The sequence below is a fragment of the Bradyrhizobium sp. 62B genome, assembly GCF_030272265.2.
Lineage (GTDB): Bacteria > Pseudomonadota > Alphaproteobacteria > Rhizobiales > Xanthobacteraceae > Bradyrhizobium.
Genome location: NZ_CP092841.2, coordinates 6,628,302 through 6,685,364 on the forward strand (window position 1 = coordinate 6,628,302; position 57,063 = coordinate 6,685,364).

At 64.4% G+C, this 57,063-nt stretch carries 51 protein-coding genes, 1 tRNA gene and 1 pseudogene (2 of these 53 running past the window's edge); 32 read left to right on the forward strand and 21 right to left on the reverse strand.

The annotated features are described in order from the left end of the window. Positions 1–693, forward strand: partial view of an ABC transporter substrate-binding protein gene (locus ML401_RS31780; protein WP_194404524.1) — the 3' portion only. Its footprint begins 459 nt before the window's first position; only the last 693 of its 1,152 coding nucleotides appear in the window; its start codon lies off the left edge, out of view; its stop codon occupies positions 691–693. A gap of 147 nt (positions 694–840) precedes the next feature. On the opposite strand, the gene ML401_RS31785 is transcribed toward ML401_RS31780, so the two are convergent. Together ML401_RS31785 and ML401_RS31790 are read right to left on the reverse strand one after the other, a co-directional pair. Further along, positions 841–1,569 (reverse strand): glutathione S-transferase family protein, encoded by a 729-nt coding sequence (locus ML401_RS31785; protein ID WP_285808011.1) that lies wholly within the window; start codon positions 1,567–1,569, stop codon positions 841–843. A gap of 36 nt (positions 1,570–1,605) precedes the next feature. Then, positions 1,606–1,866, reverse strand: coding sequence for a hypothetical protein (locus tag ML401_RS31790; protein ID WP_212067839.1), 261 nt, complete (start codon positions 1,864–1,866; stop codon positions 1,606–1,608). A gap of 113 nt (positions 1,867–1,979) precedes the next feature. Between ML401_RS31790 and ML401_RS31795 the strand changes: the two genes are divergently transcribed. Both ML401_RS31795 and ML401_RS31800 read left to right on the forward strand, forming a co-directional pair. Continuing rightward, positions 1,980–2,678, forward strand: coding sequence for a YafY family protein (locus ML401_RS31795; RefSeq protein WP_194404527.1), 699 nt, complete (start codon positions 1,980–1,982; stop codon positions 2,676–2,678). Positions 2,679–2,694: 16 nt separating this feature from the next. Further along, positions 2,695–3,018, forward strand: coding sequence for a YkgJ family cysteine cluster protein (locus ML401_RS31800; protein ID WP_211415819.1), 324 nt, complete (start codon positions 2,695–2,697; stop codon positions 3,016–3,018). Here the strand turns inward: ML401_RS31800 and ML401_RS31805 are convergent. Both ML401_RS31805 and ML401_RS31810 read right to left on the reverse strand, forming a co-directional pair. Then, on the reverse strand, positions 3,015–3,413 hold the full coding sequence (locus tag ML401_RS31805; protein WP_194404529.1) for a hypothetical protein: 399 nt from the start codon (positions 3,411–3,413) through the stop codon (positions 3,015–3,017). The genes ML401_RS31800 and ML401_RS31805 overlap by 4 nt on opposite strands. Positions 3,414–3,704: 291 nt before the next feature. Further along, complete coding sequence (locus ML401_RS31810) at positions 3,705–4,052, reverse strand: DUF3307 domain-containing protein (RefSeq protein WP_285812775.1); 348 nt, start codon at positions 4,050–4,052, stop codon at positions 3,705–3,707. 415 nt (positions 4,053–4,467) lie between these two features. Here ML401_RS31810 and ML401_RS31815 point away from each other — a divergent pair, with 415 nt between their 5' ends. The 4 genes from ML401_RS31815 to ML401_RS31830 all read left to right on the forward strand — a co-directional run bounded on the left by ML401_RS31815 (position 4,468) and on the right by ML401_RS31830 (position 8,449). Beyond that, entirely contained in the window at positions 4,468–5,913 is a 1,446-nt protein-coding gene (locus tag ML401_RS31815; protein ID WP_211415818.1) for a TAXI family TRAP transporter solute-binding subunit, read from the forward strand. A gap of 250 nt (positions 5,914–6,163) precedes the next feature. Next, entirely contained in the window at positions 6,164–6,382 is a 219-nt protein-coding gene (locus tag ML401_RS31820) for a hypothetical protein (protein ID WP_285808012.1), read from the forward strand. Positions 6,383–6,543: 161 nt separating this feature from the next. Beyond that, positions 6,544–7,650, forward strand: coding sequence for a cyclic nucleotide-gated ion channel (locus ML401_RS31825; protein WP_259217702.1), 1,107 nt, complete (start codon positions 6,544–6,546; stop codon positions 7,648–7,650). Positions 7,651–7,663: 13 nt separating this feature from the next. Beyond that, entirely contained in the window at positions 7,664–8,449 is a 786-nt protein-coding gene (locus ML401_RS31830; RefSeq protein ID WP_211415815.1) for an enoyl-CoA hydratase/isomerase family protein, read from the forward strand. Positions 8,450–8,545: 96 nt separating this feature from the next. On the opposite strand, the gene ML401_RS31835 is transcribed toward ML401_RS31830, so the two are convergent. Continuing rightward, positions 8,546–9,190 (reverse strand): glutathione S-transferase family protein, encoded by a 645-nt coding sequence (locus ML401_RS31835; protein ID WP_211415814.1) that lies wholly within the window; start codon positions 9,188–9,190, stop codon positions 8,546–8,548. An 88-nt stretch (positions 9,191–9,278) separates the two neighbouring features. Between ML401_RS31835 and ML401_RS31840 the strand changes: the two genes are divergently transcribed. Further along, positions 9,279–10,259, forward strand: coding sequence for a YafY family protein (locus ML401_RS31840; RefSeq protein ID WP_211415813.1), 981 nt, complete (start codon positions 9,279–9,281; stop codon positions 10,257–10,259). 138 nt (positions 10,260–10,397) lie between these two features. Further along, the gene (locus tag ML401_RS31845) at positions 10,398–10,643 is read left to right on the forward strand and encodes a hypothetical protein (RefSeq protein ID WP_194404536.1); all 246 of its coding nucleotides are present in this window, start codon (positions 10,398–10,400) and stop codon (positions 10,641–10,643) included. Positions 10,644–10,698: 55 nt separating this feature from the next. Here ML401_RS31845 and ML401_RS31850 read toward each other — a convergent pair whose 3' ends face one another. The 4 genes from ML401_RS31850 to ML401_RS31865 all read right to left on the reverse strand — a co-directional run bounded on the left by ML401_RS31850 (position 10,699) and on the right by ML401_RS31865 (position 15,143). Continuing rightward, on the reverse strand, positions 10,699–11,931 hold the full coding sequence (locus tag ML401_RS31850) for an EAL domain-containing protein (RefSeq protein WP_211415812.1): 1,233 nt from the start codon (positions 11,929–11,931) through the stop codon (positions 10,699–10,701). Positions 11,932–12,205: 274 nt separating this feature from the next. After that, positions 12,206–13,168 (reverse strand): fatty acid desaturase, encoded by a 963-nt coding sequence (locus ML401_RS31855; RefSeq protein ID WP_285808015.1) that lies wholly within the window; start codon positions 13,166–13,168, stop codon positions 12,206–12,208. 14 nt (positions 13,169–13,182) lie between these two features. Further along, positions 13,183–14,199 carry an alpha/beta fold hydrolase gene (locus ML401_RS31860; protein WP_285808016.1) on the reverse strand — a complete coding sequence of 339 codons (1,017 nt, stop codon included), beginning with the start codon at positions 14,197–14,199 and terminating at the stop codon, positions 13,183–13,185. Between the two features lie 140 nt (positions 14,200–14,339). Then, positions 14,340–15,143, reverse strand: coding sequence for an MBL fold metallo-hydrolase (locus tag ML401_RS31865; protein WP_211415809.1), 804 nt, complete (start codon positions 15,141–15,143; stop codon positions 14,340–14,342). 174 nt (positions 15,144–15,317) lie between these two features. On the opposite strand from ML401_RS31865, the gene ML401_RS31870 reads away from it, so the two are divergent. Together ML401_RS31870 and ML401_RS31875 are read left to right on the forward strand one after the other, a co-directional pair. After that, positions 15,318–16,520, forward strand: coding sequence for an MFS transporter (locus tag ML401_RS31870; RefSeq protein WP_259217712.1), 1,203 nt, complete (start codon positions 15,318–15,320; stop codon positions 16,518–16,520). Positions 16,521–16,848: 328 nt separating this feature from the next. Beyond that, positions 16,849–17,019: a helix-turn-helix domain-containing protein gene (locus ML401_RS31875; RefSeq protein ID WP_376717325.1), complete on the forward strand. Its 171-nt coding sequence runs from the start codon at positions 16,849–16,851 to the stop codon at positions 17,017–17,019. A gap of 55 nt (positions 17,020–17,074) precedes the next feature. Here ML401_RS31875 and ML401_RS31880 read toward each other — a convergent pair whose 3' ends face one another. From ML401_RS31880 to ML401_RS31890, 3 genes are read right to left on the reverse strand one after another with little or no spacing between them, the layout of a single operon-like run. Continuing rightward, positions 17,075–18,082: an NAD(P)-dependent alcohol dehydrogenase gene (locus ML401_RS31880; protein ID WP_285808018.1), complete on the reverse strand. Its 1,008-nt coding sequence runs from the start codon at positions 18,080–18,082 to the stop codon at positions 17,075–17,077. Positions 18,083–18,097: 15 nt separating this feature from the next. Then, entirely contained in the window at positions 18,098–19,708 is a 1,611-nt protein-coding gene (locus ML401_RS31885; RefSeq protein WP_285808019.1) for an acyl-CoA synthetase, read from the reverse strand. 54 nt (positions 19,709–19,762) lie between these two features. Further along, positions 19,763–20,530 carry a FadR/GntR family transcriptional regulator gene (locus tag ML401_RS31890; RefSeq protein ID WP_211415805.1) on the reverse strand — a complete coding sequence of 256 codons (768 nt, stop codon included), beginning with the start codon at positions 20,528–20,530 and terminating at the stop codon, positions 19,763–19,765. Between the two features lie 166 nt (positions 20,531–20,696). On the opposite strand from ML401_RS31890, the gene ML401_RS31895 reads away from it, so the two are divergent. The 4 genes from ML401_RS31895 (at position 20,697) to ML401_RS31910 (ending at position 27,090) form a co-directional block, all read left to right on the forward strand. Then, positions 20,697–21,902: an ABC transporter substrate-binding protein gene (locus ML401_RS31895; RefSeq protein ID WP_194404546.1), complete on the forward strand. Its 1,206-nt coding sequence runs from the start codon at positions 20,697–20,699 to the stop codon at positions 21,900–21,902. A gap of 246 nt (positions 21,903–22,148) precedes the next feature. Continuing rightward, entirely contained in the window at positions 22,149–23,216 is a 1,068-nt protein-coding gene (locus ML401_RS31900) for an HlyD family secretion protein (RefSeq protein ID WP_285808023.1), read from the forward strand. Further along, positions 23,213–25,975, forward strand: coding sequence for a ribosome-associated ATPase/putative transporter RbbA (gene rbbA, locus ML401_RS31905; RefSeq protein WP_285808024.1), 2,763 nt, complete (start codon positions 23,213–23,215; stop codon positions 25,973–25,975). The genes ML401_RS31900 and rbbA overlap by 4 nt, the downstream gene beginning before the upstream one ends. Before the next feature lie 2 nt (positions 25,976–25,977). Next, positions 25,978–27,090 carry an ABC transporter permease gene (locus tag ML401_RS31910; RefSeq protein WP_285808025.1) on the forward strand — a complete coding sequence of 371 codons (1,113 nt, stop codon included), beginning with the start codon at positions 25,978–25,980 and terminating at the stop codon, positions 27,088–27,090. Between the two features lie 16 nt (positions 27,091–27,106). On the opposite strand, the gene ML401_RS31915 is transcribed toward ML401_RS31910, so the two are convergent. The 3 genes from ML401_RS31915 to ML401_RS31925 all read right to left on the reverse strand — a co-directional run bounded on the left by ML401_RS31915 (position 27,107) and on the right by ML401_RS31925 (position 32,197). Continuing rightward, positions 27,107–27,595 carry a DUF2059 domain-containing protein gene (locus ML401_RS31915; RefSeq protein WP_212067822.1) on the reverse strand — a complete coding sequence of 163 codons (489 nt, stop codon included), beginning with the start codon at positions 27,593–27,595 and terminating at the stop codon, positions 27,107–27,109. A gap of 25 nt (positions 27,596–27,620) precedes the next feature. Then, positions 27,621–28,838, reverse strand: coding sequence for an OpgC domain-containing protein (locus tag ML401_RS31920; RefSeq protein ID WP_285808026.1), 1,218 nt, complete (start codon positions 28,836–28,838; stop codon positions 27,621–27,623). Positions 28,839–29,140: 302 nt separating this feature from the next. Further along, positions 29,141–32,197 (reverse strand): AAA family ATPase, encoded by a 3,057-nt coding sequence (locus ML401_RS31925; RefSeq protein WP_285808027.1) that lies wholly within the window; start codon positions 32,195–32,197, stop codon positions 29,141–29,143. A 278-nt stretch (positions 32,198–32,475) separates the two neighbouring features. Here ML401_RS31925 and ML401_RS31930 point away from each other — a divergent pair, with 278 nt between their 5' ends. Together ML401_RS31930 and ML401_RS31935 are read left to right on the forward strand one after the other, a co-directional pair. Beyond that, on the forward strand, positions 32,476–32,970 hold the full coding sequence (locus ML401_RS31930) for a hypothetical protein (protein ID WP_211415797.1): 495 nt from the start codon (positions 32,476–32,478) through the stop codon (positions 32,968–32,970). A 30-nt stretch (positions 32,971–33,000) separates the two neighbouring features. Beyond that, positions 33,001–33,581: pseudogene (locus ML401_RS31935) on the forward strand (MATE family efflux transporter); the annotation flags it as partial. A gap of 169 nt (positions 33,582–33,750) precedes the next feature. Here the strand turns inward: ML401_RS31935 and ML401_RS31940 are convergent. Together ML401_RS31940 and ML401_RS31945 are read right to left on the reverse strand one after the other, a co-directional pair. Further along, complete coding sequence (locus ML401_RS31940) at positions 33,751–34,647, reverse strand: alpha/beta fold hydrolase (RefSeq protein WP_285808028.1); 897 nt, start codon at positions 34,645–34,647, stop codon at positions 33,751–33,753. Between the two features lie 264 nt (positions 34,648–34,911). Next, positions 34,912–34,988 (reverse strand) — tRNA-Met (locus tag ML401_RS31945). A gap of 370 nt (positions 34,989–35,358) precedes the next feature. Between ML401_RS31945 and ML401_RS31950 the strand changes: the two genes are divergently transcribed. Continuing rightward, the gene (locus ML401_RS31950; protein ID WP_376717398.1) at positions 35,359–36,735 is read left to right on the forward strand and encodes a coniferyl aldehyde dehydrogenase; all 1,377 of its coding nucleotides are present in this window, start codon (positions 35,359–35,361) and stop codon (positions 36,733–36,735) included. Between the two features lie 161 nt (positions 36,736–36,896). Continuing rightward, positions 36,897–38,495, forward strand: a complete 1,599-nt coding sequence (locus ML401_RS31955; protein ID WP_285808030.1) for a GMC family oxidoreductase — start codon at positions 36,897–36,899, stop codon at positions 38,493–38,495. 230 nt (positions 38,496–38,725) lie between these two features. On the opposite strand, the gene ML401_RS31960 is transcribed toward ML401_RS31955, so the two are convergent. Further along, positions 38,726–39,487, reverse strand: a complete 762-nt coding sequence (locus tag ML401_RS31960; protein WP_285808032.1) for an SDR family oxidoreductase — start codon at positions 39,485–39,487, stop codon at positions 38,726–38,728. A 130-nt stretch (positions 39,488–39,617) separates the two neighbouring features. Here ML401_RS31960 and ML401_RS31965 point away from each other — a divergent pair, with 130 nt between their 5' ends. Both ML401_RS31965 and ML401_RS31970 read left to right on the forward strand, forming a co-directional pair. Beyond that, positions 39,618–40,130 (forward strand): CvpA family protein, encoded by a 513-nt coding sequence (locus ML401_RS31965; protein ID WP_194404557.1) that lies wholly within the window; start codon positions 39,618–39,620, stop codon positions 40,128–40,130. Positions 40,131–40,255: 125 nt separating this feature from the next. Next, positions 40,256–41,038, forward strand: a complete 783-nt coding sequence (locus ML401_RS31970) for an SDR family oxidoreductase (RefSeq protein ID WP_212067817.1) — start codon at positions 40,256–40,258, stop codon at positions 41,036–41,038. A gap of 144 nt (positions 41,039–41,182) precedes the next feature. Here the strand turns inward: ML401_RS31970 and ML401_RS31975 are convergent, their stop codons facing one another. Beyond that, complete coding sequence (locus ML401_RS31975) at positions 41,183–41,659, reverse strand: DUF3775 domain-containing protein (RefSeq protein ID WP_194404559.1); 477 nt, start codon at positions 41,657–41,659, stop codon at positions 41,183–41,185. Between the two features lie 114 nt (positions 41,660–41,773). Here ML401_RS31975 and ML401_RS31980 point away from each other — a divergent pair, with 114 nt between their 5' ends. The 10 genes from ML401_RS31980 (at position 41,774) to ML401_RS32025 (ending at position 53,250) form a co-directional block, all read left to right on the forward strand. After that, positions 41,774–42,622, forward strand: a complete 849-nt coding sequence (locus ML401_RS31980; RefSeq protein WP_285808035.1) for an MBL fold metallo-hydrolase — start codon at positions 41,774–41,776, stop codon at positions 42,620–42,622. A 246-nt stretch (positions 42,623–42,868) separates the two neighbouring features. Beyond that, entirely contained in the window at positions 42,869–43,711 is an 843-nt protein-coding gene (locus tag ML401_RS31985; protein ID WP_194404561.1) for a fumarylacetoacetate hydrolase family protein, read from the forward strand. A 156-nt stretch (positions 43,712–43,867) separates the two neighbouring features. Beyond that, complete coding sequence (locus ML401_RS31990) at positions 43,868–44,479, forward strand: glutathione S-transferase family protein (RefSeq protein WP_194404562.1); 612 nt, start codon at positions 43,868–43,870, stop codon at positions 44,477–44,479. 14 nt (positions 44,480–44,493) lie between these two features. Then, positions 44,494–45,363 carry an MBL fold metallo-hydrolase gene (locus ML401_RS31995; protein ID WP_285808038.1) on the forward strand — a complete coding sequence of 290 codons (870 nt, stop codon included), beginning with the start codon at positions 44,494–44,496 and terminating at the stop codon, positions 45,361–45,363. A gap of 122 nt (positions 45,364–45,485) precedes the next feature. Continuing rightward, complete coding sequence (locus tag ML401_RS32000; protein ID WP_285808040.1) at positions 45,486–46,634, forward strand: alpha/beta fold hydrolase; 1,149 nt, start codon at positions 45,486–45,488, stop codon at positions 46,632–46,634. Positions 46,635–46,700: 66 nt separating this feature from the next. After that, positions 46,701–47,672: an iron exporter MbfA gene (gene mbfA, locus ML401_RS32005; protein WP_285808042.1), complete on the forward strand. Its 972-nt coding sequence runs from the start codon at positions 46,701–46,703 to the stop codon at positions 47,670–47,672. A gap of 170 nt (positions 47,673–47,842) precedes the next feature. After that, positions 47,843–49,315, forward strand: coding sequence for an amidase (locus ML401_RS32010; protein ID WP_285808044.1), 1,473 nt, complete (start codon positions 47,843–47,845; stop codon positions 49,313–49,315). Between the two features lie 171 nt (positions 49,316–49,486). Beyond that, positions 49,487–49,840, forward strand: coding sequence for a nuclear transport factor 2 family protein (locus tag ML401_RS32015; RefSeq protein WP_285808045.1), 354 nt, complete (start codon positions 49,487–49,489; stop codon positions 49,838–49,840). 392 nt (positions 49,841–50,232) lie between these two features. Then, on the forward strand, positions 50,233–51,543 hold the full coding sequence (locus tag ML401_RS32020; protein ID WP_376717326.1) for a hypothetical protein: 1,311 nt from the start codon (positions 50,233–50,235) through the stop codon (positions 51,541–51,543). A 414-nt stretch (positions 51,544–51,957) separates the two neighbouring features. After that, positions 51,958–53,250, forward strand: coding sequence for a hypothetical protein (locus ML401_RS32025; RefSeq protein ID WP_285808048.1), 1,293 nt, complete (start codon positions 51,958–51,960; stop codon positions 53,248–53,250). Here ML401_RS32025 and ML401_RS32030 read toward each other — a convergent pair. Beyond that, positions 53,247–54,335 carry a Zn-dependent alcohol dehydrogenase gene (locus tag ML401_RS32030; RefSeq protein WP_194404569.1) on the reverse strand — a complete coding sequence of 363 codons (1,089 nt, stop codon included), beginning with the start codon at positions 54,333–54,335 and terminating at the stop codon, positions 53,247–53,249. The genes ML401_RS32025 and ML401_RS32030 overlap by 4 nt on opposite strands. Before the next feature lie 45 nt (positions 54,336–54,380). Beyond that, entirely contained in the window at positions 54,381–56,165 is a 1,785-nt protein-coding gene (locus ML401_RS32035; RefSeq protein WP_285808049.1) for an acyl-CoA dehydrogenase family protein, read from the reverse strand. Between the two features lie 229 nt (positions 56,166–56,394). On the opposite strand from ML401_RS32035, the gene ML401_RS32040 reads away from it, so the two are divergent. After that, on the forward strand, positions 56,395–57,063 hold the 5' portion of the coding sequence (locus ML401_RS32040) for an SDR family NAD(P)-dependent oxidoreductase (RefSeq protein ID WP_285808050.1). Its footprint extends 33 nt past the window's final position; the window shows 669 of its 702 coding nt (coding positions 1–669); it begins with the start codon at positions 56,395–56,397; its stop codon lies off the right edge, out of view.

A 57,063-nucleotide genomic window follows, 5' to 3' on the forward strand; every position in this document is an offset into this window, starting at 1 on the left:
AAGGGCGTGAAGACGCTCGGCTATATCGGCTACTCCGATTCCTATGGCGATCTCTGGTTCAACGATTTGAAGGCCCAGGCCGTGCCGATGGGCATGACCATCGTCGACGAGGAGCGTTTCGCCCGTCCCGACACCTCGGTGACCGGTCAGGTGCTCAAGCTCGTCGCCGCCAATCCCGACGCGATCCTGGTCGGCGCGTCCGGCACCGCGGCCGCGCTGCCGCAATCCGAGCTGCGTGAACGCGGCTACAAGGGCCTGATCTACCAGACCCACGGTGCCGCCAGCATGGACTTCATCCGCATCGCCGGCAAAGCGGCGGAAGGTGTGCTGATGGCTTCGGGCCCGGTGATGGACCCGGAAGATCAGCCGGACGAAGCCGCCACCAAGAAGCCGGGCCTCGCGCTGAACTCGGCCTATGAGGCCAAGTACGGTCCGAACAGCCGCAGCCAGTTCGCCGGTCATTCCTACGATGCCTTCGAGATTCTCAAGCGCATCATCCCGACCGCGCTGAAGACCGCCAAGCCGGGCACGCCCGAATTCCGCGAAGCGATCCGCAAGGCGCTGCTGTCGGAGAAGGAGCTGGCGGCGAGCCAGGGCGTCTACAACTTCACTGAAAAGGACCGCTACGGCCTCGACGAGCGCTCGCGCATCCTGCTCACGGTGAAGGACGGCAAGTACTCGCTGGTGAAGTGAGCGCACCGAAAGATTTAGGACGACGAGAGCCGGCCCATCGGGCCGGCTCTTTTAATTTTGGCTTGGAGAATGCTGGCCCCGGCAACGCTGCGCCCCCTCGCCCGCTTGCGGGAGAGGTTACAGCAAGCGTGCCGCTACGCCGCGGCCTCAAGCCGCCTGCCGCAGCGGAGCCCAGGCGAATTCGGGGTAATACGTATCCATCATGCGGTCGACGAAGGCGGTGAGGTTCGGAAACCCTTCCGCGCGCTCGCGCAAGACCGATTCGAAGAACGGCGTAAGGATGCCGGCGAGCATGCCGAAGGCGGTGGCGTCGACGCCGCAGGGCTTGTTGCCCATCAGGTACGCCTTGTCGCCGAGCTGTACCGAGAGCGCAAAGAGCGAGCGCACGGCGAGGTCGACGTCGTCATCGGGCGCGTGGCGGCCGAGGCCCGAGAGCAGATAGTTCTCGGCGACGCGGAACTGCGCGTCCTCGCGTAGCTTCTCGCGGTTGTGCTCCGGCGCGCCGTCGAAGAAATGCGCAGGTCCCTTGGCGAAATTCACCGGATCGACCCAGCGCGCCCCGACCAGCCCCCAATAGACATGGTGCTCGATCATGCGTTCGAACGCCCAGGCTTGCGCCCGCTCGGCCAGCGACAGGCCGGCGTCGAAATCGAAGCCGTAGCGGCGCTCGATATGGGCGCGAATGAAGGTGGAATCAGCCACCGCCTCGCCGCCGTCGTCGAGGAACGGCAATTGCCCCTTGGGGGAGGCCGGCGGCATCGCCCGCTCCTTCCGGTAGGGCAGTCCAGCCATCTTGAGCTGCACCTCCGTCTTGGTGACGAAGGGGCTGATTTCCGGCAGGCCGAAGCCGGTGCCAAAGCCGTAAAGCGTGATCATGCGAGCTCTCCTGAACCTCTCGAAAGTTGGCGGAACCTAGCGACCGGCTGCTGCCACCATGGTGGCAGCAGCCGTGATATCTTCTGCGAAGCGGGCCCCCTGCCAGGCGCGGCCCATCACATGGCGGACCAGCGCGTCCGCGGCCTGGGTCAGCGAGCGTGCCACGACGCTTGCAAGGGCAAACCGGAGGTCGACGGCCATGAGATCGAGCGAAACGAGGCGGGCGAGCGCCGACACGGACCACGCCTGGGCCCGCAGCATCGGAATGGCCGGGCCGAAATGGGTCGGAATGATCATGGACAAATCCTCTTCAGTCGCTGTGTTGTCCCGGTATAGAACCCCCCTGCTGCCAACATCCTGTCAGCAGCCGCGCGCCGCCTTCTGAAAAAACCACCGATGAGAGAATTGTCATGAGACGCGCCGACCGGCTGTTTCAGATCATCCAGGTACTGAGGCGCACGCGTAAGCCGCTGACGGCGGACGCCATCGCGGCCGAGCTCGAGACCTCGAAGCGCACGATTTATCGCGACATCGCAACGCTGATCGGCCAGCGCGTGCCGATCCGGGGGGAAGCCGGCATGGGCTACATCCTTGAAAAGGGTTTTGACCTGCCGCCCTTGATGCTGACGCCCGACGAGATCGAGGCGGCCGTGCTGGGCGCACAATGGGTCGCCGGCCATGCCGATTCGGCACTGGCACGCGCGGCCGAAGATCTGATGGCGAAGATCGCCGACACCGTCCCCGAGCGCCTGCGTCCCTTCGTGCTGGAGCCGGCGAGCCGCGCACGCCCAAGCTGGAACCGGGAGCCGGACCGCCTGGACATGGTGCGCACCCGCACCCAGATCCACGAAGGCAAGAAGATCATGCTGCGCTATCGCGACGAGCAGGGCCGCGCCAGCGAGCGCATGATCTGGCCGATCTCGGTCGGCTATCTCGAGGCCGTGCGCCTGCTCGCCGCCTGGTGCGAGCTGCGCGGCGACTTCCGCAGCTTCCGCACCGACCGCGTGGTGGAGGCGAATTATCTCGAGGAGAAATATCCGGAACGACGCGATGTGCTGCGCGCAAGATGGCGGCAGAGTCTGGTCTGGGGCCCGCCCAAGGATACCTGAAGGACACGTGACGAGGATGCAAGAGAGCTCCCCCATCGATCCGTCGAGCTGCTGCCAGAGTTGCGGCGCATGCTGCGGCTATTCGGCCAACTGGCCGCGCTTCTCGATCGAGAGCGACGAGGAGCTTGCTGCGATCCCGCAAGCCCTGATCAACGAACGCCAATCCGGCATGCGGTGCGAGGGCGATCGTTGCTCGGCCCTGCAGGGCGACATCGGGAAAGCAACCGCGTGCGGCATCTATGCGATGCGGCCGGAGGTGTGCCGCACCTGCATGCCGGGCGATGCCGAATGCGCAATGGCGCGGCGGAAGTTCGGGCTGCCTGTGATCGCGAGCGCTTAGGCGGGGACTGCTTCGCTGATCTCGTCGTCGAACTCGTCCTCGAGCGGCGCGAGCACCGAGAGCGGCTTGGTCGACAGCGTGATCGGCTTGCGGCCGCCCGACAGCGACGGCGAGGATTTCGCCGCGCCTTCCCGCGACAGCGCGTAGAGCGTCGAGCCGACACGGCCGCCGTTCTCGATCAGGTCGCGCTCGGTGCAGCTCGCTGCGATCACGACCGCCAGCGAGTGCAGATGGTTGCGGCGATAGCAAAACAGCGCCAGCCTGGCGCGTGCGTCAGGGGAAACACTCTCAACCAACCTCGGCAGGCCGCTCTCGCTGGCGCGATACATCTCGCCAAGGAGTTCGTCGCGAACCGGGCAGAAATCGCTTTCAAAGGCGTCGCGGCTTGAAAACATTGCAGTTCTCCCTCGTGTGAGGAAGATGCAGCGCAATTCTCTAATGAAAGGTTAACCACGCTGCCCGGTAGTCACCCGGGGTCCTTGAGCGTCCGCCGCGAATCGGAGGGGCCCGGTGCGGGATCCGAGGACCACCGCTCCGGCTGGAGCGTGGGGCACCAGGGCCTCCGCGGCGTCATGGCCGGCTTGCCCCGGCCATCCACGAACAGCCGAGACGCACGAAAGAACGGGGATGCCAGGCCCGGGCATGACGACCTTTGGTGCCGATGAAGATTTGGCCCGCTCAAGCCGTCAGTTCGCCGCCATGAAGATGGAGAGGCCAAAACCGGTGAGATGGTGCAGCGCCTGGTCAACGCCGATCAGTGTCCAGAACCAGGGATGCGCAAGATCGACCCCGAAATTCGCCGAAACAAACCCCTTGGCACGGTCGATCGTGATGTGGATCACGAAGTCGATGAAGCCCACGAACCAGAATTTCGGCGCCACGATCAGGATCAGCGGCAGTGCAACCGCAAGGTGAATCAGGCAATGCACCAGAAGCGGCAGGGCCCAGCCGTGCTTCTGGTCCTTGCCGTGCGCCATCCAGGCGGTCTGGAGGACGAAATCGGCGATGATGTGCTTGAAGGTGAGCAGCAACATCCAGCCAATGAGCGCTTCGACCGGAATCGCCGATGACATGGGTGGAAACGACAAGGCTGACGCCCTCATTGACGTGACAAGAAAAATTGGAGCGTTCAGCGCAACTTCTTCTTGGACCAGTTCTGGACCGGTCAAATCGCCGGGACGCGCGATTTATGACATCTCCCGCGGCGGAATGCAGCCGGGGGGAACCGGAAAATCGCCAAGTGTGGCTAACTGGTGATAGGATGACCAATCGCCGCGGATGTGTCGCGTAAGCTTACCATCGGCTCGGAATTTGCATTCCGTGACCTTCGCGCTATCATTCCGGATAGAGAATATCGTTCTTTTTTCAGACCTTTACGAATTTCAGGGCGCTCCGCGCGATCGCATCCGCAAGCCGCCCGCCACCCGAGAATAAGGCCAGAGTGCTGCCATGAGTACTGAAGGCCCGGATTCGTCACTCATCGAGCCGCCGCCCCGGCGCTCCAAGGTGATCAAGACCAATCAGCAGCAGGTCTTCCTCTACGTCGTGCTGACCCTGCTGTTGTCGCTCGCCACCGTCTGGGGCGGCCGCGCCATGCTGCACAATTCGGAAACGCTGACCTTTGCCGTCGGCGCTCCCAACAGCGACGAGGCGCTGTTCGCCGCCAAGCTCGCCGCCGTGCTGAAGTCCAACGCCTCGCGCTTCCGGATCAAGATCGTCAACAACGCCGATAACGCCAAGGCGCTCGCGCAGTTCGACCGCAAGCAGGCCGACCTCGCGGTCCTGCGCACCGACGCCAAGGTCCCGCTGCGGGCACGCACGCTCGCGATCCTCGAGCACGATCTCGTGCTGCTGCTGGGCCCCGGCAACAAGAAGATCAAATCGATCGCCGAACTGAAGAAGAAGAAGGTCGCCGTTCTCGCCGAGAGCGAATCCTCCCTCGCCTTCGTCCGCAGCATCCTCGACATCCCCGACGGTCCTGATGCCGCGAAGATCCAGATGGCGCCGCAGGGCGCAACGCTCGACAAGCTGTTCGCACCGTCAAACGGCTTCGGCGCGGTCATCGCCATCGTCCATGCCTCCCGGGCGGTGCGCGACAAGGCCTATGAGCAACTCGCCAAGCGCGGCGGCTTCACGCTCAACGCGATCGACGAGGCCAAGGCGCTGGCGCGCAGGCTTCCCGGCATTTCCAGCGAGACGCTGACGGCAGGCACGCTGTCGACCTCGCCGCAAATTCCCGACGACGACCTCGACACGATCGGCCTGGAATGGCTGCTGGTCGCGCAATCCAGGATGTCCCCCACCACGGCCGGCGAACTCGCACGCACCGTTTACGAGAACAAATCCGCACTCGGGCTCGACAACAGCTTTGCCACCAGAATTGAGCCGGCCTCGACCGAGAAGGACGCCTTCGTGATGGCGCACCAGGGGGCGGCCGACTACATCAACGACGACACCAAGTCGTTCATGGATAAGTACAGCGACCTGATGTATCTGGGCGCCGCCGCGCTCAGCGTCATCGGTTCGATCTTCGCCGCGATCTACGCCAAGATCACGCGCATTGCGCCGGAGAAGGCCAGCGAGCTCTCCACCGCCATCCTCGACATCGGCGAGCGGATCGAGCACGCCCACTCTCTGGATCAGCTCGAATGTCTTCAGGACGAACTCGAGGGCATTTTGCGCGGCGCCGTCATCGGCCTACGAGACGGCACGATCAGCACCGACGGGCTCGACACTTTCAAGCTCGGCTACGAGTTCGTCCGCGACGAGATCGGCATGCGCCGCGATTATCTGAAGCGTCATGCCAACGAGACCGAGAAGACGCCGCAGGGCGCGGGCCCTGCCCAGCATGACGACAGCAATGTCGTGGTGGTGAAGACTGCCCAGAGCGCCTGAGAAGCGCGGTCGGGCCGCCCACAACTCTCTTGTCCCGAACAGGTTGCACCGCCCAAGACGTTGCAGCGCTGAACTGGGACCCAGGAGCCGCAGTATGTGCCGCTGGGCCCCGGCTCTGCAGCGCAACACTGCGTGCTGCGCTGCGTCCGGGGCATCAGACTGGGTTGGGCCGCCAGCCCAGCGATATCGGCCGTCTGGAACCGCTGCGATCTGCAACCGTTGGTTCGCGATTGCAACCGGAGACCGCAGCATGCGTGCACTCCTCATCATCCTCCTGCTGGGAATGCTGGCGGCGGCCGGCTATTTCGCCTATTCCGCAATGACGGTTGAAGGTGACCCGATCCCGACGGAAGGCTACGTGGCGCTGGCGCTGGGCGCGGGGTTTTCCATCGTCGTCGGCATTGGGCTGATGGTGCTGCTGTTCTTCAGCAGCCGCCGCGGTTACGACGAGCCGCCGCATTTCAGGTAGACGCCCCGCCGGCGACGGCGGCACAGCGGAGCCCGTCGCTGCAGCGCCGATCACATGGCCTGCCCCCGTCGTTGACGGCCCCCGCCCAGGCGGGCACTTTGGCGCCGACGTCCCAGCCGGGACCCCGAAGACCTGTCCCAAAGACCGAGCCGCCTTCCCGCATGTCCAAGCCGTTGATTTCCGCTCTGGCCCAGTTTGCGGCCGCCACGGCCGGCCGCAACATGACCAAGGCGGCCTATGTCGCGGTGAGCATCGGCGTGCTCAGCATGGTGCTGCTGTCGGACAAGCGGGCCCATGAGGCGCACGACTGGATCAGCGCTCTGCTCTGGACCTGCCTCGCCTATTTCGTATTCGAATGGCTGGTCCGGCTGCGTCATATGACGCAGCAAGGGCGGCTTTCGCTGTACATGTCCTCTTCTGCCGGGCTGGTCGACGCGATCGGGGCCCTGGCGGTGCCGGTCGCGCTGGTTCTCGGCGTCGAGCCCAGGACGGCCTGGCTGCTCAGCGTGCTCTGGGTGCTCAAGGTGGTGCCGGGCATTCCGGGCCTGCGACAGCTTCGCCGCGTGCTGGTGCTGGAATCGGGGCCCCTGCTCAGCGTGCTCGTGATCTTCCTGATGGTGGTCTTCCTCGCCTCCGTCGCCGAATATTTCCTGGAGCGGGACGTGCAGCCGCAGACCTTCGGCAGCGTCCCCGCGGCGCTGTGGTGGGCGGTCGTCACACTCACGACCACGGGCTATGGCGATGCCGTGCCGGTCACGCCGCTGGGGCGGCTGGTGGCGGCCGCGGTGATGATCTCCGGCCTCGGTGTGTTCGGCCTCTGGACCGGTATCCTGGCGACCGGATTTGCCGCCGAGACGCGGCGCGACAATTTCCTCAAGACCTGGGAGGCCGTCAGCAAGGTGCCCTTCTTCGCGGCGCTCGGCCCCGCCGCGATTGCCGACGTCACCCACATGCTGCGGACCATGGAGCTGCCGGCGCGCACCATGATCATCCACAAAGGGGCGCAGGGCGATTGCATGTATTTCATCGCCGCGGGCGAGGTCGAGGTCGACCTTCCCGGCAAGAAGGTTCAGCTCGGCGAAGGCGCCTTCTTCGGCGAGATGGCGCTGCTCGGCAACAACAAGCGCGGCGCCAACGTTTCGACCACGAAAGTGTCGCGGCTTCTGGTACTCGACCTCGTCGACTTCCGCGTGCTGATGGCACGGCACCCGGATCTCGCCGAGACCATCGATGCCGAGGCGAAACGCCGCGCGCTCGAAAACAAGTAGAATGGAGACAAGAATGTCGGATATCACCGACGCGGCGACCAGCCCCCTGCTCGAACGCGACGGCGCGCGCGCCACCATCCGCCTCAACCGTCCCAAGCATCTCAACCGGCTCCAGGCGGAAGACCTCGGCGAGCTCGTCAGGCTGTTCGACCTGGTCGAGGCTGATCCGGCCATCCGCGTGCTGGTGTTGACCGGCACCGGGCGCGCCTTCTCCGCGGGGTATGACCTCAACTCGGTCGCCGAGCGCGCCGTCAGCGCAAACGAGCAGCAGAGCGCGGGCTCCGCCTTCGAGGTCGTCGTCAACCGGCTGGAGGATCTCGGCGTGCCAACGATCTGCCGGCTCAACGGCGGCGTCTATGGCGGCTCGACCGATCTCGCACTCGCCTGCGATTTCCGGATCGGCGTCGACACCGCCGAGATGTTCATGCCGGCGGCGCGACTCGGGCTGCATTATTACCCGAGCGGCATCAAGCGCTACGTCACACGGCTCGGCCTCGACAATGCGAAAAGGCTGTTCCTGACCGCGCAAAAGATCAGCGCGCCGGAGATGCTGCGCATCGGCTACCTGACCGCCATGGTGCCGGAAGAGACGCTCGACGAGGAGGTCGACAGACTCGCCGGCATCCTCGCCGGCAACGCGCCGCAGGCCATGCGCGGCATGAAGCGCGCAATCAACGAATTCGCCCGCGGCGAGCTCGATGATCGCGCCGCCGACCAGCGCCACCGCGACAGCATGCGCGGCGACGAGATCAAGGAAGGCATCAAGGCGTTTGCGGAGAAGAGAGCGCCGAAGTTTTAGCTCCGAGTCTTCGCAAAACACCACCCTGTGGTTACGGGTCCCGGGTCTGCGCTTACGCTTTTCCGGGACGACACTGAATGTGAGGCGCGCGCGCCCTCAGCCTCCGACCGCCTTGGCATGCTCCGCAGCCATCTCGTCATCCGCCGCGTTGATGCGCTGGTAGGCGGGCCGCGCGGTCATGCGCTCGGCATAGCGGACGAAGACGTCCTTCTTCGGCACGATGCCGAACATCATGGTCCAGCTGAACGCGACGCCCCACAACACGTCGGCGGCCGTCATGCGCTCGCCGAGCAGGTACGGTCCCTTCGACAGCTGCGCTTCGAGCGCACCGAGCATGGTGTCGTAATCCGCATAGGGCGACTGCGTGATCGGCGCCGGCTCGCGCTGCATGAACTTGTCGATCAGCGCCGGCTCGAAGGATGAGCCGTAATAGGCGATCCAGCGCAGGTAAGGACCGCGCAAGGGATCGTTCAGCGCGGGCGTCAGACCGGCCTGCGGGAAGAGGTCGGCGAGATAGATGGTGATCGCGACCTGCTCGGTCACGAGCGCCTCGCGGTGGCGGATCGCCGGGACCTTGCCGAGCGGATTGATGGCGAGATAGGCGGGCTGGCGCTGCTCGCCGGCCTTCATGTTGAGGACGTGGAGGTCGTAGGGCGCGCCCAGCTCCTCGAGCAGCACCCGCGTGCCGGTGGCACGGCTTTGGGGTGAATAATACAGGGTGATGCGGTTCGGATCGGTCATGGCAAGTCTCCTGGGGCGCCGTCGGGCGAGGCCCTAGCTCTACGCGACCATACCTGACATCCTGTGTCAGGTATGGTTTAAGGAAATCATGCGCGCGAGCCGGATGTTGTCGATCCTCACCACCCTCCAGGCCAGGGGCCAAGTCACCGCGCCCGAGCTTGCGGAGGCCTGCGAGGTCTCGGTGCGCACGATCTATCGCGACATCGACGCGCTGGCGGCATCCGGCGTACCTGTCTATGCCGACCGCGGCGCGGAGGGCGGTTATCGCCTGCTCGACGGCTATCGCGTGCGCCTGAACGGCCTGTCGCAGAGCGAGGCTGGCGCGCTGTTCCTCGCAGGGCTCCCGGGCCCCGCCGCGGCGCTCGGGCTCGATGCCGCGATGATCGCCGCACAGAACAAGCTGATGGCGGCGCTGCCCGTCCACCTGCGTCAGGATGCCAGCCGGATGCAGGAGCGGTTTCATCTGGACGCGCCCGGCTGGTTCGGTGAGACGGAAGAGCCGGAGCATCTGCGCACGATCGCCGGCGCGCTGCTGCAGGGGACACTGATCAAGATCCGCTACCAGAGCTGGCGGTCCGAGAAGCGGCGCCGCCTCGCGCCGCTCGGCCTCGTGCTGAAGGGCGGGAGCTGGTACCTCGCAGGCCAGGTCGATGCCAGCGTGCGCACCTATCGCGTCGCGCGCGTGCTCGACTGCACGCCTCTCGACGATCGCTTCGAACGTCCCGCCAATTTCGATCTCGCCGCCTATTGGCAGGCCGCGACGCTTCGCCTTGAGGCCGAGATGCATCCCAATGTCGCGGTGGTGCGGCTGTCGCCGTTCGGCGTCAAGCTGCTCGACGCGCTGAGCCAACCCTACGTCAAGGCGCGCACGCAGCTTGAGGAGACCATCGATGCCGACGGCTGGCGCATCGCGCGCGTGCCTGTCGGCAAGACATCCTGGCACGCCGCAGCCGAATTGTTACGGCTCGGCCCCGAGGCCGAGGTGCTGGAGCCCGCCGATCTCCGCGACAAGATGGTGGAGATGACGCAGGCAATGGCCGCGCGCTATCGCACGGCGCGGAAAACATGACGACGGCACATTCCGCCGCAAGCCACGAAACAATCCTGAAACACGATTCTCACCATCACGCGTGAACGCAATCCCATCTCGGCCCGACCGAGATGCAGGGACACAACAACGGCCTTCGCGCCATACTGGAGAATGAAAATGTTTCGTAAGCTTGCTCTTGGTCTGATCGCCGCCGGTTCGCTCGGCGCTGCCGCTCTCGCGCCGACCGCCGCCTCGGCCCACGGCATCCACCCGCACTGGCATCACGGCTGGGGTCCGGGCTTTGGCTTTGGCGGCGTCTACGTCAACACCGGCGTCAGCAACTGCTACCAGGAGCGCGTCGTCCAGACCCGCCATGGCCTGCGCGTGCGCGTCGTGAATGTCTGCGCCTACGGGATCTACTGAGCCCGCCTGTATCGTTGACGCAGCCCCGGTCGCTCCGCGACCGGGGCTCGCCGTCTCAACTTGCGAGCGCAGTCGGTATTGCAGAGGCGGCACGCTCGTCCGCCAGGGCGTTGTGCTCGGAGATCCATCGTTCGGCGCGCGCACGCCGCAGCGAGGGCGCAAACAGGAACCCCTGGGCGACATCGCAACCGATCCCGCGGATGATTTCGAGCACCTCCGGGTTTTCGACGCCCTCGGCCACCACTTTCATGTTGAACGCCTTCGCAAGCGCCACGGAGGCATCGACGATCTTCATCATGTCGTCGTCGGATTCGCAGCCCTTGATGAAGGACTGGTCGATCTTCAGCTCGCTGAACGGAAGCCGCACCAAGGCGGCAAGCGACGAATAGCCGGTGCCGAAATCGTCGATCGCCGTGCCGATCTTCTTGATCCGTAGCCGCACCAGAATGTCGTTGGCACGGTCGACGTCGGCCATCGCAGTGGTCTCGGTGATCTCCACCGTCAGCGAGGAGGGAGAGATATTTTCGCGGCCCAGGATCTCCTCGATCCGGTCGGGCAAGGCCAGATCCGACATCAGCGAACCCGAGATGTTGACGGCGATGGTGAAACCGGGATTGCGCTCGATCAGCTTGCGGCCCTGCGACATCGCCGATGACAGGATGCAATCGGTCACCTCGCGCATGAGGCCGGCTTCCTCGGCGATCGGAATGAAGATCATGGGCGAGACCATGCCGAATTCGGCGGTGCGCCAGCGTGCCAGTGCCTCGGCGCCGACGACCCTTCCGCTCTCGAGCGCGATCTTCGGCTGAAACTCAACGAAGAATTCGCGGTCGGCAAGGCCCCGCATGATTCGCTCCGGCGTGATCCGGAGCTGCGGCGCGGCGGATGTCGCGGCCAGCGGCGCGCGCCGCGGCAATTCCAGGGCGCTGCGCAGGCGATTCAGATCGAGCGGCTTGGTCAGGCATCCGCCGACCGACAGCTTCAATCCGTTCGCGACCCGTCGCGTGGCCTTCATGACACGATCATCGCAGCCGCTGATGATCACGATCGACATCGCGCGAAGGCCGGCTTCCGCGACGTAGCGCAGCAGCTCCACCCCGTCACGACCGCCGAGCGACAGATCGAGCGCCATGATCTCGAAAGCCTCGCGTGCCAGAAGCTCGGTTGCGGCCTCGTAGGAGGACGCAACGACCGTCTCGTAGCCGAGCTTCGCCCCGATCTTGCCGATCAGAACCCGCTGCACCAGATCGTCGTCGACCACCAGAAGACGGCCTCTCGTCGCACTCATCACCAATCTCCAGACACCGGCGGCGTTGATGACTTCAACGCTTAGAGCAGCGGCCTCGCCTGGTTATGAATACAAGACGGCTAAAACTTTCCCGATCCGGAAGGATTCGTTAGGCACGTTCCCCAGGGCATTCAAGTCATTGATTTTCATCGGAATTATTCGCCGCGCGTGCGAGCGGCATCTGAATCTTCCACGGCATGCGCAAGTGCAATGAACACGTCGTAAAGCTCCCTATCGGAAGCCGGCAAATGCACAACGGGCTACGGAGCCTTCATCAACGCTCGTTCGCCTGCGCTGCCTGCAGCTGCCGGCGAAACCAGGCCCAGGTCTCGCGCGTCGTCCTGATGTAGCCGTGGCCGCGATGGACAATCTCGCCGTCGACGATTGCGTTCAGCTTCGGCAGTGCGTGAAACGGGATCGACGGATGGGCGTGGTGCTCGACATGGTAGGGCATGTTCCACGCGAACCATTTGACGACCGCGCCGGTGTAGGTGGTGCGCGTGTTCTCAAAAGCGCTGCGCGTGCGCTCGCAGCCGGTGTGCTCGGCATAGAGATAGGGCCGCAAGAAGAACTGCCCGATCACGAGCGGGACGATCCAAACCCAGAGCAGCAGCGCTGAGGAGAACCACAGCGACAGCGCGAGCAGCAGGACGTAGAGCGCGGCATAGGCACGCGCCTCGCGCACGATGACGGCGCGCTTGCTCTCGGGGATCCAGGGCACGGTGACGTTGCCGGTGATCGAATGGCCGAGCATCAGCCGGAGACGGCCTGCGACCTGGAGCAGACCGCTATAGGCCACCGCGAGCTGCGTGTCGGATGCCGGTTTCACCCCGACGATCAGCTCGGGATCCTTGTCCGGATCCTGGGTGTAGCGGTGATGGTCCCAGTGAAACAGGCAGTAATATTCGTAAGGCAATCCGATGATGAAGGCCGAGAGATAGCCCACAGCGAGATTGAGGCCGCGGCTTTTGAACGCGGTCTTGTGCGCGGTCTCGTGCACCGCCATGAACAGGAAGGCGACGACATAGCCCTGCACAGCCATCAACGGCAGGGCCCAGAGCACGCCCCATGTCGAGGAAACCTTCCAGATCAGCGCACCCAGCAGCGCGATCGCGCCATAGTGGCCGAGGCTCTGCGCGGCGCCCCTGAGATCGGAGCGGGCCGACAGTTGGCGCAGCATCGCGGGCGTCAGCGGCTTCAGGCGGTGGCCGGGCTCTGAGACGGTCGCGTCGGTCATGATCGGATGCTGCTCTATTTGTCGAGGAGTGATGCGACCTCGGCCTTGATGAAGGCCTGGTCGCGCGGATTGCCCACCGGATTGCCGGCGCGATGGCCATGCAGCGACGGGATCGGATGCAGCACGGCGGATCTGGCGTTCACCAGCCGGCCGAGTTCGTCCTCGTTGTCGCGAACGTCGAAATAGCGATCGGTCGCGCCCGGCATCAGCAGCATGTGCGCCTTGATCGCCGCCAACGCGCGATCGAGATCGCCACCGAATGCTTCACAGCGGCTGATGTCGCCGTTCTGCCAGATGCCGATCTGCGCCAGAAGATCATTGGCATCGCGCCGGGCGAACGTCGCGTCCCAGGTGCGGACGAGATAATCCTCCAGCGAAGTGAAGCCGGCCTCGCGCCAGAGCTCGTCGCGATAGAAGCCGTGCGACATCGCCCAGCCGGCATAGACGCGCCCCATGGCGCGATAGCCGGCGAGCGGCTTCTCGGCGAAGCGGCCCTCGCGGAAAGCGGGATCGGCTGATAGCGCGGCCTTCACGCTTTCCAGGAAGACGTAGTTGTAAGGCGCGCAGCGCGCGACGCCGCAGACCACGGCGGCCCGTTCGACCATGTCGGGATGCAGCGCGGCCCAGTGGTAGGCCTGCATGCCGCCCATCGACCAGCCGTAGACGAGCGCAAGCTTCGAAATGCCGAAGCGCTCGGTGAGGAGCCGGTATTGGACGGCGATCGCATCGTGATAGGTCACCGCGGGGAATGGCGCCGCGGTATTCGACGGCGAGGACGACAGGCCGTTGCCGAAGAGGTTCGGGATGATGATGAAGTAGCGCGTTGGGTCGAGCACGCCGTCCGGCCCGATCAGCCATTCGGTGTCGGTATGCTGCGCGCTGAACGAGGTCGGATAGAGGATGACGTTGTCTTTTGCCGGGCTGAGCGTGCCATAGGTCTTGTAGGCGAGCGTCAGCGAAGGGAAGACGGCGCCCGATTGCAGCGTGACATCGCCGGCGTCGAAAATCTCGTAATCGTACAACCCCGCCATGCGTCCAACTCCCGCTCACGCGGCCGCAGAGCGCCGCGGCTTCCATGATGCATCGATCATGCCGGGCCCGCCTCTGCGTCATCGCAGCTAATAACTGTACTTATAGTACAGTTATTTGGGGCCGGCAAGATGAATCCGGCTCAGGCGATGGCCGCCAGATAGCGCGCAACCGACGCCGCGAAGGCGGCCTTGGCTCCGCCAGCGATGTTGCGCCCCCACCACGCGCCATAGATGCGATCGAAGGCGAGCGGCTCGACGGCAGCCGCGATCCGCCGCACCGCGGCGGCATTGAGCGGCATGTAGTTGGGGTAGGAGTACATGAAGCTGACGAAGCGGCGGTCCATCGTCACCTGTGCGATGTCGCCGGTGAGCAACGCGCCCCTGCCGTCCGCACCACGCGCATGATGCAGCACGGTGGCGCCGGCAAAATGACCGCCTGTGCGCAGCAGCAGCAAGTCGTCGGAGATGCGATGGCTTTCGCCGGTCCAGTGCACGATCGCAGAATGCGGCCGGGTGACGAAAGCGCGATCGTCGGCATGCAGATAGACCGGCACGCCCCCAAAGGTGTCGCTCCAGTCCGCGGCCGCGCCGTAATAGTGCGGATGCGAGATCGCGATCGCCTTCAGTCCGCCGAGTGCGGCGACGAATGGGATGGCTTCATCGGCTGCGAGCGGAATGCAATCCCACATCACGCAGCCGTCGCCCTGGGGCACCAGCAGCGCGCGCTGCCCGATCGCGAAGCTCGGCTCCAGGCCGATGCCGGTGAGGCCGAGATCGTCCCGTCCCACCAGCCGGTGCCCCCGCGCGAGCTCCTCGCGCGTGAGAAAGCTCTGACCTTTCCAGTTCACGAACTGGCGCTCGTCCTCGCAGATCACGCAGGAGGCGGGGGGATTTCCGCCGTTCGGGAATTGCGCGCCGCAGGTTTCGCAGGTCCAGAGAGGCATAGTTCGAGCTCCGTGGGAAGATCGCAGGATGACACTGCGAGCCAGCCTTCAGCAAGGTCGTTGAGCCTCGAGGAGTGACTGGAACCAACGCGGCAAGCACCCGTTACGTTCAGATCAACACCAGAACGATTGGCCACGAGGCCCACGACACACGAAGAACATGTTTGGGTATCGATGACATCGCGGCCTCCTTCCTGGTCCCACCTCTGGCCTCTGTTCGCGCTCAACTTCTTCATGGCCGACATGCAGTCGGGCATCGGTCCTTTCGTCGGCGTCTTCCTTCAGGAGCGCGGCTGGGCGACTGGGCTGATCGGCACCGCGCTGACGATCGGCAATGTCGCGGGCATGCTGATCACGACGCCGATCGGCGGCTTCATCGATTCCAGCCGCAACAAGCGGCTCTGGGTCGTCATTCCCGGCATCTGCGTCGTTCTTGCGTCCGCGATCATCCTGATCTCGCAGAATTTCTGGGCGGTGACGTTCTCCCAGGTCGCGCAATCGCTGGCGAGCGCCGCCATCGTGCCGGCGGTGACGGGCATCACGCTCGGCATCGCCAAGCAGAAGGGTTTCAACGCGGTCAACGGACGCAACCAGGCGTTCAACCACGCCGGCAACATGGTTGGTGCCGCGCTCTCGGGCTATCTCGGCTACAAGTACGGCTACTTTGCCGTCTTCGTCCTCGCAGCGGTGTTCGGCGCCATCGCGATCGCCTGCGTCATGATGATCCCGGCCAAGGCAATCGACGATCGCGCCTCGCGCGGCTGCAAGGAGGACGATCCCGACAGCGCGCCGGACGCGTTCACGATGCTGCTCAAGCACCGGGCCCTGCTGGTGCTGGCGTTGGCGCTCGCCCTTTTCCATCTCGGCAATGCCGCCATCGTGCCGCTCTACGGGCTTGCGGCCGTGGCCGAAGGCCAGGCCAACGGCCCGAGCTTCGTCGCCACCACCGTGGTGATCGCGCAAGGCGTCATGGTCGTGACCTCGCTGATTGCGATGAAGGCCGCGAGCAAGCGCAATTACTGGCCGATCATCCTGGTGTCCTTCATGTTCCTGCCCATCCGCGGCGTGCTGGCCTTCTTCGTCACGGGATGGTGGGGCGTGGTACCGATGCAGGTGCTCGACGGCATCGGCACCGGATTGCAGACGGTCGCGGTGCCCGGCATGGTCGCGCGCGCGCTCAACGGCTCCGGCCGCATCAATCTCGGCCAGGGCGCCGTGATCACGGTGCAAGGCGTCGGCGCCAGCCTCAGTCCCGCACTCGGCGGCTGGATCGCGCAATGGATCGGCTACGGGCCGACCTTCCTGCTGCTCGGCGGCTTTGGCCTTGCCTCAATGGCACTGTGGTTCGCCTTTGGAGCAACGGTGAAGAAGTATTGAGTTGGCGCGCCGACGGTCGCGGCGTAACGCCTCCGTCTTCGACACGCGCCAACAAGCAAGGCTGCGGGCAATCCGAATGGTCCGGCCTACCAAAGATGGCGCGAGCAGTTCTGTCGTGAGGTGGCGAACGTCGATTTCGTACCGGTCGGCGACGGGCGGGTCCACCGGACCATAGTGCCTTCGATTCTTCCCCGTATCAGGCTCTCGGCCTCCTTCGGCGCTGTCGCTCGCCGGTCTTTCGGCCGCTCATCGGACCAGCCCGCGCGCCGTCCAGCTGCTGTTCGAGCAGGCCGGCATCACCTATAGCGGCTTCGTGCTGTAGCAGCGCTTGCTGCGCGCCGAGCGGCTGCTGCGAAATCCTGCCATGCGCACCCGCAAGATCATCGAGATCGCGCATCTTGCGGGTTTCCACGACGTCTCCTACTTCCACCGCGCGTTTCGCCGCCGCTTCGGGCAGACACCCGACGATGTCAGGAAGCTTTCCGGCGAGACCGGCTAGACCTTTTAGCGCGTTGTTTTGACGTGAACCGGGAGCCACTTCGCTCGAAAGCGTTTCAGGCGAACTCGACCACGATCTTGCCGAAATGGCCGCCCTGCTGCATCAGGCGCAGCGCGTCCGGCACGGCATCGAAGCTGAACACCCGGTCGATCACCGGCCTCATGGCGTTGCGTTCGATCGCGGCCGTCATGCCCTCGAACATGCGGCGGCTGCCGACGGAGAGGCCGATGACGTGCAGGTTCTTGGCGAACAGGCTCGGGATCGCGATCTGCTGCGAGAACCCCGTGAGCACGCCGATCACCAGGATGGTGCCGCCGACACGCGCCGCCTCGAGCGATTGCGCAAAGGTGTCCTTGCCGCCGACTTCGACGACGTGGTCGACGCCTCCCCCGGTCCACTCCGCTGCGGCCTTGCCCCAGTCCGGCACCGAACGATAATTGATGGTGTGATCGGCGCCGAGCGCCCTGGCTCGTTCGAGCTTGTGGTCGCTCGACGAGGTCACGATCACGCTTGCACCGGCGAGCTTTGCGAATTGCAGCGCGAAGATCGAGACGCCGCCGGTGCCCTGCACCAGCACGGTATCGCCGGGCTTCACGTGTGCTTCTTCGAACAGTGCGCGCCAGGCTGTGAGCCCGGCACAGGGCAGCGTCGCGGCCTCAGTGAATGACAGATGCGAGGGCAGGCGGTAGACGCCCTCGGCGTCGAGCACCATCACCTCCTGCAGCACGCCGGGCCGCGTGCCGCCCAGCGCGTAACGGCGGCTGGCCGTCGAAACCTGCCCGTCGATCCAGGACTGGAAGAACATTGGACAGACGCGATCGCCGACCGCGACGCGCGTCACGCCCTCACTGGCGGCGATCACCTCGCCTGCCCCATCCGAGAACGGGATCAGCGGCAATCTGGTGACGCCGCCCTTGCCCTGCACGGTGAGCAGATCGCGATAATTGAGCGATGCCGCCTTGATCCGCACCGCGATCTGGCCGGGTCCGGGGGTCGGCTCCGGCAGATCGGCCAGTTCCATCCCCTCGATCGACCAGTCTCGCGCGACCTGCCAGGCTTTCATGGGAAACGCTCCGTCTCAGGTGCCAAAGCTCTTCTGCACCGCCTTATCCAGCGTCTCGCCGCCGACGAAACGCTGGCGCAGCTCGCGCTTGAGCAGCTTCCCGCTCGGATTCTTCGGCAAGGCGTCCACGAAGATGACACGCTTCGGCACCTTGAAATGCGCCATCTGGCCGGCGCAGTGCTTGATGACGGCTTCTTCGTCCAGCTTTTCGCCGCTCTTGACCACGACGATCGCCGTGACCGCTTCGATCCAGCGCGGATCCGGCAGGCCGACGACGGCGACCTCGGAGACTGCGGGGATGCGATAGACCATCTCCTCGACCTCGCGGCTCGCGACGTTCTCGCCGCCGGTCTTGATCATGTCCTTGACGCGGTCGACCACGGTGATGTGGCCCTCCTCGTCGACGGTGGCGAGATCGCCGGAGTGAAACCAGCCGCCCGAGAACGCGGCCGCGGTCTTCACGGGATCGTTGTAATAGCCGGACAGCAGATGCGGCGAGCGGTGCACGATCTCGCCGACCTCGCCCACCCTGACGTCTTCCATCGCCGTGTTGACCACGCGCGTCTCGACGTTGAGCACGGGCTTGCCGGCCGAGCCGGCCTTGCGGAGCTGGTCCTCCGGCCGCAGCACGGTCGCGAGCGGCGCGATCTCGGTCTGGCCGTAGAAATTCCAGAATTTGACGGCGGGCAGGCGGCGCTGCAGTTCGAGCAGCACCTCGACCGGCATGATCGAGGCGCCGTAATAGCCCTTCTGCAGGGTCGACAGATCGGTCTTGTCGAAGTTCGGCGAGCGCAGCATCGCGATCCAGATCGTCGGCGGCGCGAAGAACGACGTGATCCTGTGCGCCTGGATCAGCGCCAGGATGTTGTCGGCCGTCGGCTTGCCCGTGATCACGCCGGAGGCGCCGAGATAGACTTGCGGCCCGAGGAACACATCCAGCTGGGCGCAATGATAGAGCGGCAGCGCGTGCAGGAACTTGTCCTCCGCGCTCATGCCACCGTCGATGATGCAGCTGACATACTGCCACATCACGGCTTCATGGGTCAGCATCGCGCCCTTGGGCAGGGATTCCGTGCCTGAGGTGTAGACGATCTGGGCGAGATCACGGCTGTCCACGGACGCCGCGAGAAACGAGGCGTCGGCATGAAGAAGATCGTCGAAGGTGGTGAGGCCCGCGGGCGCGGACGCGGGGTCCTCGCCCGGCAGCCAGATCATCTTCTCGACCGCGCAGTCCTTGGCGCTAGCTGCGCGCGCGGGCTCGACGAAGTCGGGACCAGTCGCGAGCAACTTTGCCCCGGAGCTCTTCAGGATGAAATTGATCTCGTCCGGATTGAGCATGAAGTTGATCGGCACCAGCACCGCGCCGATCCGCGCCGCCGCAAAGCGCAACGCGGCGAAAGCGTGCGAATTGCGCGAGAGAACCGCGATGCGGTCGCCCTTGCTGGCGCCGAGCCCGAGCAGGCCGCGGCCGAGCCGGTTGCAGATCGCGTCCATCTCGGCGAAGGTCCAGCTCACCTCGCCGCAGCTCAGCGCCAGCTTGTTCGGCTCTCGCCCCGCGGAGCGGCGCAGGAGATCGCCGATGGAATGCTCGCGCGCTTTCGAGATGGTGGCTGCGGTCTCGGTCATGTGTCCCTCCGTGTGATGTCTTTGTTTGTTGGATTTCTTCTTTGAAATCTTGCGTTATCTGCGCCGGGCCGCCTGGGCGTGCTCCATGTACATGTGCTCGACCGAGCGATCGAGCGAGGCGATCTTCTCGAAGCCGCGGCGCCAGTCCTGCAGATGCCGGCGCGTCCACAGCACGCCGGCCTCGCGGTCGCGGCGGCGGATCGCATCAATCAGATGGCGATGCGCGGCAACGAGGCGCGGGCCGCCTTCGGAGACACCTGTCACGATCATCTCGGTGGTCGGATAGAACAATTGCGCCGCGGGCTCACGCGCGAGCTGGAGCACACGGTTCTGCGAGGCTTTTGCGACCAGCACGTGGAATTCGGCGTCGCATTCGGCAAGCGCCGCGGGATTGCCGACCACGGCTTCGCTGCGCAGGAGATTGTCGTCGAGCTCGGCGAGATTCGCGTCGGTCGCGCGTTCCACGGCACCCTCGATGCTGGCGACCTCCAGCGTCATCGAGGCCTCGTAGAGCTCGCGGAACGTCACCTCGTGCAGCACCAGCGCGCGGCTGAGACGGCTTGCGAGCTTGCTGTAGCGCGGCAGGCAGGCTTGCAGGCGGCGCGAGGAATCGCGCCGGATCAACCCGCCCTCCTCCAGCACACGGATGCCCTCACGAATGGTCGAGCGGTTGACGCCGAACTGGCGGACCAGATCGTGCTCGGTGCCGATGGGATCGCCGGGCTTGATCCGGCCGTTGACGATCTCGCGTTCGATGGCGTCGGCGACCTTCTGATAGGCCGGCGCGACATCGATCGGTCGGAAGAGCGGCGCGACAGGCAAATCGGCCTCCAATGGCGATTGTCGGACAAACTATATGGTCGACCCGGAGACGCGTCAAATTGCGCCATATATAGCCCACGCGCAACAAATTGACTCCTCTGGAACCGGGCTCTAACTTTGTCGGACAAAGGGACAGAATAATCCCCCTCAAAGAGGAAACGTGCCCATGAGACCTATCGCAGCCCTCGTGTCTGCGGCCGGCTTGCTGTCGGCTGCCCTGATCGCTCCCGCCTCGGCCCAGCAGGCGCCGCTCAAGATTGGAGTGCTCTCCGACTTCTCCTCCGTCTATTCCGACATCGGCGGCATGGGGAATGTCGAGGCGACCAAAATGGCGATCGAGGATTTCGGCGGCCAGATGTTCGGCAAGCCGATCGACATGGTTTCGGCCGACGTGCTCAACAAGCCCGACGTCGCCTCCACCATCGCCCGCAAATGGTGGGAGACCGAGGGCGTCGACATGATCATCGACCTGCCGACCTCGGCGACCGCGCTCGCGGTGATGGAGCTGTCGAAGCAGTACGAGAAGATCATGATCGTGACGGACGCGGCGAGCTCCGACATCACGGGAAAATCCTGCTCGCCCTATACCGCGCACTGGACCTACGACACCTACGCCAACGCCCACACCGTCGGCAGCGCCATCGTCAAGAACGGGGGCGACACCTGGTTCTTCCTCACCGCCGACTACGTGTTCGGTCATTCGGTCGAGCGCGATACCGGCGACGTCGTGAAAGCCGCCGGCGGCAAGGTGCTCGGCAGCGTCAAGCATCCGCTCAACACGGCGGATTTCTCCTCGTTCCTGCTCCAGGCCCAGGCCTCCAAGGCCAAGATCATCGGGCTCGCGAACGGCGGCGGCGACACCATCAACGCGATCAAGCAGGCCGGCGAGTTCGGCATCGTCGCCGGCGGCCAGAACCTGGCCGCGATCGTGATGTTCATCTCCGACGTGCACAGTCTGGGGCTGAAGCTCGCGCAAGGGCTGATCATCACCGAGGCGTATTACTGGGATCTCAACGACAAGACCCGCGCCTTCGGCAAGCGCTTCATGGAGCGCGTCAAGCGCATGCCGACGATGAACCAGGCCGCCACCTACAGCGCTACGCTGCATTATCTGAAAGCCGTGCAGGCCGCCGGCACCAGGGACACCAAGACGGTGATGGCGAAGATGCGCGAGCTCCCTGTGAAGGACGCCTTCACCGACAACGGCGTGCTGCGCGAGGACGGCCGCATGGTGCACAGCATGTATCTGTTCCAGGTGAAGAAGCCGGAGGAATCGAAGGCACCGTGGGATTATTACAAGCTGCTCGCCGAGGTGCCTGCCGACCAGGCATTCCGCCCGCTGAAAGATGGCGGCTGCCCGCTGGTGAAATGAGCCGATCGGCACCGAGTCGATCGCAATCCGTTCAGCAAGCCTCGCTCGTCCGCTTGACCAATTTGGCGGGCGAGCGGCATGACGACGCGCAGCCCAAAATAGAGGCAAAGACGCTTCGCGCCTACGTCTGATCTGCATCAAGTTGCGATGCAAAAATCGCTGCAATGTTGAGGCCGCCCTGCCGCACGATCAGCGGCCGGGCGTACGTCTCAACAGTGGGCGCCGCCCTCACGGCGTTTTGAACAAATGAACTTCACTTCGGGTCGCGTCATCGCCGCGATCGCCGTCCTCGTTGCCGGCGGCGGCTATTACTATTGGCAGCACCGCGATACCAACACGCTGCCGGCGGGCTTCGCCCGCGGCAACGGCCGCATCGAAGCGGTCGAGATCGACATCGCGACCAAGACGCCGGGACGGATTCGCGAGATCCTCGTGGGCGAAGGCGACTTCGTTCGCGCAGGCCAGGTTCTGGCCCGCATGGACACCGAGCAGTTGCAGGCGCAGCGCCGCCAGGCCGAGGCGCAGTTGCAACGCGCGTCCATCAATGTCGAAACCGCAAAGAGCCTGGTGAACCAGCGCGAGGCCGAACGCAAGGCCGCAGAAGCCGTGGTCGACCAGCGCATCGCCCAGCTCGACAGCACGAGCCGCAAGCTCGATCGCTCCGAACAATTGATCAAGACGAGCGCGGTGTCGCAGCAGGTCCTGGACGACGACCGCTCCGCCAACGCCACCGCAAAAGCGGCGCTCGCCGCGTCCCACGCTCAGGTCGCGGCATCGGAAGCCGCGATCAGCTCCGCCCGCGCCATGGTGATCGACGCCGGCGCCGCGGTCGACGCCGCGAAGGCCGCGATCGAGAGCATCAACGCCGACCTCGACGACAGCGTGCTGAAGGCGCCGCGCGACGGCCGGGTGCAGTATCGCGTGTCACAGCCCGGCGAGGTGCTCGCCGCCGGCGGCCGCATCCTCAACATGGTCGATCTCGGCGACGTCTACATGACGTTCTTCCTGCCGACGGCCGACGCCGGCCGCGTCGCAATCGGCGCCGAGGTCCGGCTCGTGCTCGACGCCATCCCGCAATATGTGATCCCCGCCAAGGCCACCTTCGTCGCCGACGTCGCGCAGTTCACGCCTAAGACCGTCGAGACTGAGGAAGAACGCCAGAAGCTGATGTTCCGGATCAAGGCGCATATCGCGCCCGAGCTGCTGCGCCAGCACATCGAGCATGTGAAGACCGGCCTGCCCGGCATGGCCTATGTGCAGCTCGATCCAGCCGCGCAATGGCCCGGCAATCTCAACATCAAGCTGACGAGATGAGCACGGCCGCCGCAGCCGAGCGGCCTGCCGGGCGCGGCAGCGTGGTGCATCTCGACGGCGTGGGCTTGAGCTACGGCAAGACCCGCGCGCTGGATTCCATCACGCTCGACCTGTCGTCCGGCTGCATGGTCGGATTGATCGGCCCCGACGGCGTCGGCAAATCCAGCCTGCTCTCGCTGATCGCCGGAGCCCGCGCGATCCAGCAGGGACGCATCCAGGTGCTCGGCGGCGACATGGCGAGCGCGCGCCACCGCCGCAACGTGTGCCCTGACATCGCCTACATGCCGCAGGGTCTGGGCAAGAATCTGTATCCGACGCTGTCGGTGTTCGAGAACATCGACTTCTTCGGCCGCCTGTTCGGGCACGACAAGGCCGAACGCAACAGGCGGATCGCCGGCCTGCTGCGCGACACCGGGCTGACGCCCTTCGCCGACCGGCCGGCGGCAAAACTCTCCGGCGGCATGAAGCAGAAGGTCGGCCTGTGCTGCGCGCTGATCCACGATCCCGAGCTGTTGATCCTGGACGAGCCGACCACCGGCGTCGATCCGCTGTCGCGCCGCCAGTTCTGGGAATTGATCGCCTCGATCCGCGCCGGCCGGCCCGGCATGAGCGTGATCGTCTCGACCGCCTACATGGAAGAGGCTGCTCAGTTCGACGTCCTGATTGCGATGAATGCCGGCCGCGTGCTGGCGACCGGAACGCCCACCGAGCTCAAGCAGCAGACTGGCGCCGATACGCTCGATGAGGCCTTCATCCGCCTCTTGCCTGAAGCCGATCGCGGCAACCATACCGACGTCGTGATCCCGCCGCGGAGCGCGGACCATGACGAGATCGCGATCGAGGCCGATCATTTGACCCGGCGGTTCAACGGCTTCGTCGCCGTCGACGACGTCAGCTTCCGCATCCGGAAGGGCGAGATCTTCGGCTTCCTCGGCTCCAACGGCTGTGGCAAGACCACGACCATGAAGATGCTCACCGGCCTCCTGCCTGTGAGCGAAGGCACCGCGCGGCTGTTCGGCAACACGATCGATGCCGGCGACATGTCGGTGCGGCGGCGCATCGGTTACATGTCGCAGGGCTTCTCGCTCTATTCCGAGCTGACCGTCGCGCAAAATCTCGATCTGCACGCGCGGCTGTTCGAGCTGCCGGCGGAGACCATCGCCCCGCGCATCGCCGAAATGATCGCCCGGTTCGATCTCGCCGAGGTCGCCGATTCCCTGCCCGATGCGCTGCCGCTCGGGCTGCGGCAGCGGCTGTCGCTGGCGGTCGCCATGATCCACGCGCCCGACATCCTGATTCTCGACGAGCCGACCTCCGGCGTCGACCCCGTCGCCCGCGACGGCTTCTGGCAGATCCTTGCCGAGCTCTCCCGCAAGGACAACGTCACCATCTTCGTCTCGACCCATTTCATGAACGAGGCCGAGCGCTGCGACCGGGTTTCGCTGATGCATGCCGGCAAGGTGCTTGCATCGGACACGCCGGCCGCGATCGTGGCGGCGCGCGGCACCGCGACGCTGGAGCAGGCCTTCATCGCCTGCCTGGAAGAGGCGATCGCGGACACCACGGTGCCGGCCAGCCAGCCGCCGGTCGTGGCGGCCGAGACAACGGCCGCGCCGCGCAAGCGCAGCATGACTTTCAACCCGACCCGCATGCTCGCCTATTCCCGGCGCGAGGCGCTCGAGCTGCGGCGCGATCCGATCCGCGCCACGCTCGCGATTCTCGGCAGCGTGCTGCTGCTGTTCGTGCTCGGCTACGGCATCAGCATGGATGTCGAGAACCTGACCTTCGCCGTGCTCGACCGCGACGACAGTGCGATCAGCCGCGACTACAGCCTGCAGATCGCGGGTTCGCGCTATTTCACCGAGAAATCCCCGATCGTCGACTATGCCGATCTCGACCGCCGCATGCGCGCCGGCGAGATCGGCCTCGCCATCGAGCTGCCGCCGGGCTTCGGCCGCGACGTCAGCCGCGGCCGCCATGTCGAGATCGGCGCCTGGGTCGACGGTGCCAATCCGACGCGGGCCGAAACGCTGCGCTCCTATGTCCAGGCGATCCACGCCAACTGGCTCGCGCAGAAGGGCCGCGAGCTCTATGGCGAGGCGGCGATCGCCGGCGCCTACCAGCTCCAGCTGCGCTACCGCTACAATCCTGACGTCATCAGCGTCGTCGCCATGGCGCCGGGCATTATCCCGCTGCTGCTGGTCATGATTCCGGCGGTGCTCGCCGCCCTTGCGGTGGTGCGCGAGAAGGAGCTCGGCTCGATCGTCAATTTCTACGTGACGCCGGTGACGCGGCTGGAATTCCTGCTCGGCACGCAGCTGCCCTTTGTCGTGCTGGCGTTCGGCAATTTCCTGCTCCTGGTCGGCTTTGCCCTCGCGGTCTTCCGTGTTCCCTTCACCGGGAGCTTTCCGACCTACGCGCTCGCCGCGCTGCTCTACGTCACGGCGACGACCGGCATGGGGCTGGTGATCTCGGCCTTCATGAACAGCCAGATCGCGGCCTTGTTCGGCACGGTGCTGATCACGCTGATTCCGGCCATCCAATATTCCGGGCTGATCGATCCGGTTTCATCCCTGCAGGGAGCAGGCGCGCTGATCGGGCGGCTCTACCCAACCACCTATTTCGTCACGATCTCGCGCGGCACCTTCTCAAAGGGACTGGCGTTCGACACCCTGCACAACGACCTCCTGATGCTCGCCATCATGGTCCCCGTCCTGGTGATCGCCAGCGCGATGCTGCTGAAGAAACAGGCCCGCTGATCATGCGCATCGACAACGTGCTCCAGCTCGGCATCAAGGAACTGCGCGGCCTCGTCCGCGACCCCATGCTGCTCGTGCTGATCGTCTATTCCTTCACGCTGGCGGTTTATGCCGGCGCCAAGGCGCTGCCGGAGACGTTGAACCGCGCCGCGATCGCGATCGTCGACGAGGACCATTCGCCGGTCTCGACCCGCATCGAGATGGCGTTCACGCCGCCCTATTTCTCCAAGCCGCGCCTGATCTCGCAATACGAGATGGACCGGAGGATGGACGCCGGCCTCGACACCTTCGCGCTGGACATCCCGCCCCACTTCCAGCGAGACCTCCTGGCCCGCAAATCGCCCACCATCCAGCTCAACGTGGATGCAACGCGAATCTCGCAGGCGTTCAACGGCGGCGGCTATATCGAGCAGATCGTCAATGCGGAAATCGCAGAATTCCTGGCGCACACGCGCGATGCCCAGACCGTGCCGATCGAGCTCGCGCTGCGGGCGCGCTTCAATCCGGAGCTGAAGAAATCCTGGTTCGGCGCCATCGACCACGTGATCACCTCGATCACGATGCTCTCGATCATCCTGACCGGCGCGGCGCTGATCCGCGAGCGCGAGCACGGCACGATCGAGCACCTCCTGGTGATGCCGGTCACGCCGCTGGAGATCATGGTGAGCAAGGTGTGGTCGATGGGCGCCGTGGTGCTGGTCGCCTCCGCGCTGTCGATCGCCTTCGTGGTCAAGGGATGGCTGCAAGTCACGATCGACGGGTCGCTGGCGCTGTTCCTCGTCGGCGTCGCGCTGCAGCTGTTTGCCACCACCAGCATGGGCATCTTTCTTGCCACCGTCGCCGGCTCGATGCCGCAATTCGGGCTGCTGCTGATCATGATCCTGCTGCCGCTGCAAACCCTGTCGGGCAGCATGACGCCGCGGGAGAGCATGCCGCAATTCGTCCAGGACATCATGCTGGCGGCGCCCAACACGCATTTCGTGATGCTCGCCCAGGCGATCCTGTTCCGCGGCGCGGGCCTGGAGGCGGTATGGCCGCAGCTCGTCGCGCTCGCGGTGATCGGCGGCGTCTTCTTCGTGATCGCGCTGCGCCGGTTCCGTGCATTTCTGGCGTGAGACGCGCGGTGCGGCTTTAGAGCTTGTGGCCTTTCTGGCGCAGCGCCTCGATCAGGCGCTGCTTCAAGTCGTCGGCGGCCTTCTGGCTGACGTCCTGGCCGATCTGCGCACTCGCCTGCGCCAGCGCATCCGACTTCTCCAAAAACTTCTTTCCGGCCGGCTGGGCATAGAACGCCTCGATCTGGCGCAACTCGTCCACGCTGAAGCTCTGGGCGTAGAGCGCCGCGACCTGGTCGATCATCGATGCCAGCAACGGGGCGTAGACCTCGGAGCCGGGCGCCGTCATCGCGTCGTAGTCCCGCTCGATCTCCGGCCGGTCCTGCGCGACCACCGGCCGGAGCCTGAGCAGGAGCTGCGGCAACTGCGCGCGATACTGGTCCGCGATCCTCAAGGTGAGGACGAGCTTGCGCGCCGCGGTCATCGCTTCGGGTGCGGGTGCTTGCGCCGAGGCGCCGCAGACCAGGAGCAGGAGGACGCCGGCGATGGTCAACACGCGTCTGGACATGGATATCTCCGTGGGCTGGCGATGCTCAATGCGCCGCGGGCGCGGCGGCGGTGGTCGTCGCCGGCGCGCTGTCCAGGGCTGCCTCGTCCTCTTCGACCTCGGTCACCTTCACGAACAGGTTCGGCACGCGCTTGGCCCGGTCGAGCAGCCAGGCCGCGCCGATCATGATGACGATGCCGAGGGCGGAGACGGCGAGCTGCTCCCAGATGCCCCTGCTGTACTGCGTCAGGATCCAGTGCGCCGAGAACGACAGGAAGACGCCGAGGCAGAAGATCGGCAGCGAGTGCTGGCCGCAGAGGATGATCGGGCGCAGCCAGACCCCATGCAGCGCGCGCCATTTGCGCGAGATGAGGTGAGTGACCCAGATCGCCAATGCAAGAAAATGCGTGAAGCGCAGCATGTCGAGGTCGGTCTTGTCGATCGGGTAGATCGACTTGATCATCCATTTCGGGATCAGGGCCTCGAGCGCATGGATGTGCCAGGTCATCACGATGAGGAAGGCGAAGACGAGCCAGGCCGCCGCCAGCACCATCGCCGTCCTCGACCAGACCCATTTGGCGATCGTGTCGATCTGTCCGATGCCGCACCAGGCCGCGAACACGAACATCAGCTGCCAGCAGAACGGGTTGAAGTACCAGGTCGTGCCGGGCGGGTAGGAGGCGATGTTCCAGTTGAACCAGCGCGACAGGACGTAGAGCAGGACGGACGCAGCAAGCGTCAGGTTGGGCCGGCGCACCAGGCACCACACGACGAAAGGCGAGGCGACCACCAGCGCGATGTAGAGCGGCAACACGTCGAGATTGACCGGCTTGTATTTCAGCACGATCGCCTGCCCGATCAGCTCGTCCGGATGCGACAGGAAATTGAAGACGTTGAACTCGTGCGCGTACATCGGATTGTCGAAGCGGCGCACGGTTCGTGCGATCTGCGCCGTGAACAGCAGGAACAGCATGATGTGGGCGACATACAATTCGAGCGCGCGCCGCCACAGCCGCTTGAGGGCCGCGAGAAACCAGCCGCCCGCGACGACAGGCCCGTAGATCCAGCCGACCAGGTAGCCCGAGATGAACACGAAGAACTCGGCAGCGTCGCTGAAGCCGTAATTGCGCAGCGTCAGCCAGGCCACGACGTCCTGCGGGATGTGGTCGAGGAAGATCATCCACAGACCGATGCCGCGGAAGAGATCGAGCCGCAGGTCGCGCTCGACCGGCGACAACAGAGCTGACTGGTCCCGAGTGATCATGGCCCCGCCTCTCCCGCTGGGCGTCGCGCCATCGCGGCGCCGGCAAAATGGATGCTAAAAAGAATCTCGCAAAAGTCACCTGGCCCTGCGGCCGGGGGCCGACGGTAGCCCAGCTTGGCCTCGGTGCAAGGGCTCTGCGGGCCGTCCCTCAGCGCCGCCGCCGACACGGCACCTGATCAAAATGTCGAAAAACAACCCCATGCACAGTAGCTAACTCATTGTGCTACCTGCGAGATTTATCCGGCATTTTAAGCCAAAGGCCGATCCGGGGCGGCCCTGTGCGGACTTGGCCGGGAGCAGCTTCAGATCAACTCGCCGCCGCGCGCCAGCATCCCGGTCAGCATCGCCTCGGCCTTGCGCTGCAGCGGCTGGGCGCCGCTTTCGGACGCGATCGCGATCGTCCCGCGCAAGGACGCGAGGATGGCCGCCCTGTTGTCCTCGGAGGTCACGGGCGTCACGACGGCTTCGCCGAACAGGGCCTCGGCCTCGAGGCCCGAAAACCCCTGCTGGCGCGCGGTGTTGCGCGCCTCGCGCAGCATGTTCTGCGCCGCCTGGACGTCGCCGAGGCGGCAGGTCGCGAGCGCAAGATAGATCGAGCTGCGCAGCACCGCCGAGGTATAGCCGACCGCCTTGGCCTCCTCGCGCGCCTCGGTCAGCATGCTGCGCGCCCGGTCGAACAGCCCCTGCTCGAGATAGGCCATGCCGAGGTGGCAGGCGAGCACCGGCACGAACAGCCGGATGCCGTGCTTCTGCGCCAGGACGAAACCGTCTTCGAGAATGGCGGCAGCCGCCGCCGGGTCGCCCCGGCCGAGCATGAGCCAGCCGCCGCTATAGGCGGCGGCGACGCGATCGTACGGGCGTGCGGTCTCCTCGGCGATCGCGGCCGCCTGTTGCTGGAGCTGCTCGGCGGCGGCGAGCTGCCCCATGACGGTATGGGTGAAGCTCTTCATCATGCAGCAGAGGAGGAGTGTGTATTTCGGGGGCGTGGCGAAAGGCGCAGCCTCTTCCATTCCCATGAGATGAACACGGGCCCGCGCGAATGTCTGCTCCGCCTCGCGATAACGCCCCGCGAGAAAATACGCTTGGCCAAGATTGTATAGTGCAAGGTTGCGCCACCCCGGATTAGCTGTCTCCTCGGCAAGACCGACAACCTCCTCACCGAGCGCAACGGCCTCGGTGGGTGTTCCGTAGAAGTTTTGCCCGCCGGCCATGACGGTCATGGCGGCAACCTTCCTGCCAACGTCGTCGATCTCGCTGGCCCTGCACTCGGCTTCCTTTCCCAGATCGACCCATTCGGCGATCCGACCGGACCAGATAAACGCCATGCGCGCTTCCATGCGGAGATCGATGGCATTTGTCTCTCGCGGACGCGTCAGCGGAGTCTTGTCCAGCGAACTCATCGCCGTCTGGAAATAATCGACTGCATCGGCATATGCGGAGCGCAAGAGACACTTTTGTGCGGCGCTTCTCCCGTAGCTGAACGCCTTCGGCCAGTCTTTGGCACGCACCGAGTGATAACAGAGTGCGTCGGGATCATCTCTCAATGTTTCGTCGCTTTCGAAAGCAGCGAGAATGCGCGCATGGACGCTCTCCCGCACCTTTGCGACCATCGATTCATAGGTTACTTGGCGAACCATTTCATGCCGAAACTCAAGCGAGTACTCGAGGTCGCTATCGATCCGGACGAGAAGCTCAGCGCGGTCGAGCGCCGCGAGGCAATCCTCGAATGCATTTCCAGGTAACTCCGAAACCTTCTGTACGACCGCTTCTTTCGACCGCGGCCCCAACGCGGCGGCCACCTGCAAGACGAGGCGCTCCTGTCTCGACACACGATCCAGCCGCGCCGCAATCACGCCTTGGATGCTCGCGGGGATACCCAGTTCTTCGATGGGACGAACGAGAGCCAGGTCTCCCCACTGGCCGCGCAGCGTACCGTTATCTTTCAGGCCCCGGCAGACCTCCTCGAGGAATAGTGGGACATTGGCCGTGTGAGAAATGATCCGATTCTTCAAGTCGGCGTTTGTCGCGGATGCGCCAAGCATATCCGCCAGCATCGCCAAACCCGAATCATCGTCCAATGGGCGCATCGCGATCACCTCAGAGTGACAACGCGCGATCCATTCCGGCATTCCGTTCGCACGACTCGTGAGAAACACGAAGAGATTGGGCGCCTGGAGCGACGCAATGGCAGCAATAACGTTGTCGCTGGCTCGATCGACCCAGTGCAGGTCCTCGATGAGAAGAACGGCAGTCTTGCGTCGCGCCACGCTTTCCACGATCGCGCAGCTTGCCTCGGAGATCGCACGACCGCGCGCGTATGGCTCCAATTCGCTCCAACGCGGATCGGAAATGGGTAAGTCCAACACCGCATCGATTGCAAGCCGATGAACCGTCGACAAATCCGCTCGGGGATCTCCTAGGCGATCCGGGTCTTTTGCGACGGCCTCCAAGGTAGAAAGCACCAGGCGTTTCAGCGTACTGAACGGCGCCCCCTGAAGATTAGGGCTGCATTCGGCGTCCAGTAGCAACCAGCCATTGGTCCGAAGGTCCTGCACGAATTCGTGTGCAAGCCGCGATTTTCCGATGCCGGCATCACCCATCAGCAGGACAGTCTGCCGGGTAGCGGCAACCCTTTCCGCGGCACGCCACAGCAGAGCCCGCTCAGTTGTGCGATCAACAAACCGGGACATGCTGCGCGCACGCCGCACCCGCCAGCTCGAAAGATCGCTCGCTCCAACAATGCGATACACAGACAGAGCTTCGCTGAAGCCACGCAAGCTCTTGCGGCCGAGAAAGTCAAAGCGAACGTGCCCGTCTGCTAGCTTTTGGCAGGCTTCGGACACATAGATCTGGTTTGCCTCTGCCGCCGACTCCAGCCGCGCGGCGAGATGCTGAGCTGCGCCACCAATCTCGTAGACCTTGGAAAACTCGCTGGAGACCATGTAGGCCACCACATGACCCGAGTGGAGGCCGACCCGGACTTGAAGTCCGGGATCGCCAAGGCTGCCTACACGCCGGACCAACTCGATCGCCGCGTGGCAGGCCAAGGGTGCGTGGTTGTCGTCCGCGATCGGGGCGCCAAAGACCGCCGCCAATCCGTCCCCCAACTCCTTGCTAACAATACCGCCAAACTGACGTACCGCGGCCCTCATTGCCGCCAGCGCCGGCTCAAGGCGCGAAACGGCCGCCTCCGGTTCTAATTCGGCAACAAGACCCGTGGAGTCGACGACGTCGGCTCGCAGGATCGTCACAAAACGACGTTCGCTATCCGGATCGGCCTGCTTACGCACTGCGGCTCCGCACTTGGAGCACCAGCTATCGTCCGGATCAATCGCCGACTGACATGCGAAGCAATGCATTCCTGCGCCTCAAAGGTCGCGGCCCTTCTGTCGACCAGAATCCACCGGCAACTTCCGACAACAATACCTATCAAGAACCGCTTAGCAATCGGACTCGCTCCTCCTTCCGCGGGCACGGTGCAGTTGGCAATCTGGACGAAACACAGTCCTGAGTGGTAGCGTGGGTCATCCCAACAAAGATGGGGCACATTTTCGACGGCGTGGTCGGCCAGATAGATCAGCGTCGCCGGAGTTGTATGTATTTTGGCATAGCCAAGGAAATATTGAGGATAAAGGCGATGGGCTCGAGAACTTACACCGGCGCGTCATTCAAAGATTTGATGAACGACAATTATTTCCCCCTGGAAAACATGCAGAGAAGCGTGGACGTCCTGAAGGCGTCGCCGGACATTTATCTGCCGACCGTGGAGTATGGCCAGTACCATCTGATCCTGACGCCTGCCGACAGATGGCCGGACGGGAGCGCAGCCTATTGGCACAAGGAGAAGGGCCGGGCTCGCGTCGATCTCAGCACCCAGCCGAACTGTACGCCGCTTTCCAACGACGAGCCCGGCGTCATTCCGCTAACCCGCTGCGATCTGCTCGATGCCAGCGTCCGGAAGTGCTTCAATTCCGAGCCGCCGATCCCGATGAAGACCAATATCATCACCCATGCGGCCAGCGACGCCTACGCGAACAGGCACGAGATCCGGCTGAAATGGGAATATGCCAACGGCGATGACAAGGCGCCGACGCTGCTCTATCTGACGATGGTCTGCCCCTACAGGGATTGAACGCTCGTCAGCCAGGAAAGGAAAGGTCCGTTGCCGCCGCCTGCGCAATCAGCCGCGAATCCGCTGCTCGACGGACCGATCCTGCCTACACTGCTCTCGCTGGCCTGGCCGAATGCCATCGCGTTCTCGGCCGGGACGCTGGTCGCAATCGCCGAAACCTCCTACATCGGCCGGCTCGGCGTGGAGGCGCTGGCCGCCATGGCGCTGGTGTTTCCTTGCGTCATGTTGGCCATGAGCATGTCCGGCGCGGCCAATCGGCGGCGGAGTGTCATCGGCGATCGCCCGTGCGCTCGGTGCGGGTGACCGCGACCGTGCTGAGAGCCTCGCCACCCACGCGCTTCTGATCGCCGTCTTTCGGCCTGGTCTTCATGCTCGGCATGCTGGCCGGAGGCCCGCGGCTGCTGGAATTGCTGGGCGGTCGCGGCAACGTGCTGGCCCAGGCCATCGCTTACAGCCATATCTATTTCGGCGGTGCGGTGCTGATCTGGCTCGTGAACATCTTGGCGAGCATCCTGCGCGGCACCGGCCACATGAAATTGCCGTCGCTGATGATCGTCAATTCGGCCATCTGTCAGATTATCCTCGGTCGCACGCTTGGCCTCGGCCTGGGGCTGCTCAACCTCACCATGGTCTGCCCTTACACGACCAAATCGCGGAAGGCGGATGCCTCGGCCGAGGCGCGGCAGGAGCACTCCGAGACATAAGCTGCGTCTTCGCGACGTCACGTTCTGATGGGCGCGGGCCGATGCTTTGTCGGCCCGCGCTTTTGTTGTGTGGTGCCTATTGCCTGCCGAAAAACCGGTGCAATTCGTTCGCGGTCTGCTGCGGAAGCTCCTCGGGGAAGAAGTGCCCTCCGTCGAGCGGCTTGCCTCGCACGTCGTCGGCCCAGGCCCGCCATACGCCTAAGGGGCCTCCCTCGCTCGCATACCAGGAATTCAACGGGCCGCGGCCGCTCCAAAGCACCATGACGGGGCAATTAATCCGCCGGCCGGAATTGCGATCCGCCAGATCGTGCTCGTGATCGATGGTCGCCGCCGCGCGATATTCCTCGCAGATCGCATGAACATGCGCCTCATCGCGCAACGCCTCGACATAGGCTGTGCGGACGGCCGGGCTGAAACTGTCTGCCGTCGATCCCCAGCCATGGAGCGCATTGTCGACGACGGCATCGGGCGCTGCGGACAGGAGTCGTTCCGGCAGAGGTTCAGGCTGCGCGAGCAATGACCAGGGCCAATAGCCGACCGCCAGCTTCTTGTCGGCGCGCTCCCAGGCATCGGCGATCGGAACGACGTCGAGGACGGCGGGACGCTCGACGCGTTCGCCATGGTCGAGCGCCAACCGATAGGCCACACGGCCACCGCGATCATGGCCCGCAACCGAGAAGCGGTCGAAGCCAAGCCGCGTCATGACGGACGCCATGTCCTTGGCCATTGCACGTTTCGAATATGGCGCGTGATCCGAACTGGAGGGCGGACAGGTGCTGCGCCCATATCCGCGAAGATCGGCGCAGACCACGGTGAAGTCCTGCGCGAGCAACGGCGCAACGTCCCGCCACATCAGGTGGGTCTGGGGAAATCCGTGCAGCAGGAGAAGCGCCGGACCCGAGCCGGCCCGGCGTATGAAAATCCGCGCTTCCTCCGCCTGCACATCGGCGGCCTCGAAATACTCGAAGTTCATGGGAGCGGCCCTTCCGAACGATGACAGCCGGAAAGCGAACGCCGGACGAATCCGGCAACAATGATGACACGAGGATCGATATTACGTTCCCTCGCTCATGCCATGCTGCTCGGACGACGCACGCCGACGCGGCATCGACGCCGGTGGACCGCTGGCCTCTCATGCTCCGTGCAAAATCGGGTGCGGCGCTGCGGCGTATGACCCAAACAAAAATGGCCCGCGTCAAGCGGGCCATTTTCGTATCGGAACCGGTCATTCCGAATTTGGTTGCGGGGATAGGATTTGAACCTATGACCTTCAGGTTATGAGCCTGACGAGCTACCGGGCTGCTCCACCCCGCGTTAAACACTTGCTTTGCCTTCGGTTAAATCCTGGGGACGATCGGTTGAGGCCGGCGCTGTTCGCGTGGCTTGTCTCGTCCGTCCCAAAGGCTTCCTTGGAAGGCAACCCCGGGGCAAAAGCCCGTCGGGTGCGGGGCGTATGTATCAAGGCGGGCTGGCTTTGGAAAGGGCTGCGGGAACGTTTTTTTCGACTTTATGACAGGGCAAGCGACCGATTTCCGCTGTATTCCCCACGCTCTTGCCAGAAGTTCCACAAAGAGCCAGCTTGCGGCAACAAGATGAGGGCCGAACGCGCCCTCGAGGGAGGAACGCCGTGGACAAATCCCTGACGAGCGCCCCGGCCGGAGCGCTGGAGGAGGCCTTCCACGCCATGGTCGCGCGGTCGCGGGATGAGCCGGCACCCGGGCTTGCCGAGCGGCTCGACCGGCTGGCGCGGCTGCGCAGCCTGGTCGCCGACAATGAGGAGCGGTTCCGGCAGGCGATCTCGGCCGATTTCGGCCACCGCTCGGCCGTCGAGACCACCATCGCCGAGACCATGCTGCTGTTCTCCGAGATCCGGCATGCCACAAAGCACCTGAAGAGCTGGATGGCGCCGCAGCGGGTCGCGACCGCGCTGCAATTCCTCCCCGCCCGCAACCGGCTGATGCCGCAGCCGCTCGGCGTCGTCGGCATCATCGCGCCGTGGAATTATCCGCTGCAGCTCACGCTCGCGCCCGCGATCGGCGCGCTTGCCGCCGGCAACCGCGTCCTCATCAAACCGAGCGAGCTGACGCCGCATTTCGCAGCCCTGCTGAAGGAGACGATCGCCACGAGGTTCGATGCGACCGAGTTGCTCGTCACCGGCATCGAGGGCGGGATCGCGGAGGCCTTTGCGCGCCTGCCGTTCGATCACCTCGTGTTCACCGGCTCGACCCGGGTCGGGCGGCTGGTCGCGGAGGCCGCGGGGCGCAACTTGACGCCTGTTACGCTCGAGCTCGGCGGCAAGTCGCCTGCGATCATCGACGCCTCGGCCGACCTCGATGAAGCGGCCGAGCGCATCGCCTACGGCAAGCTGCTCAATGCCGGACAGACCTGCATCGCACCGGACTATGTGCTGGTGCCGGAGCCATCCTTGCAGGCTTTTGCCGAGAAGGTGCGCGCGCAGATGCGGCGGATGTTCGGCACCGATCCCTCCAACAAGGACTACACTTCGATCATCTCGGACCGGCATTATGCGCGGCTCGAAGGCCTGGTCGCGGATGCGGCGCAGCGCGGTGCCAAGATCCTGCAGCCGGCAAGGGCCGACGATCCGAACTGGAAGGCACACCGCAAATTCCCGCCGACGCTGATCGTCAATGCAAGCGAAGCGATGGCGGCGATGCAGGAGGAGATTTTTGGCCCGGTGCTCCCCGTTTTGGCCTATCGCGATCCGGCCGATGCCATCGCCTTCGTCAACCGTCGCGACCGGCCGCTCGCGCTGTACTGGTTCGGCAAGGACGGTGCCGCGCGCGACGAGGTGCTGACGCGCACCGTCTCCGGCGGCGTCACCATCAACGACTGCCTGTTTCACTTCACGCAAATCAACCAGCCGATGGGCGGCGTCGGCGCATCCGGCACCGGCGCGTATCACGGCGAGTGGGGCTTCCGCACCTTCAGCAAGCTGAAGCCGGTGTTCTATCGCTCCAAGTTCAACCGCCTCGCCGACCTCTATCCGCCCTATGGCGGCAAGATCGCGCGGCTGGAGAAGCTGATGCGGTTCATGTCGTAGGGCGCGACGCAAATGGTGTCGTTCCGGGGCGCCTCGAAGAGGCAAGCTTTGGTGCGCAATTGCGCACCTGAGAATCCATCTGACAATCACAATGCGGCCAAATGGATTCCGGGTTCGATGCTCCGCATCGCCCGGAATGACGACAATGGGGGGAAACAACATTGACCGATACATTCGATTTCGTCGTCGTGGGCGCGGGCTCGGGCGGCTCAACCGTGGCGGGGCGGCTGTCGGAGGATGCGGGGACATCCGTCGCGCTGCTCGATGCCGGCGGACGCAACGATAGCTGGCGGATCACCACGCCATTCGGGCTGGCCCTGCCCTACAAGACGGCCAACTGGGCTTTCGATACCGTGCCGCAGAAGGGATTGAACGGCCGTATCGGCTATCAACCGCGCGGCAAGGGCCTCGGCGGCTCCTCGGCGATCAACGCCATGGTCTATATCCGCGGTCACAAATGGGACTACGACCACTGGGCCTCGCTTGGCAATGAAGGCTGGTCGTATGCGGACGTGCTGCCCTATTTCAAGCGCTCGGAGAACAATGCCGATTTCGACGGCGAATATCACGGCAAGGGCGGCCCGCTGCATGTCAACCGGCTGCGCACGGACAATCCAATCCATGACGTGTTTCATCAGGCCGCGCGCGAGGCGCAGTTTCGCATTCGCGAGGACTTCAATGGCGAGGACCATGAAGGGCTGGGCAGTTACCAGGCGACGCAACACAATGGCGAACGCTGGAGCGCGGCGCGCGCTTATCTCGATCCCCATATGGGCAAGCGCGCGAATCTGCGTGTCGAGACCGGCGCGCACGCCACGAAGATCCTGTTCGAAGGCAGCCGCGCAGTCGGCATCGAATATATGCAGGGCAAGCAGACAAAGCAGCTGCGCGCCCGCCGCGAGGTGATCCTCGCCTCCGGCGCCTTCCAGTCACCGCAATTGCTGATGCTCTCGGGTATCGGCGATGGCGACGCGCTCCGTACGCACGGCATTGGCGTCATGCATCATCTGCCGGGCGTCGGGCGCAATCTGCAGGACCATCCGGATTTCGTGTTCGTCTATGCCTCCGACTATCCGCACTTCGTCCACGCCTCGCTCGGCCGGTTGCCGTCCCTGCTTCGCGCCATCCAGCAATACCGCCGCGAACGGCGCGGCCTGATGACCACCAATTTCGCCGAGTGCGGCGGCTTTCTGAAGACCCGGCCTGACCTCGACGTACCCGACATCCAGTTGCACTTCGTCATCGCGATGCTGGACGACCACGGCCGCAAGAAGCACAAGGAGGCGGGTTTCTCATGCCATGTCTGCCTGCTCAGGCCCAAGAGCCGCGGCAGCGTATGGCTGAAAAGCGCCGATCCGCTCGCGGCTCCCATGATCGACCCGAATTTCCTCGGCGAGGCAGAGGATCTCGAGGCGATGGTCGCAGGCTTCAAGACCACGCGGCGGCTGATGGAGACGCCGGCGCTGCGCGCGTTGCAGAAGAAGGACATGTTCACGTCCGGCGTGCGAACCGACGACGACATCCGCGCCATCCTGCGCGAGCGCGTCGACACCGTCTATCATCCCGTCGGCACCTGCAGGATGGGGACGGACGCGATGGCGGTGGTCGATCCGGCGCTGAAGGTGCACGGCGTCGAGCGATTGCGCATCGTCGACGCCTCGATCATGCCGACGCTGATCGGCGGCAACACCAATGCGCCGACCATCATGATCGGGGAGAAGGCGGCGGATATGATCCGGGGAGAGATGCGGGCGAGTTGAGCGATGGTGCCGCCTTGTGAAGTGCGAAGCTCCCACCTCGTCAACCGCTGTCGTCCCCGCGAACGCGGGGATCCATAACCACAGGGAAAAGTTGCGGCGCGAGGTGGTCACTCCGAAGTCCTCGCCAAACTACTCTCTGTGGCCATGGGTCCTGGATCTGCGCGCGCTTGAGGCGCGCTTGTCCGGGACGACAGCGGAGTGAAAATCGCCTGTTCGGAGGACGGAGAAAATCAATTCAACAAGAACCCGCCGTCCACGGTCACCACACTCCCCGTCATGTAACGCGACGCCTGTGATGCCAGCAGCAGGATGGCGCCGTCGAGGTCGGACTCGGCGCCGACGCGGCGCTGGGGGATGCGCTTGGCGAGACGCTCGCCTGCCGGCGTCGACCAGAAGGCGTGGTTCATCTCGGTGTCGATATAGCCGGGTGCGAGCGCATTGATGCGGATGTTCTGGCCCGCGAGCTCCAGCGCCATCGCCTTCGTCGCCTGGATGATTCCGGCCTTGGAAATCGCGTAGGGCGACACCGCCTTCAACACGCCGGTCCCGAGCACCGAGGCGATGTTGACGATGTTGCCTTGCTGCTTGCGCGCGATCATGCGCCGCGCGATTTCGGTCGCCAGGAAATAAGCGCCCTTCAGATTGGCGCCGATCACGGCGTCCCAATCGGCCTCGGTCTGCTCGGTCGCGAGCTTCTCGATCGCGATGCCGGCATTGTTGATCAGCACCGTGACCGGACCGAGCGCCGCTTCCGCGGCATCCACGGCCCCGGCGATCGAGGCGGTGTCGGTAACGTCGAGCGCGACCGCCGCGGCGCGGCCGCCTTTGCCGCGGATTTCCTCTTCCAGGCTCTTCAGCTTGTCCGTCTGCCGCGCCGCGAGCACCACGGCCGCGCCATGTGCCGCCAGAACGCGGGCGAATTGCCGGCCGAGCCCCTGGCTCGCGCCAGTGACGAGGATGGTTTCTTGACTGACGTCGAATAGGCCTGACATGACGATTTCCTCGAACGATTCCCGCGCGTAGCCCCGGATTTTGGAGCCATCAATACAGACGATTTTATCGATCTGAAACCGGAATGATCGGACTTGCGTTCACTTGCTCCGTCAAGGCAGGGTTGTGCTCATGAACAGTTTCGATCTCGCCGTCTATGCCGCCCTCGCCATCGCGGTCGGCTTCGGCTTCAGGACCGGCCTGCTGCGCAGCGCCATGACCATCCTCGCCTATCTCCTCGCCGCGCCGATTGCGGTCGCGCTGATGCCGCTGATTGCGCCGCAGATTGCAGGCAACCCGAATTCACCGCTGCTGCAGAACTGGATCTGGTTCTTCGGCATCTTCGTCGTGGTCGGCATGCTGTTCGGGCATATCGGCCACATCACGCTGAACGATACCATCGGCGAGGCCGGCATCGGCGACCGGCTCGGCGGCGCCGCGCTCGGCGCCATCAGGGTCGGCCTCGTCGCCACCACGCTGGTGCTGGTGTTCGACCAGATCGTGCCGGCCAATCGCCAGCCGCCGTTTCTCGCCGGCTCCCATCTGCGGCCGCTGTTCTCCATGGCGGGGCAGATGGGCTTCAAGTCGCTGCCGCCGGAAGCGGCCTCCGCGATCGACCGCCTCAAGCAGGAGCGGCGGATCTAGAACGCATTTGCATCGCTGGCCCCCGGCGCATGCATTTTGGTGCGAGCCCGTCCCTTATCAGCGGCGCGGCGATTGGCTAGAGTGCCGCCATCCAAAACCTGCCTGACATTTACGGGAGTGAAACAGTGGATCTTGGGATCAAAGGTCGCCGCGCCATCGTCTGCGCATCCAGCAAGGGCCTCGGCCGCGCCTGCGCCATTTCGCTGGCGGAAGCCGGCGTCGACGTCACGCTGACCGCGCGCGGCGCCGAAGCTTTGAAGAAGACCGCGGACGAGATCCGGAAAGCCTATCCTGACGTGAAGGTCACCGAGATCGTCGGCGACATCACGACGCCGGCGGGCCGCGAAGCCGTGCTGAAGGCATGCCCGGAGCCCGACATCCTGATCAACAATGCCGGCGGCCCGCCGCCGGGCGATTTCCGCAACTGGACCCGCGACGACTGGATCAAGGCGATCGACGCCAACATGCTGACCCCGATCGAGCTGATCAAGGCGACCGTGGACGGCATGATGGCGCGCAAGTTCGGCCGCATCGTCAACATCACCTCGGCCGCGGTGAAGGCGCCGATCGACATCCTCGGCCTCTCCAACGGTGCGCGCGCCGGCCTCACCGGCTTCATCGCCGGCCTGTCGCGCAAGACCGTGATCAACAACGTCACCATCAATGGCCTGTTGCCCGGCCCGTTCGAGACCGATCGCCTCACCAGCACCGCGAAGGGCGAAGCCGAAAAGCGCGGCGTCACACCGCAGCAGATCCTGGCCGAGCGCGCCAAGCTCAACCCCGCCGGCCGCTTCGGCCAGCCCGACGAGTTCGGCTATGCCTGCGCGTTCCTGTGCGGCGCCAAGGCCGGCTTCATCACCGGGCAGAACATCCTGCTGGACGGCGGCGCGTTCCCGGGGACGCTGTGAGGCGTCGCGCCTGAAACGGCGCGATCCACGAAAGATCGTCATGCCCGGGCTTGTCCCGGGCATCCACTTTCTTTGCGCTGCGTAGGAAGATGTCGATGGCCGGGTCAAGCCCGGCCATGACGATGTGGGGGCGTCGGGTGCCCCTCAACGCTGTTTGGTCGGCTCATCCTCGTCCTGCTGACTCGGCCCGGACGAATCCGCCGTCGTGCGCTCGTCGGTCCAGTCGATGCCGAATGCGTCGAGCCCGTCGGCGAGCAGATCGCCCAGCATGGGCTCGCCGAGCAGATAGTGCACCGTTTCGCGGCGCGGGCTGCGATACTCGGTTCGCGCCTCCGCCGCGCGTGCGCGCAAATCGCCCCATTCATCGATCGTGCCGTCGCCCCGACCGAGCCAGGTCAGCGCGACGAGATCGACCTGCTCGTCCTCGTTCAAGGCGATCATGAAGCTTCCGAGCTCTTGGACGACAGGATCGGAGCCGTCGTCCTCGAGGACATCGAGCGCATCGTCATCGCTCGGGTTCGAGCCGGAATCCGGATCGGAATCGCCCTCCTTGACGTCGAATTCGCGCGCCTTCTCGATGATGAAGGCGACCTTATCAGCGGAAATCGCAAGCTCTGGCATGGCTCCTCCTCCGGTTCCGGCGATAACGCCGCAGCGCGTCAGATGATCCATTGCGCATCATGGCGGAAACGGCGCATGTTTCGCCACCAACGCGAGGAACATGGGAAACGCCGGATGCAATGGAAGGTCGGTCGGGTCAAAATCACGAAAGTGGTGGAGTTGGAGACGGTCGGCTCGACCCGCTTCATCCTGCCGCTGGCGGACCATGCAGAGATTCAGAAATTGCCCTGGCTGATCCCGCATTTCGCCACCGAAGAGGGCCGGCTGAAAATGTCGATCCATTCGCTGGTTCTGGAGACGCCTTCGCGCCGCATCGTGGTCGACACCGGCCTCGGCAACGACAAGCAAGGCCGCAATGTTCCGACCTGGAACAACCGCACCACGCCGTTCCTGGCGACGATGATGGCCGCGGGCTTTGCACCCGACAGCATCGACACGGTGCTGTGCACGCATCTTCATGTCGATCATGTCGGCTGGAATACGAAGCTGGTCGACGGCAAATGGGTGCCGACCTTTGCGAACGCGCGCTATGTCTTCGGCAAGACCGAATACGAGCACTGGCACGACCACTCCACCGAGCCGGACAAGCGGGCCGTGTTTGAGGATTCCGTGCAGCCGATCGTCGCTGCCGGCAGGGCCGATCTGATCCCGAGCGACCACCGGCTTTGCGAGGAGATCAGCATGATCCCGACGCCGGGCCACAGCCCCGGCCATATGAGCATTCTCATCCAGTCCGACGGCGAGCAAGGCCTGCTCACGGGGGACGTCGCCCATCACCCCTGCCAGATGGCGCATCTCGACTGGTCCTCGACCGCGGATTCCGACCAGGCGCAATCGGCCACGACACGGCGCGAATTGTTCGGCCGCTTCGCCGACACCCCGACGCTGGTGATCGGCGGGCATTTCTCGGCCGGGCACATCAAGCGGGACGGCGACGCGTTCAGGTTCGTGGCGCTGGATTAGGCCTCGTGCCCCGGATGCTGCGCAGCACGAAGTGATGCGCTGCTAAGCAGGGGCCATGCTCGGGGCATTCTGGGTCCCGGCTCTGCGCCGCACCGCTTCGCGCTGCGTCGCGTCCGGGACACGAGACCGCCCTTGCCCACCGAATTGGGGGGCTGCAATGCGCCCCCTTTTCGGCGGTTGAATTTCGCGCCGCCCTGTTCCATGAAGCTATTAACCGATCGGTCCAATCTCCAGGGAGAAACGAGAATGAAGCTTGTTCGTTACGGCGAGAAGGGTGCGGAAAAGCCCGGCCTGATCGACAAATCCGGCCAGTTGCGCGACCTGTCGGCGCATCTGAAGGACCTCACGGGCGAGGCCTATTCGCCGGAGAGCCTGAAGAAGCTGGCAGGCCTCGATCCTGCCTCGCTGCCCGCGGTTTCCGGAAAGCCGCGGTTCGGCGCCCCCGTCACCGGCATCTCGAAATTCGTCGCGATCGGCCTCAACTATTCCGACCACGCCAAGGAGACCGGCGCCGACATCCCGAGCGAGCCGATCATCTTCATGAAGGCCAACACCTCGCTGTCCGGCCCGAACGACGCTGTCGAGAAGCCGCGCGGCTCGACCAAGCTCGACTGGGAAGTCGAGATCGCCGCGATCATCGGCACCCGTGCGAAATACGTCTCGGAAGCCGACGCGCTGAACCATGTCGCCGGCTACTGCGTCTGCAACGACGTCTCCGAGCGCGCCTTCCAGATCGAGCGCCTGGGACAGTGGACCAAGGGCAAGTCGCATGACACGTTCGGTCCGCTCGGACCCTGGCTCGCGACCAAGGACGAGATCAAGGACGTGCAGAACCTGTCGATGTGGCTCGACGTCAATGGCCAGCGCCGCCAGACCGGCTCGACCAAGACCATGATCTTCTCCATGGCCAAGTGCATTTCCTACGTCTCGCAGTTCATGACACTGCTGCCCGGCGACGTCATCACCACGGGCACCCCGCCCGGCGTCGGTCTCGGCATGAAGCCGCCGACCTTCCTCAATGTCGGCGACGTCATCACGCTCGGCATCGAGGGCCTCGGCGAGCAGAGGCAGGAGATCGTGGCGGCGTAAGCTGCGCCTACACGCTCCGTCGTCATGCCCGGGCTCGACCCGGGCATCCACGTCTCACAGTCTTGCCACGCGGCGACGCGTGGATGGCCGGGTCGAGCCCGGCCATGACGGAGGAGACACCGTTCGTACAAGATCGATTGCAGGGATTGGTCCATCATGAAACTCTCCTTCTCCCCCGCCTCGCCCTTCGCCCGCAAGGTGCGCATCGCGGCGATCGAGCTCGGGCTGATCGACAAGATCGAATTCACGCCTGCGGCCGTCGCGCCGGGCACGGCCAACGAGGACTATTCGAAGATCACGCCGCTGAAGAAGCTGCCGGTGCTGATCACCAATGACGGTGACGTCATTTTGGACTCCTATGTCATCGTCGAATATCTCAACGAGATGGCCGGCGGCAGCCTGATCCCGGACTACGGCCCGCGACGCTGGAAGGCCAAGACCAATCACTCCCTGATCAACGGCATGCTCGATTCCATGCTGCTGTGCCGCTACGAGAAGATGGTGCGGCCGCAGGGCCTGCAATGGCAGGCCTGGTCGGACGACCATTGGAACAGGGCCTGGACCGGCATGGCGCGCTTCGAGAACATGCCTGAGGTGCTGAACGGCCCGTTCGACATCTCGCAGATCGGCCTCGTCTGCGTGCTCGGCTATGCCGACTTCCGCTTCGCCGATTGCGGCTGGCGCAAGGCCTATCCGAAACTCGACGCCTTCCACCAGAAGATGCTGGAGCGGCCCTCCGTGAAGATCTCGGTGCCGCCGGCCGCATAATTACTGGAGTTCTCATGAGCCTGAAGTTCTCGGTCGGCGATCTCACCATCCATCGCATCATCGAGCAGGAAACCTCGTTCGTCCCGGCACTGGAGATGCTGCCGGGACTGACGCCGGACGTGCTGGCCGAGAACCGGGCGTGGATGCGCGAGGCGAAGGCGCTGGACGAGCAGGACGTGCTGCTGCTGTGCTTCCAGTCTTACGTGGTCAAGACGCCGCATCACACCATTCTGGTCGACAGCTGCATCGGCAACGACAAGCCGCGGCCCAATCGCCCCAAATGGAACATGAAGACTGACGACACGTATTTGCGTGCTCTGGATGCCGCCGGCTTCTCGGTCGATGACATCGACTTCGTGATGTGCACGCATCTGCATGTCGATCACGTCGGCTGGAATACGCGGCTCGAGGACGGCCGCTGGGTCCCAACGTTCCCGAAGGCGCGCTACGTCTTTTCCCGGCAGGAATTCGAGCATTGGTCCGCTCAGAACGCGAAGACGGAGATTCCGCCCTTCGCCGACAGCGTGCTGCCGGTGGTCGAGGCGAAACGTCACGAACTCGTCGGCAACGATCATGAGATCGGCGACCATGTCCGCATCCTGCCGACACCCGGCCACACGCCCGGCCATATCGCCATCACCATGGGCCGCCGCAAGGACGACGCCGTGTTCTCCGGCGACCTCATGCACTCGCCGCTGCAGACGCTCTATCCGGAGCTGTCGATCAAGTTCGACGTCGATCCCGCGGCCGCCGCGAAGACGCGACGGAGCTTCCTGGAACGCTATTGCGACACGGATACGCTGTGCTGCACGGCGCATTTCCCCTCGCCGTCGGTCGGGAAGATCCGGCGCAAGGGCAACGCGTTCGTGTGCGCGGCAGTGTAGCGACGATGCAGTAGGGTGGGTTAGCCGAAGGCGTAACCCACCACTTCTGCCTCCTCGGAAACGGAAGAGGTGGGTTACGCTACGCTAACCCACCCTACGATAATGCCCGTGTGGAGAAACCTATGACGGCACTCCCCGACATCCCCCTGCCCGCCGGCATCCGCTCGCGTTATGTCGACGGCATCAACGGCCTGCGCATGCATGTGCTGGAGGCCGGCTTCGAGACCAAGGGGCGGCGCTGTATCCTTTTGCTGCACGGCTTTCCGGAGCTGGCGTTCTCCTGGCGCAAGGTGATGCCGGCACTGTCCGCAGCCGGTTATCACGTGATCGCGCCGGACCAGCGCGGCTATGGCCGCACCACGGGATGGAGCGCGGACTACGACGGCGATCTCACGCCGTTCTCGCTCCTCAACCTCGTGCGCGACGCGCTCGCTTTGGTGTCGGCATTCGGCTACAGGCAGGTCGACGTCGTCGGGCATGATTTCGGCAGTCCGGTTGCGGCCTGGTGCGCGCTGATCAGGCCCGACGTGTTTCGTTCGGTGACGTTGATGAGCGCGCCGTTCGGCGGAGCGCCGCCCCTGCCTTTCAATACGGTCGATGCACCGGACAGGCCTGCGATCGAAGACCCCGTGCATCGCGAGCTTGCCGCGCTGCCGCGTCCGCGCAAGCACTACCAATGGTACTACGCGACACGCGCGGCCAACGCCGACATGCAGCACGCGCCGCAGGGCGTGCATGATTTCCTGCGCGCCTATTATCATCACAAGAGCGCCGACTGGGCCGGCAACAAGCCGTATCCGCTGACATCGTGGTCGGCGAACGAGCTGGCGAAGCTGCCGACCTATTACGTGATGGACGCCGGCGAGACCATGGCCGAGACGGTGGCGAAGGAGATGCCTTCGCCGGCCGCGATCGCCGCCAACCAATGGCTGCCCGACAGCGATCTCGCTTTTTACAGCGCCGAATATGGCCGCACCGGATTCCAGGGCGGCTTGCAATGGTATCGCTACGGCACGTCGGGCACGCTGAACAGCGAGATGCAACTGTTCTCCGGTCGCAGCATCGACGTGCCCTCCTGCTTCATCTCGGGCCAGCAGGATTGGGGCACTTATCAGCGCCCCGGCGTGTTCGAGGCCATGCAGGGGCGCGGCTGCACGAAGATGCTCAGTTGCCATCTCGTCGACGGCGCGGGCCATTGGGTGCAGCAGGAGCAATCGGCCGAGGTTAGCCGGCTGCTGCTGGCGTTTCTCGCCAAAGCCGATACGGCTTGATTTGACCCGGGAACAACGGCCGCCTATATAGTTTAGAATAATTCTAAACTGTACGACAGGGCTGCCGTGAAGACTTTTGCCGAACTGACCGAACGCGAGGTGCTGGCGGTCGCGATTTCCTCCGAGGAGGAAGACAGCCGCATCTACATGGCCTTCGCCGAGGATCTGAAGGAACGCTATCCGGACTCGGCCAAGCTGTTCGAGCAAATGGCCGAGGAAGAGCGCGGCCATCGCCACATGCTCCTGGAATTGTACGAGCAGCGCTTCGGCCAGCATCTGCCGCCGATCCGTCGCGAGGACGTCAAGGGCTTTCTGCGCCGCCGTCCGATCTGGCTGACCAAGAACCTGCCGCTCGACACCATCCGCCGGGAAGTCGAGACCATGGAGCTCGAGGCCGAGCGCTTCTATGCGAAGGCCGCCGAGCAGGCCGAGGACGTCAACGTGCGCCGGCTGCTGGGCGACCTCGCCGAAGCCGAGAAGGGCCATGAGCACACCGCCGCCAGATTGACCGACGAGATCCTGAAACCGGACGTACGCGCCGAGGAGGATCGCACACGGCGGCGGATGTTCGTGCTGCAATATGTACAGCCGGGCCTCGCCGGCCTGATGGATGGTTCGGTCTCGACACTGGCACCGCTGTTCGCGGCAGCCTTCGCCACCCATCAGAACTGGCAGACGTTCCTGGTCGGCCTTGCGGCCTCGATCGGCGCCGGCATCAGCATGGGCTTTGCGGAAGCACTGTCAGACGACGGCTCGCTGACCGGGCGCGGCTCGCCCTGGCTGCGCGGCGTCACCTGCGGTGCGATGACGACGCTCGGCGGCCTCGGCCACACCGCGCCCTATCTCGTGCCCGACAGTTGGGCCAACGCATTCTGGATCGCAACGGCGATGGCCTGCGTCGTGGTGTTCTTCGAATTGTGGGCGATCGCCTTCATCCGCTCTCGCTACATGGACACGCCGTTCCTTCAGGCCGTGTTCCAGATCGTGCTCGGCGGCGCCATCGTGCTGGCGGTGGGGATATTGATCGGAGCGGCGTAGGCCGCCTCGCATTCCGGTGTCAGCGCCCGCGAAGGCGGGCGATCACACCAACTCTGTCGTTGGATCTGCGCGATGACCAGCAGCCGGCATGGCAATCGCGATCAAACAACCGTTGCAGCGTTCGGCCAAACTGCGCATCATCCTCCGACAATAAGAACAGGAGACGCGCCATGGCCAAATCGGACTGGAGTTTCAAGAGCGCGGTCGAGCTGTCGGCCGCATTGAACGCGAAGAAGGTCTCCGCAAGCGAGCTCACGCGGGATGCGATCGACCGCATCGAGCGTCACGACGGCAAGGTCAACGCGATCTGCGTGCGGGATTTCGAGCGCGCGCTCGGCGCTGCGCGCAAGGCGGATGCCGCCTTGGGCCGCGGCGAGCGCAAGCCGCTGCTCGGCCTGCCCGTGACGGTGAAGGAGTCGTTCAACGTCGCAGGCCTGCCGACGACCTGGGGCTGGACCCCGCAGAAGGATTTCAGGCCGGCTGAGGATGCACTTTCGATCAGCCGGGTGAAGAACGCCGGCGGCGTCATTCTCGGCAAGACCAACGTTCCCGTGGGGTTGGGGGATTGGCAGAGCTACAACGACATCTACGGCACGACGAACAATCCTTTCGATCTCGGCCGCACGCCGGGCGGCTCATCGGGCGGCTCGTCGGCAGCACTTGCGGCCGGCTACGGTCCGCTCTCGCTCGGCTCCGACATCGGCGGTTCGCTGCGCGTGCCGGCGTTCCATTGCGGCGTCTATGCGCACAAGCCGACCTACAATCTCTGTCCGACGCGCGGCCATACGCCACCGCCGTTTCCGGCGATCCCGATGGGCCGCGACATGGCGGTGATCGGACCGATGGCCCGGAGCGCAGCCGATCTGACGCTGCTGCTGGACGTGATGGCCGGCCCCGATCCGCTCGACCTCGGTATCGGATACAAGCTCGCGCTGCCGGAGGCGCGCCATGCCGGGCTGAAAGATTTCCGCCTGCTGGTGATCGACAGCCATCCATTGCTGCCGGCCAATGCCGAGATCCGCGGCGCGATCGAGAAGCTGGCAGGGCAACTGGCGAACGCCGGCGCGAAAGTCGCACGCGAAAGCCCGCTGTTTCCAGACTTCCGCGAGGCCTCGCGCCTCTACATGCGCATGCTGATGAGCTTTCTGGGCGCGTTCTTTCCGCCTGATATTCTCGCCGGCGCACGTGCCGGCGCGGCGCAGCTCTCACCCGAGGATACGAGCCTTGCGGCCGAGCGGCTGCGCGGCATGACCAGCACTCATCAGGCCTGGGTGTTCGACGAGGGCGCGCGCGCCGGCTTGCGCGCGCAATGGCGGCAATTGTTCAGGACATTCGATGCGGTAATCTGCCCGATCATGCCGACCCCCGCTTATCCGCATGATCATTCGCCGGAGCAGGAGAAGCGGCGGATCAACATCGACGGCAAGGATCATGTCTACCCGGACCAGCTTGCCTGGCCCGGCATCGCCACGCTGACGGGACTGCCGGCCACGGCCGTTCCGCTCGGTCTGTCGAAGGACGGCCTGCCGGTCGGCGTGCAGATCATCGGCCCCTTCCTCGAAGACCGCACGCCGCTCAAGCTGGCCGAGTTGATCGAGCGCGAGTTCGGCGGATTCGTGCCGCCGCCTTTGTTCAACGACTAGCGCTCGTCCCACGAATCATTGCAAGCGCAGCGAAGCAATCCAGACTGCATTCCCGGAAACATTCCTGGATTGCTTCGTCGCCAGGGCTCCTCGCAATGACGGAGCAAAATAATGTCGAGATTCCGGGTTCGTGCTCCGCGCCCCGGGAATGACAGCGAGGAAGGAACACCCATGAGCCAGGACCTCGAACAGCTCAGCGCCCTCAATCGCGACTATGTCGCCTCGGTGCAGAACTGCGACGTCAAGCGCTTCGACGAGATCCTGGCGCCGGAGTTCTATTGCTCCAATCCCGACAAGACGCTGGTCGACCGCGCCGCCTTCCTGGAGCAGACCGCGCGACCGATCGCGATTCGCGATCTGCACGCGCATGACGTCATCATCCGCATCATGGGCGACTTCGCCATCATCCACGCCGCAACGAGCTACACCACGGCGGACGGTCAGCAGGCGACGGGAAGATACACCGATTGTTGGGCGAAGAAGAACGGCAAATGGCTCGCGGTGTCGGCGCACGTGTCTCGGTGAGACCTCTTTGCCTCGCGCCGCAACGCGGCCGGAGGCTAATGCGAGTTCCCCCTAAACATTTGCTAACCAAATAATCCCTTCGCGAGCCTTCGGTCGGTTGCACAACCGAGATTTATACAACCCGCAATGAATGCGCGTATAGGTAGACGAGATGTGACACCCCAACGTCTTGTTTTGCCATGGATCGAAGCTCTGAAAACCTCTGTGTTCCAGAGGGCCGCAAGAACCAACCGCGTTCTGAATACCGAAATCCATCTCCTCCTGATTGCGCGGACCCCACCTGTGGTCCTCGATGGTCACTCACAGATCCTGCACAGAGTGATGGCGTAACAAACATCACTATCGGGGCCGGTACGCCGGGCGAGTTCGAGCGCAGCATCCAGCACGAGGAGGTGTTGCGGACGAAGCCGCTGGCAATCGCCCTCATGCTGGTGTGCGGGCTTGCAGGCCTTGCCCTCCGATACCTTCTCCGGGAATACGCCAACAGCGACGCCTTTCAGTTCCTGATCCCGTGGTACACATTTGCCCGGGATCACGGCCTTGGCGCGCTGGCCGAGCCTTTCACCAACTACACCCCGTTTTACACCTACCTCCTGCTGATCGCGGCGCCTTTTGATTGGCTCGGCCAGCCACTTTCGCTGGTGAAGACGATCTCGGCAATCTTCGAGCTCGGTTGCGCGATCGTTGTCGCACAGATCGTCTGGCGCACGACAAAACTACCATTGCGCGCGTCCCTGGCCTTCTGCGCGGTCTGGCTTGCACCGACGGTGATCTTCAATGGCGCCATGTGGGGACAGGCTGATTCGATCTGGACCTTCTTTACGCTGGTTTCCGTGGCGCTGTTCATGCGGGACCGAAATGGCATCCTGCCATTCGCGGTGGCCTTTTCGGTGAAAGCCCAGAGCGCTTTCCTGGGCCCCTTCGTACTGGGCATGATTCTGCGTCGCAGGATGCGCTTGGCATGGCTCGCCGCTGTTCCCGGGGTCTATGTAATCCTCGCCCTTCCGGTTATCGTCGCGGGCAGATCCTTGGTCTCGGTGCTCGGCGTTTACATAGACCAGGCCAACACCTTTCACCGGCTCTTCATAAGTGCAGCGAACATCTGGATCTTCGCTGCGGGCATGCCCTACGCCATCGGAGTTGCCGCCGGCCTCGTTCTCGCTTCGGCAGGCGGGCTAGCCCTTTCGATCTTCATCGCGCAGTCCAGGCGGACGGGACCGGAGTTTATCCTGCTCGTCGCAAGCGTATCGCTCATGCTCATGCCCTACCTTCTGCCGAAGATGCACGAGCGCTACTTCTACGCCTTCGAGCTTGCGTCCATCGGTCTGGCCTGCATCAATCTGCGCTATCTGCCGTTCGCAGTGATTGCCCAGGTCGATGGCGTGTTGTCCTATCTCGCTTTTGACCGTGGGATCGTCATGAGTCTGCTGCCGGCGGCGCTCTGCAACACCGTTCTCGTGTGCTACCTCGTGCTCGATCTCCGTCACGGCGAACGGGGATCTCGCTTTCCGAGACTGGCCTGGCTCGGCTTCATCGCGTCGACTGCGGGACTGTTCTCCTATTTGCTGTTCGCGGGTGCCGGAATGAACGTATCCCCTGCCTATGTGCTCGCCTCGGGGCTTGCCGCACTCATGACGCTGCGGCTCCTCAAGGAGTCGCATCGCGGCTCGGCCCACGATCCGGCCCCGTCGCATCGAGCTTGATTTTCGGAGCGATGCGCCCGTCTCGGGCAGAACCGTACGGATATCCCGCTTCCTCGAGCAGAATGCCCCCGTAGGCGCCTGATCGGGCGGCGCCGGCATCAGCCGTGCCAGCTGTCGGACACGATCACGCGACGCAGCGCCTCTCCGGCCTTCATGCCGGCAAAACGCCTTCCGTCTTCGTTGCAGTCGTTCCGGTGGCTGCCGTAAAGCAATCGCTAACCAAACAATCTTTTCCCGGGCAATGTAAAACCTGCACATCCGACATTTATGCAGCTGGCAATTGTTCGCCCCTAGAAATTGCAGGTTACGGCTCAGGGCACCGCCCAATCCAGCACGAGTGATTGCGTGACAAAGGACACAATCGAGATAGGCGCGGTCGGTCAGCCCTGTCCTCGCGTCAATCCGGTCGAGACCGTGCCCGAGAGATGGCGCATTCCGATTGCCGTAGCCGTCGGGTGCGCGCTGATAGGCATCGCGCTGCGTTACCTCGCGCGGGAACACGCGACCGCCGACGCCGCTGAGTACATCACCTGGTATATCTTTGCGCGAGATCACGGCGTTGGCGGGCTCGCCGAGGCTTTCACCAACTACACGCCGTTCTACAGCTACCTCCTGCTGATCGCCACGAAGTTCGACTGGCTGGGCCAGCCGCTCTCGCTCGTGAAGGCGATGTCGGCGGTATTCGAGCTTGGCTGCGCGGTCGTCGTAGCCGAGATGGTCTGGCGATTGACAAAGCTGCCGTTGCGCGCGTCTCTCGCCTTCTGCGCGGTATGGCTTGCGCCGACGGTGCTTTTCAACGGCGCGATGTGGGCGCAGGCCGATTCGATCTGGACCTTCTTCGCGCTGGTCTCCGTGTCGATGTTCATGCGGGACCGAAATGGCGTTCTGCCATTCGCAGTCGGCTGCTCGGTGAAAGCCCAAGCCGTATTCCTGGGGCCGTTCGTGCTGGGCATGGTTCTGCGCCGCAAGCTCCACCTGGCGTGGCTCGCGGCTATTCCGGGAGTCTATGCGATCCTCGCCATTCCGGTCCTCGTCGCCGGCAGGTCCCTGGTCTCCGTGCTCGGGATCTATCTCGGCCAGGCCAACACATTTCATCACCTGACCATGAATGCCGCGAACCTCTGGGTATTCGCCGGAGCAATGCCGTACGCGGTCGGCGTGGCCGCAGGCCTGGTGCTCGCCGCAGTGGGCGGGCTTGCCCTGTCGATCTTCATCGCACAGTCCAAGCGGACGGGGCCGGAATTTATTCTGCTCGTCGCATGCGCATCGCTCATTCTGATGCCGTACCTGCTCCCGAAGATGCACGAGCGCTACTTCTACGGGTTCGAGCTTGCGTCCATCGCACTGGCCTGCCTCAATCTGCGCTATCTGCCGTTCGCCGTGATCGCCCAAGTCGACGGCGTGCTGTCCTATCTCGCGTTCGAGAGCGGGATCGTCATGGGTCTGTTGCCGGCGGCGCTCTGCAACACCTTTCTGGTGTTCTACCTCGTGCTGGATCTCCGCAGCGGCGAACGTGGATTTCGTTTTCCGAGACCGGCCTGGCTCGGCTTCATCGGGGCGACGGCGGGATTGTTCGCCTATCTGCTATTCACAGGCCCAGGCTTGAACATATCCCCCGTCTATATGGTCGCCGCGGGGCTTGCCGCGCTCATGACGCTGCTGCTCCTCAAGGAGTCGCGCTCCGCCTCGGCCGATGGTCCGGCCTAGCTGTCGAACACGATCACGCTGCGCAGCGTCTTGCCGGCCTTCATGTTGGCAAAGCCCTCGTTGATCTCGGAGAGCTTCAGCTTGGCCGAGATCCAGTCCTCGAGATGCAGCCGGCCGCGCAGATAGAAATCCACCAGGCGCGGCATGTCGACGCGAAAATGGTTCGAGCCCATCGACGAGCCCTGGATCCTGCGCTCGCGCAGGAAGTCGAAGCCGTGGAGCTCGATCTTCTGCCCGAAGGGGATCATGCCGACGATGGTGGCGGTACCGCCGGAGGCCAGCATGCCGAAGGCCTGCTCGGCGGTCTCCTTGCGGCCGAGCACCTCGAAGGAATGATGCACGCCGCCATTGGTGAGGTCGCGCACCTGCTTCACGACGTCGCCATCGGCGGGGTTGATGATGTCGGTGGCGCCCAGCTTGGTCGCGAGCTGGAGCTTTGCCGGGTTGGTGTCGATGGCGATGATGCGGCCGGCGCCAGCGATCTGCGCGCCGTTGATCGCGGCCATGCCGACGCCGCCGCAACCGATCACGGCGACAGTCTCGCCGGCCGTCACCTTCGCCGTGTTCACCACCGCGCCGTAGCCGGTGATGACGCCGCAGCCGATCAGCGCGGCGAGATCGAGCGGCATTTCTTTCCGGATTTTGACGATGGCGTTCTCGTGCACCAGCATCTGCTCGGCAAAGGACGACAGGTTGAGGAACTGGTGCAGCTTGTCGGGCTTCGACCATTGCATCCGGTTGGAGGCACCGGGCAGCATCTTCACCGTGGTGTCGGTGCAGAGCACGGTGCGGCCGGTGGTGCAATTGTCGCAGGTGCCGCAGAACACCGACAAACAGGTGACGACGTGGTCGCCAGGCTTGACGTAGGTGACGTCGGAGCCGACCTGCTCGACGATGCCAGCGGATTCGTGGCCGAGCACCGCGGGCAGCGGATGCGGATAAAGGCCTTCCATGAAGTGGAGGTCGGAATGGCAGAGGCCGGCGACCGCCGTGCGGATCAGGACCTCGCGCGGGCCCGGCTTCGGCAGGCTGACATCCTCGATGACGAGCGGCTGATTGACTTCATAGAGGACGGCGGCCTTCATCGAGCACTCCCTATCGCTTCTTTTGGTTTGAGCGTGGAGCGCAGCCTACGCTGCCAGAACCAGTTCGCCAACCTCGCTCATGCCGGCGTTGCGATCGCCCAGCAGCAGCTCCGCGATCCTGGCTTGGGCCGCATTTTCCGTCAGCCGGAACGGGTCGTTCGGCAACACCCTGTGATCGACGACGAGCCGCGACAGCAGCAGCCGGCGCGCGTCGCCGCGCATCTCGTGAATGCGGTGCGCTTCCCAGGCGAGCGCCACCGCGCTCGCGACATGATAGAGCAGGCTGGTGGCGCGACGCGCATCGGCCTCGTTCTCGGATTTCGCCGCGACCTCCCGCGCGAAACCTACGGCGCGGTCGACGAGACCGCGCAACTTGTCGCGCCAGGCCTGCGGCACGGACGCACTGTCGTCGAGCCGGGCATGCAAATCGGCGGCGAGTGCAGATTCGGCCCCATGGCGGCCGACCGCGCGGCGGAGCGCATCGATGGCGACGATGTTGCCGGTGCCTTCCCAGACCGAGCCGAGATGCGCATCGCGCAACAGGCGGGGCGTCGCGAATTCCTCGATATAGCCGATGCCGCCGCGCATCTCGAGCGCATCGCCGCAGACCTTTCGCGCATCGCGGGTGGCGCGGAATTTCAGCGTCGGGGTGAGGATGCGCAGCAACGCCGCCGCGTCCTGGCTGCCGGCCTCGGCGCGGTCGAGCGCGTCCGCGGTGAGGAAGCTCATCGATAGCGCCTGCTCGACCGGCAGCATGATCTTCAGCATCTGGCGACGGCCGAGCGGCAGGTCGACGATGCGGCTGCCGAACACGACGCGGTTCTTCGCAACCGTCATGGCGTCATGATAGGCCCGGCGCATCAGCGCGGTGGATTTGACGCCGTTGGAGAGCCGCGACGAGTTCACCATCTCGGCCATCTGCACGAAGCCCCGGTCGAGCTTGCCGACCGCATAGGCGATCGCGCCTTCGAGCTTGATCTCGCCCGAGGCCATCGAACGCGTGCCGAGCTTGTCTTTGAGGCGGACGATCCGGTAGTGGTTCTGCGCGCCGTCATCGAGGAAACGTGGCATCAGGAAGAGGCCGACGCCGCGCGTGCCGGGCCCGGCGCCTTCGGGACGCGCCAAGAGCATCACGACCTTGGCGTCCGCATTCGAGCAGAACCATTTTTCGCCGTAGAGCCGCCAATGATCGCCCTCCTGCACCGCGCGGGTGGTCAGCGTGCCGACATCGGAGCCGCCCTCCTTCTCGGTCATGAACTGGCCGCCTTGCGTCAGCTTGCTCATGTCGGTCGAGGTCAGGCCATCGAGATATTTCGCCTTCAGCGGCTCGCTGCCGAAATTCGCCAAAAGCTTGGCGCAGCCATCGGTGACGTTGATCGGGCAACCCATGCCGAATTCGGTCTGGTTGAACAGGAAAGTGAAAGCGTGCTTGGCGACCACGGGATATTTGTCCGGCCAGCCCATGATGCCCTTGCGGATCGAAAGCGCATGGATGCCGAACTCGCCGAACGCGGCGTTCTCCAGCTCGCGATAGGCTGGATGATATTCGATCGACTGCACGTCGCGGCCGAACTTGTCGCGCTGGTGCAGAATTGGCGTGTGCCGGTCTGCGAGTCGCGCGCATTCGTCGAGATGGCCGCCGGCGAGCTCGCCGAGCCCGTCGAGATGCGGCTCGATGTGGCGAAACAGATTATCCGGCAGATGAATGCGGAGCAGATCCGTCAGCGCGGGATCGGCGCGGTAGAAATTCATGCCTGTGGTATCGGGCGCCAGCAGGCCGGATGGCTCGGCCGCGACGTCTTTCGGCTGTGCTGTGGCCGGCTTGTGCATGATCGCCCTCTTGGTTTCCGCCTTGCGGACATTTTGCGCTGATTTGGCGCTTGCCGCTTGAGATGATGTCGATCATGCTCCAGTCGCGGAGAGCAATAAAGCCGCAAATTGTCAGGGAGGCATGATCGCAACGGTGGAGCAACTCGCTCTGCGGAATTGTGGTCGCCCCGACTGGTTGTTCGCGTAGGCATGCATAGATCAACGGCTCCCTGTCCCAAGAGATCACGCCATGGAACATCCGAAATACAAGATCGCCCTCATCGTCGGTGCCGGCGAAGGCCTCAGCGCGTCGCTGGCGCGGCTGCTCGCCGCCCAGAATATTCGCGTCGCGCTGGCTGCGCGAAAGATCGAGAAGCTTGGTGCGCTCTGTAGCGAGACCGGCGCGAAAGCCTATGCCTGCAACGCGGCGGAGCCGGAGGAGGTCGAGCGGCTGTTCGGCCTCGTCGAGCGCGAGATCGGCACGCCCGACCTCGTGGTCTACAATGCCAGCGGCCGCACGCGCGGACCATTCGTCGATCTCGTCCCGGCCGACGTCGCCAATGCCATCGCGGTCAGCGCCTATGGCGGCTTCCTGGTGGCGCAGCAGGCAGCCAAGCGCATGCTGCCGAACAAGCACGGCGCGATCCTGTTCACCGGCGCTTCGGCAAGCGTCAAGGGCTATGCGCAGTCGGCCTCCTTCGCGATGGGCAAGTTCGCGCTGCGCGGGTTGGCACAGAGCCTGGCGCGCGAGCTGTCGCCGCAAGGCATTCACGTCGCGCATTTCGTGATCGACGGCGGCATCCGCAGCGCAGCGCGGACGGAAGCCGCGGACAAGCCGGATTCGATGCTCCACCCCGATGCGATCGCGCAGAACTATTGGAGCGTCTTGCAGCAGCCGCGCAGCGCCTGGAGCTGGGAG

Bases quoted from the DNA above. Each gene is read 5' to 3' on its own strand.
- ML401_RS31785 (WP_285808011.1), bottom strand. From the start codon at position 1,569: ATGATCACGCTTTACGGCTTTGGCACCGGCTTCGGCCTGCCGGAAATC.
- ML401_RS31790 (WP_212067839.1), bottom strand. From the start codon at position 1,866: ATGATCATTCCGACCCATTTCGGCCCGGCCATTCCGATGCTGCGGGCC.
- ML401_RS31795 (WP_194404527.1), top strand. From the start codon at position 1,980: ATGAGACGCGCCGACCGGCTGTTTCAGATCATCCAGGTACTGAGGCGC.
- ML401_RS31800 (WP_211415819.1), top strand. From the start codon at position 2,695: ATGCAAGAGAGCTCCCCCATCGATCCGTCGAGCTGCTGCCAGAGTTGC.
- ML401_RS31805 (WP_194404529.1), bottom strand. From the start codon at position 3,413: ATGTTTTCAAGCCGCGACGCCTTTGAAAGCGATTTCTGCCCGGTTCGC.
- ML401_RS31810 (WP_285812775.1), bottom strand. From the start codon at position 4,052: ATGTTGCTGCTCACCTTCAAGCACATCATCGCCGATTTCGTCCTCCAG.
- ML401_RS31815 (WP_211415818.1), top strand. From the start codon at position 4,468: ATGAGTACTGAAGGCCCGGATTCGTCACTCATCGAGCCGCCGCCCCGG.
- ML401_RS31820 (WP_285808012.1), top strand. From the start codon at position 6,164: ATGCGTGCACTCCTCATCATCCTCCTGCTGGGAATGCTGGCGGCGGCC.
- ML401_RS31825 (WP_259217702.1), top strand. From the start codon at position 6,544: ATGTCCAAGCCGTTGATTTCCGCTCTGGCCCAGTTTGCGGCCGCCACG.
- ML401_RS31830 (WP_211415815.1), top strand. From the start codon at position 7,664: ATGTCGGATATCACCGACGCGGCGACCAGCCCCCTGCTCGAACGCGAC.
- ML401_RS31835 (WP_211415814.1), bottom strand. From the start codon at position 9,190: ATGACCGATCCGAACCGCATCACCCTGTATTATTCACCCCAAAGCCGT.
- ML401_RS31840 (WP_211415813.1), top strand. From the start codon at position 9,279: ATGCGCGCGAGCCGGATGTTGTCGATCCTCACCACCCTCCAGGCCAGG.
- ML401_RS31845 (WP_194404536.1), top strand. From the start codon at position 10,398: ATGTTTCGTAAGCTTGCTCTTGGTCTGATCGCCGCCGGTTCGCTCGGC.
- ML401_RS31850 (WP_211415812.1), bottom strand. From the start codon at position 11,931: ATGAGTGCGACGAGAGGCCGTCTTCTGGTGGTCGACGACGATCTGGTG.
- ML401_RS31855 (WP_285808015.1), bottom strand. From the start codon at position 13,168: ATGACCGACGCGACCGTCTCAGAGCCCGGCCACCGCCTGAAGCCGCTG.
- ML401_RS31860 (WP_285808016.1), bottom strand. From the start codon at position 14,199: ATGGCGGGGTTGTACGATTACGAGATTTTCGACGCCGGCGATGTCACG.
- ML401_RS31865 (WP_211415809.1), bottom strand. From the start codon at position 15,143: ATGCCTCTCTGGACCTGCGAAACCTGCGGCGCGCAATTCCCGAACGGC.
- ML401_RS31870 (WP_259217712.1), top strand. From the start codon at position 15,318: ATGACATCGCGGCCTCCTTCCTGGTCCCACCTCTGGCCTCTGTTCGCG.
- ML401_RS31880 (WP_285808018.1), bottom strand. From the start codon at position 18,082: ATGAAAGCCTGGCAGGTCGCGCGAGACTGGTCGATCGAGGGGATGGAA.
- ML401_RS31885 (WP_285808019.1), bottom strand. From the start codon at position 19,708: ATGACCGAGACCGCAGCCACCATCTCGAAAGCGCGCGAGCATTCCATC.
- ML401_RS31895 (WP_194404546.1), top strand. From the start codon at position 20,697: ATGAGACCTATCGCAGCCCTCGTGTCTGCGGCCGGCTTGCTGTCGGCT.
- ML401_RS31900 (WP_285808023.1), top strand. From the start codon at position 22,149: ATGAACTTCACTTCGGGTCGCGTCATCGCCGCGATCGCCGTCCTCGTT.
- rbbA (WP_285808024.1), top strand. From the start codon at position 23,213: ATGAGCACGGCCGCCGCAGCCGAGCGGCCTGCCGGGCGCGGCAGCGTG.
- ML401_RS31910 (WP_285808025.1), top strand. From the start codon at position 25,978: ATGCGCATCGACAACGTGCTCCAGCTCGGCATCAAGGAACTGCGCGGC.
- ML401_RS31915 (WP_212067822.1), bottom strand. From the start codon at position 27,595: ATGTCCAGACGCGTGTTGACCATCGCCGGCGTCCTCCTGCTCCTGGTC.
- ML401_RS31920 (WP_285808026.1), bottom strand. From the start codon at position 28,838: ATGATCACTCGGGACCAGTCAGCTCTGTTGTCGCCGGTCGAGCGCGAC.
- ML401_RS31925 (WP_285808027.1), bottom strand. From the start codon at position 32,197: ATGCATTGCTTCGCATGTCAGTCGGCGATTGATCCGGACGATAGCTGG.
- ML401_RS31930 (WP_211415797.1), top strand. From the start codon at position 32,476: ATGGGCTCGAGAACTTACACCGGCGCGTCATTCAAAGATTTGATGAAC.
- ML401_RS31940 (WP_285808028.1), bottom strand. From the start codon at position 34,647: ATGAACTTCGAGTATTTCGAGGCCGCCGATGTGCAGGCGGAGGAAGCG.
- ML401_RS31950 (WP_376717398.1), top strand. From the start codon at position 35,359: ATGGTCGCGCGGTCGCGGGATGAGCCGGCACCCGGGCTTGCCGAGCGG.
- ML401_RS31960 (WP_285808032.1), bottom strand. From the start codon at position 39,487: ATGTCAGGCCTATTCGACGTCAGTCAAGAAACCATCCTCGTCACTGGC.
- ML401_RS31965 (WP_194404557.1), top strand. From the start codon at position 39,618: ATGAACAGTTTCGATCTCGCCGTCTATGCCGCCCTCGCCATCGCGGTC.
- ML401_RS31975 (WP_194404559.1), bottom strand. From the start codon at position 41,659: ATGCCAGAGCTTGCGATTTCCGCTGATAAGGTCGCCTTCATCATCGAG.
- ML401_RS31980 (WP_285808035.1), top strand. From the start codon at position 41,774: ATGCAATGGAAGGTCGGTCGGGTCAAAATCACGAAAGTGGTGGAGTTG.
- ML401_RS31985 (WP_194404561.1), top strand. From the start codon at position 42,869: ATGAAGCTTGTTCGTTACGGCGAGAAGGGTGCGGAAAAGCCCGGCCTG.
- ML401_RS31990 (WP_194404562.1), top strand. From the start codon at position 43,868: ATGAAACTCTCCTTCTCCCCCGCCTCGCCCTTCGCCCGCAAGGTGCGC.
- ML401_RS31995 (WP_285808038.1), top strand. From the start codon at position 44,494: ATGAGCCTGAAGTTCTCGGTCGGCGATCTCACCATCCATCGCATCATC.
- ML401_RS32000 (WP_285808040.1), top strand. From the start codon at position 45,486: ATGACGGCACTCCCCGACATCCCCCTGCCCGCCGGCATCCGCTCGCGT.
- ML401_RS32010 (WP_285808044.1), top strand. From the start codon at position 47,843: ATGGCCAAATCGGACTGGAGTTTCAAGAGCGCGGTCGAGCTGTCGGCC.
- ML401_RS32015 (WP_285808045.1), top strand. From the start codon at position 49,487: ATGAGCCAGGACCTCGAACAGCTCAGCGCCCTCAATCGCGACTATGTC.
- ML401_RS32030 (WP_194404569.1), bottom strand. From the start codon at position 54,335: ATGAAGGCCGCCGTCCTCTATGAAGTCAATCAGCCGCTCGTCATCGAG.
- ML401_RS32035 (WP_285808049.1), bottom strand. From the start codon at position 56,165: ATGCACAAGCCGGCCACAGCACAGCCGAAAGACGTCGCGGCCGAGCCA.